This is a genomic window from Pantoea brenneri (assembly GCF_038594305.1).
In the GTDB taxonomy this organism is placed as follows: domain Bacteria; phylum Pseudomonadota; class Gammaproteobacteria; order Enterobacterales; family Enterobacteriaceae; genus Pantoea; species Pantoea brenneri.
In genome coordinates this window covers 1-57,671 of sequence record NZ_JBCGBG010000003.1, presented here as the reverse complement: position 1 = coordinate 57,671, position 57,671 = coordinate 1, and the positions used below count along the sequence as shown (strand labels likewise).

Annotated in this window: 49 protein-coding genes, 1 rRNA gene and 1 riboswitch (1 of these 51 running past the window's edge); of the genes, 19 read left to right on the top strand and 31 right to left on the bottom strand. The window is 55.9% G+C overall.

Annotated features, from left to right (window positions below):
* Positions 1-338, bottom strand: partial view of an ATP-grasp fold amidoligase family protein gene (locus AABB92_RS13880; protein WP_031375505.1) — the start only. The gene continues 613 nt to the left of window position 1, outside the view; only the first 338 of its 951 coding nucleotides appear in the window; its start codon is at positions 336-338; its stop codon lies beyond the left edge, outside the window.
* Between the two features lie 8 nt (positions 339-346).
* Positions 347-1,603 carry an oligosaccharide flippase family protein gene (locus AABB92_RS13875; RefSeq protein ID WP_031375506.1) on the bottom strand — a complete coding sequence of 419 codons (1,257 nt, stop codon included), beginning with the start codon at positions 1,601-1,603 and terminating at the stop codon, positions 347-349.
* Positions 1,604-2,128: 525 nt separating this feature from the next.
* On the opposite strand from AABB92_RS13875, the gene AABB92_RS13870 reads away from it, so the two are divergent.
* Complete coding sequence (locus tag AABB92_RS13870) at positions 2,129-2,524, top strand: transposase (RefSeq protein WP_031375507.1); 396 nt, start codon at positions 2,129-2,131, stop codon at positions 2,522-2,524.
* Between the two features lie 924 nt (positions 2,525-3,448).
* Here AABB92_RS13870 and AABB92_RS13865 read toward each other — a convergent pair.
* Both AABB92_RS13865 and AABB92_RS13860 read right to left on the bottom strand, forming a co-directional pair.
* On the bottom strand, positions 3,449-4,408 hold the full coding sequence (locus AABB92_RS13865) for a DMT family transporter (protein ID WP_031375508.1): 960 nt from the start codon (positions 4,406-4,408) through the stop codon (positions 3,449-3,451).
* A 75-nt stretch (positions 4,409-4,483) separates the two neighbouring features.
* Positions 4,484-5,311 (bottom strand): AraC family transcriptional regulator, encoded by an 828-nt coding sequence (locus AABB92_RS13860; protein WP_031375509.1) that lies wholly within the window; start codon positions 5,309-5,311, stop codon positions 4,484-4,486.
* A gap of 127 nt (positions 5,312-5,438) precedes the next feature.
* Between AABB92_RS13860 and AABB92_RS13855 the strand changes: the two genes are divergently transcribed.
* Positions 5,439-5,969, top strand: coding sequence for an isochorismatase family protein (locus tag AABB92_RS13855; RefSeq protein ID WP_031375510.1), 531 nt, complete (start codon positions 5,439-5,441; stop codon positions 5,967-5,969).
* An 85-nt stretch (positions 5,970-6,054) separates the two neighbouring features.
* On the opposite strand, the gene ssb1 is transcribed toward AABB92_RS13855, so the two are convergent.
* Positions 6,055-6,609 carry a single-stranded DNA-binding protein SSB1 gene (gene ssb1 / locus AABB92_RS13850; protein WP_031375511.1) on the bottom strand — a complete coding sequence of 185 codons (555 nt, stop codon included), beginning with the start codon at positions 6,607-6,609 and terminating at the stop codon, positions 6,055-6,057.
* 224 nt (positions 6,610-6,833) lie between these two features.
* Between ssb1 and uvrA the strand changes: the two genes are divergently transcribed.
* A complete protein-coding gene (gene uvrA, locus AABB92_RS13845; RefSeq protein ID WP_046288556.1) occupies positions 6,834-9,662 on the top strand; it encodes an excinuclease ABC subunit UvrA in 2,829 nt (942 codons plus the stop codon).
* A 233-nt stretch (positions 9,663-9,895) separates the two neighbouring features.
* Positions 9,896-10,960 carry an NAD(P)-dependent alcohol dehydrogenase gene (locus AABB92_RS13840; RefSeq protein ID WP_031375512.1) on the top strand — a complete coding sequence of 355 codons (1,065 nt, stop codon included), beginning with the start codon at positions 9,896-9,898 and terminating at the stop codon, positions 10,958-10,960.
* Positions 10,961-11,012: 52 nt separating this feature from the next.
* Here the strand turns inward: AABB92_RS13840 and AABB92_RS13835 are convergent, their stop codons facing one another.
* The 6 genes from AABB92_RS13835 to dnaB all read right to left on the bottom strand — a co-directional run bounded on the left by AABB92_RS13835 (position 11,013) and on the right by dnaB (position 15,981).
* On the bottom strand, positions 11,013-11,336 hold the full coding sequence (locus AABB92_RS13835; protein WP_031375513.1) for an MmcQ/YjbR family DNA-binding protein: 324 nt from the start codon (positions 11,334-11,336) through the stop codon (positions 11,013-11,015).
* Complete coding sequence (locus AABB92_RS13830; RefSeq protein ID WP_031375514.1) at positions 11,336-11,755, bottom strand: secondary thiamine-phosphate synthase enzyme YjbQ; 420 nt, start codon at positions 11,753-11,755, stop codon at positions 11,336-11,338. The genes AABB92_RS13835 and AABB92_RS13830 overlap by 1 nt, the downstream gene beginning before the upstream one ends.
* A 119-nt stretch (positions 11,756-11,874) precedes the next feature.
* On the bottom strand, positions 11,875-13,068 hold the full coding sequence (locus tag AABB92_RS13825; RefSeq protein ID WP_152659106.1) for an amino acid aminotransferase: 1,194 nt from the start codon (positions 13,066-13,068) through the stop codon (positions 11,875-11,877).
* Between the two features lie 42 nt (positions 13,069-13,110).
* The gene (locus AABB92_RS13820) at positions 13,111-13,725 is read right to left on the bottom strand and encodes a YitT family protein (RefSeq protein ID WP_046288554.1); all 615 of its coding nucleotides are present in this window, start codon (positions 13,723-13,725) and stop codon (positions 13,111-13,113) included.
* Between the two features lie 240 nt (positions 13,726-13,965).
* Positions 13,966-14,445 (bottom strand): Lrp/AsnC family transcriptional regulator, encoded by a 480-nt coding sequence (locus AABB92_RS13815; RefSeq protein ID WP_031375515.1) that lies wholly within the window; start codon positions 14,443-14,445, stop codon positions 13,966-13,968.
* Between the two features lie 129 nt (positions 14,446-14,574).
* The gene (gene dnaB / locus AABB92_RS13810; protein ID WP_031375516.1) at positions 14,575-15,981 is read right to left on the bottom strand and encodes a replicative DNA helicase; all 1,407 of its coding nucleotides are present in this window, start codon (positions 15,979-15,981) and stop codon (positions 14,575-14,577) included.
* Positions 15,982-16,077: 96 nt separating this feature from the next.
* Here dnaB and AABB92_RS13805 point away from each other — a divergent pair, with 96 nt between their 5' ends.
* The gene (locus tag AABB92_RS13805; protein ID WP_031375517.1) at positions 16,078-17,061 is read left to right on the top strand and encodes a quinone oxidoreductase; all 984 of its coding nucleotides are present in this window, start codon (positions 16,078-16,080) and stop codon (positions 17,059-17,061) included.
* A 207-nt stretch (positions 17,062-17,268) separates the two neighbouring features.
* Here AABB92_RS13805 and pspG read toward each other — a convergent pair whose 3' ends face one another.
* The 3 genes from pspG to AABB92_RS13790 form a co-directional block, all read right to left on the bottom strand.
* Entirely contained in the window at positions 17,269-17,535 is a 267-nt protein-coding gene (pspG, locus tag AABB92_RS13800; RefSeq protein WP_031375518.1) for an envelope stress response protein PspG, read from the bottom strand.
* Between the two features lie 177 nt (positions 17,536-17,712).
* Positions 17,713-18,708 (bottom strand): tRNA dihydrouridine(20/20a) synthase DusA, encoded by a 996-nt coding sequence (gene dusA / locus AABB92_RS13795; RefSeq protein ID WP_031375519.1) that lies wholly within the window; start codon positions 18,706-18,708, stop codon positions 17,713-17,715.
* Between the two features lie 106 nt (positions 18,709-18,814).
* Positions 18,815-20,065, bottom strand: a complete 1,251-nt coding sequence (locus tag AABB92_RS13790) for a conjugal transfer protein TraF (RefSeq protein ID WP_031375520.1) — start codon at positions 20,063-20,065, stop codon at positions 18,815-18,817.
* A 450-nt stretch (positions 20,066-20,515) separates the two neighbouring features.
* On the opposite strand from AABB92_RS13790, the gene zur reads away from it, so the two are divergent.
* Positions 20,516-21,037: a zinc uptake transcriptional repressor Zur gene (zur, locus tag AABB92_RS13785; protein WP_072051006.1), complete on the top strand. Its 522-nt coding sequence runs from the start codon at positions 20,516-20,518 to the stop codon at positions 21,035-21,037.
* Positions 21,038-21,109: 72 nt separating this feature from the next.
* Here the strand turns inward: zur and AABB92_RS13780 are convergent, their stop codons facing one another.
* From AABB92_RS13780 to AABB92_RS13765, 4 genes are all read right to left on the bottom strand, one after another.
* Positions 21,110-21,322, bottom strand: a complete 213-nt coding sequence (locus AABB92_RS13780) for a CsbD family protein (protein WP_031375521.1) — start codon at positions 21,320-21,322, stop codon at positions 21,110-21,112.
* A gap of 171 nt (positions 21,323-21,493) precedes the next feature.
* Entirely contained in the window at positions 21,494-22,816 is a 1,323-nt protein-coding gene (gene dinF / locus AABB92_RS13775; protein ID WP_031375522.1) for an MATE family efflux transporter DinF, read from the bottom strand.
* 104 nt (positions 22,817-22,920) lie between these two features.
* A complete protein-coding gene (gene lexA, locus AABB92_RS13770; protein ID WP_031375523.1) occupies positions 22,921-23,535 on the bottom strand; it encodes a transcriptional repressor LexA in 615 nt (204 codons plus the stop codon).
* Positions 23,536-23,640: 105 nt separating this feature from the next.
* Entirely contained in the window at positions 23,641-24,009 is a 369-nt protein-coding gene (locus tag AABB92_RS13765; protein ID WP_031375524.1) for a diacylglycerol kinase, read from the bottom strand.
* 128 nt (positions 24,010-24,137) lie between these two features.
* On the opposite strand from AABB92_RS13765, the gene plsB reads away from it, so the two are divergent.
* A complete protein-coding gene (gene plsB, locus AABB92_RS13760) occupies positions 24,138-26,561 on the top strand; it encodes a glycerol-3-phosphate 1-O-acyltransferase PlsB (RefSeq protein WP_031375525.1) in 2,424 nt (807 codons plus the stop codon).
* A gap of 231 nt (positions 26,562-26,792) precedes the next feature.
* Here the strand turns inward: plsB and ubiA are convergent, their stop codons facing one another.
* The 4 genes from ubiA to AABB92_RS13740 form a co-directional block, all read right to left on the bottom strand.
* On the bottom strand, positions 26,793-27,677 hold the full coding sequence (gene ubiA / locus AABB92_RS13755) for a 4-hydroxybenzoate octaprenyltransferase (protein WP_046288553.1): 885 nt from the start codon (positions 27,675-27,677) through the stop codon (positions 26,793-26,795).
* 11 nt (positions 27,678-27,688) lie between these two features.
* A complete protein-coding gene (gene ubiC / locus AABB92_RS13750; protein WP_031375526.1) occupies positions 27,689-28,201 on the bottom strand; it encodes a chorismate lyase in 513 nt (170 codons plus the stop codon).
* An 86-nt stretch (positions 28,202-28,287) separates the two neighbouring features.
* Positions 28,288-28,698, bottom strand: a complete 411-nt coding sequence (gene psiE / locus AABB92_RS13745; protein ID WP_031375527.1) for a phosphate-starvation-inducible protein PsiE — start codon at positions 28,696-28,698, stop codon at positions 28,288-28,290.
* Between the two features lie 71 nt (positions 28,699-28,769).
* A complete protein-coding gene (locus AABB92_RS13740) occupies positions 28,770-29,477 on the bottom strand; it encodes a UTRA domain-containing protein (RefSeq protein WP_031375528.1) in 708 nt (235 codons plus the stop codon).
* A gap of 216 nt (positions 29,478-29,693) precedes the next feature.
* Between AABB92_RS13740 and AABB92_RS13735 the strand changes: the two genes are divergently transcribed.
* The 6 genes from AABB92_RS13735 (at position 29,694) to AABB92_RS13710 (ending at position 35,958) form a co-directional block, all read left to right on the top strand.
* Positions 29,694-30,755, top strand: a complete 1,062-nt coding sequence (locus tag AABB92_RS13735; RefSeq protein WP_031375529.1) for an ABC transporter substrate-binding protein — start codon at positions 29,694-29,696, stop codon at positions 30,753-30,755.
* 20 nt (positions 30,756-30,775) lie between these two features.
* A complete protein-coding gene (locus AABB92_RS13730) occupies positions 30,776-31,588 on the top strand; it encodes an alkaline phosphatase family protein (protein ID WP_031375530.1) in 813 nt (270 codons plus the stop codon).
* The gene (locus AABB92_RS13725; protein ID WP_031375531.1) at positions 31,585-32,430 is read left to right on the top strand and encodes an ABC transporter permease; all 846 of its coding nucleotides are present in this window, start codon (positions 31,585-31,587) and stop codon (positions 32,428-32,430) included. The genes AABB92_RS13730 and AABB92_RS13725 overlap by 4 nt, the downstream gene beginning before the upstream one ends.
* Before the next feature lie 11 nt (positions 32,431-32,441).
* Positions 32,442-33,227, top strand: coding sequence for an ABC transporter permease (locus AABB92_RS13720; RefSeq protein ID WP_031375532.1), 786 nt, complete (start codon positions 32,442-32,444; stop codon positions 33,225-33,227).
* 2 nt (positions 33,228-33,229) lie between these two features.
* The gene (locus AABB92_RS13715) at positions 33,230-34,222 is read left to right on the top strand and encodes an ABC transporter ATP-binding protein (RefSeq protein ID WP_031375533.1); all 993 of its coding nucleotides are present in this window, start codon (positions 33,230-33,232) and stop codon (positions 34,220-34,222) included.
* A gap of 110 nt (positions 34,223-34,332) precedes the next feature.
* Positions 34,333-35,958 carry a Na/Pi cotransporter family protein gene (locus AABB92_RS13710; protein WP_046289211.1) on the top strand — a complete coding sequence of 542 codons (1,626 nt, stop codon included), beginning with the start codon at positions 34,333-34,335 and terminating at the stop codon, positions 35,956-35,958.
* A gap of 67 nt (positions 35,959-36,025) precedes the next feature.
* Here the strand turns inward: AABB92_RS13710 and panS are convergent, their stop codons facing one another.
* The 3 genes from panS to lysC all read right to left on the bottom strand — a co-directional run bounded on the left by panS (position 36,026) and on the right by lysC (position 39,411).
* The gene (panS, locus tag AABB92_RS13705) at positions 36,026-36,961 is read right to left on the bottom strand and encodes a ketopantoate/pantoate/pantothenate transporter PanS (RefSeq protein ID WP_031375534.1); all 936 of its coding nucleotides are present in this window, start codon (positions 36,959-36,961) and stop codon (positions 36,026-36,028) included.
* 183 nt (positions 36,962-37,144) lie between these two features.
* Entirely contained in the window at positions 37,145-37,837 is a 693-nt protein-coding gene (gene aqpZ / locus AABB92_RS13700; protein ID WP_031375535.1) for an aquaporin Z, read from the bottom strand.
* A 221-nt stretch (positions 37,838-38,058) separates the two neighbouring features.
* Positions 38,059-39,411 carry a lysine-sensitive aspartokinase 3 gene (lysC, locus tag AABB92_RS13695; RefSeq protein WP_031375536.1) on the bottom strand — a complete coding sequence of 451 codons (1,353 nt, stop codon included), beginning with the start codon at positions 39,409-39,411 and terminating at the stop codon, positions 38,059-38,061.
* 116 nt (positions 39,412-39,527) lie between these two features.
* Positions 39,528-39,721, bottom strand: a riboswitch (Lysine riboswitch).
* 413 nt (positions 39,722-40,134) lie between these two features.
* On the opposite strand from lysC, the gene pgi reads away from it, so the two are divergent.
* The 5 genes from pgi (at position 40,135) to AABB92_RS13670 (ending at position 46,260) form a co-directional block, all read left to right on the top strand.
* A complete protein-coding gene (gene pgi / locus AABB92_RS13690) occupies positions 40,135-41,781 on the top strand; it encodes a glucose-6-phosphate isomerase (RefSeq protein ID WP_031375537.1) in 1,647 nt (548 codons plus the stop codon).
* A 556-nt stretch (positions 41,782-42,337) separates the two neighbouring features.
* Positions 42,338-42,586 carry an exopolysaccharide production protein YjbE gene (gene yjbE, locus AABB92_RS13685; protein ID WP_031375538.1) on the top strand — a complete coding sequence of 83 codons (249 nt, stop codon included), beginning with the start codon at positions 42,338-42,340 and terminating at the stop codon, positions 42,584-42,586.
* A 196-nt stretch (positions 42,587-42,782) separates the two neighbouring features.
* Positions 42,783-43,430 (top strand): YjbF family lipoprotein, encoded by a 648-nt coding sequence (locus tag AABB92_RS13680; protein WP_031375539.1) that lies wholly within the window; start codon positions 42,783-42,785, stop codon positions 43,428-43,430.
* A complete protein-coding gene (locus AABB92_RS13675) occupies positions 43,427-44,170 on the top strand; it encodes a capsule biosynthesis GfcC family protein (protein WP_031375540.1) in 744 nt (247 codons plus the stop codon). Before AABB92_RS13680 ends, AABB92_RS13675 begins: the two co-directional genes overlap by 4 nt.
* Entirely contained in the window at positions 44,170-46,260 is a 2,091-nt protein-coding gene (locus AABB92_RS13670; RefSeq protein ID WP_031375541.1) for a YjbH domain-containing protein, read from the top strand. The genes AABB92_RS13675 and AABB92_RS13670 overlap by 1 nt, the downstream gene beginning before the upstream one ends.
* A 511-nt stretch (positions 46,261-46,771) precedes the next feature.
* On the opposite strand, the gene metH is transcribed toward AABB92_RS13670, so the two are convergent.
* The gene (gene metH / locus AABB92_RS13665) at positions 46,772-50,455 is read right to left on the bottom strand and encodes a methionine synthase (protein ID WP_152659105.1); all 3,684 of its coding nucleotides are present in this window, start codon (positions 50,453-50,455) and stop codon (positions 46,772-46,774) included.
* Between the two features lie 193 nt (positions 50,456-50,648).
* Here metH and iclR point away from each other — a divergent pair, with 193 nt between their 5' ends.
* Positions 50,649-51,479, top strand: coding sequence for a glyoxylate bypass operon transcriptional repressor IclR (gene iclR, locus AABB92_RS13660; protein WP_031375543.1), 831 nt, complete (start codon positions 50,649-50,651; stop codon positions 51,477-51,479).
* Here the strand turns inward: iclR and aceK are convergent.
* The 5 genes from aceK to rrf all read right to left on the bottom strand — a co-directional run bounded on the left by aceK (position 51,454) and on the right by rrf (position 57,666).
* Positions 51,454-53,202: a bifunctional isocitrate dehydrogenase kinase/phosphatase gene (gene aceK, locus AABB92_RS13655; protein ID WP_031375544.1), complete on the bottom strand. Its 1,749-nt coding sequence runs from the start codon at positions 53,200-53,202 to the stop codon at positions 51,454-51,456. The two genes, iclR and aceK, sit on opposite strands and share 26 nt — an antisense overlap.
* A 60-nt stretch (positions 53,203-53,262) precedes the next feature.
* Positions 53,263-54,564: an isocitrate lyase gene (aceA, locus tag AABB92_RS13650; protein ID WP_031375545.1), complete on the bottom strand. Its 1,302-nt coding sequence runs from the start codon at positions 54,562-54,564 to the stop codon at positions 53,263-53,265.
* A gap of 17 nt (positions 54,565-54,581) precedes the next feature.
* The gene (gene aceB / locus AABB92_RS13645; RefSeq protein WP_046288552.1) at positions 54,582-56,180 is read right to left on the bottom strand and encodes a malate synthase A; all 1,599 of its coding nucleotides are present in this window, start codon (positions 56,178-56,180) and stop codon (positions 54,582-54,584) included.
* Between the two features lie 261 nt (positions 56,181-56,441).
* On the bottom strand, positions 56,442-57,371 hold the full coding sequence (metA, locus tag AABB92_RS13640) for a homoserine O-acetyltransferase MetA (RefSeq protein WP_031375546.1): 930 nt from the start codon (positions 57,369-57,371) through the stop codon (positions 56,442-56,444).
* A 179-nt stretch (positions 57,372-57,550) separates the two neighbouring features.
* Positions 57,551-57,666: ribosomal RNA gene (gene rrf, locus AABB92_RS13635) — 5S ribosomal RNA — on the bottom strand.
* Positions 57,667-57,671: the final 5 nt, after the last annotated feature.

The window sequence follows — 57,671 nt, the reverse complement described above, 5'->3', positions numbered from 1 at the left end:
GCGTGGTTCGGCTTAATCACCGTCCCTTTCCAGCACGGTAAGCTGTTCAGCGTGGTCGGGTCAGTGGTTTCGTGTACCAGCGGAATCAGGTATTCATTACCGATTTTTTCGGCAATAAATTCACGCACCGAATATTTGTCCGACAGGCGGCCATAGTTCTGGTAATCGCCATAGACAAATTTACGGTACAACACCTTTTCGTTGAACACTTTTGGCTGACGCAGATTGGGCAGCTTTCTGAACTTGTGGAAGTAGTAGATGCGGTCCTGGTACGCCCAGGGCATCTTCTTAATAAAGTACTGCACACTTCTTCTGAGTTCTTCTTTCAACTTGAGCATATCGGACCTCATTTGTAGGTTTTGTAGTTGAGTGAGGAAACTTGAATCTTTTGAATGACGCCGTTTTTAAAGAAGTAATTCATGACGGTCAGGGACAAAAGCTCTGAAAGGAAAACGCTCCACGCGGCTCCCATGATGCCGTGGCCCTGAATCAACCACCATGAGAGCGGCAAACTGATGACCATCAGACAAATGATTTTCTTCAGCAGATAGTTAAACCCTCCCTCCTTAACCATGTAGCGATAAGCTACTGTCCCCATTGCCGAAAAGCTGGTCGCTATCGACAGCAACGTTATGAGACTTCCTGACTGTGTAAATTCCGGACCATACAACGCGATAATGATCTGCTCGCCGAATAACGAGATGACCAGCAGCATCAGCAATGAAACACCCATAACGTAACCATTGAGCCGGGCCGCCAGCTTGATGGCCACCTCGCCACGCTCTCTGAAGATTTCAGTGAAGCATGAGGTAATCAGCGCCACCGGGATAAAAATCCACGAGGCAGAAATGGTATTAGCCGCGGCAAACAGGCCGAGGTCGCGCGCCGGGGCGGTACCCGCCAGGAACATCTGCGCCGCTTTGACCTGGACAGAAATAAAGATGCTGGAGATCGCCAGCGGCAGACCGGCATACATCAGGTAACGCAGATAGGCAGTCCGCTTTTCACGCGGCGGCATCTGATCCTGGTGTTCCTGATAAAAGTTGTGCCGCTTGATCAGGTAAGGCACCAGCGTCACCGCCACAATCGACAGCGTCAGCCACAGCGGATTCAACCGCAGCCAGGCGATGGTGAAGCTGATAGCGAAACTCAGCAGCATGCCGACCGCATTGGCGATGGTATTCAGACGCGAGGCAAGACGCGCATTGTTGTAAACGCTGAACGTATCCTGGGTGACAAAAACCGAGGCAACAAATGAGGCCAGTGCAAATGCCAGGAAATTTTCCTGCATGTTGTACCAGACCCAGATTAAGACTGGCACCGAGGTGAGCAGTAAAAGCACCATGCGCAAGGTACGCGCGATGGTCATCAGGCGTAAGCCTTTCGACGCATTTTTACTGACACGCTTAAACAGAATGGTTTCGGTGCCAAAGATTGCAACGGTTTGCACCATCGCAAATAGTGAGGTTGAAAACGCCATCTGGCCAAACACCGTTGGGCCAAAGGATTTCGCCACGTAAGAAGTCACAAATATGACGCCAAACACGGAGATGATCTTCTCAGACATCATCCAGGCGGCATTAGACATTACGCTCAATTTCATCGACTCTTCCTTAGTATTACTCAACTACAACCGCTTCGGTACAACATCCCTGTAACGAATTAATAAGCGCTCAGTGGGCCTGGCGAAAATGTAAGACTTCAAACCAAGCTGGTCCGAAAATTGAGAATCACATCATGATCCGGAGAATAAATTCAGGACAATTCTTATTATATTTGGCGCGAATCGGTTCGGTTGGAAACGATTTCAGCCTGAAAATAGTGCAATCTTCATGAGTCATAACCGCTAAATTAATCAAGTCGGTTATGCTAAATATCCAACGTACGTAGAATTTTTTCGTATTTGGGATGCGATGAATTTATAACAAAAAACCGCCTCCAGGAAGGCGCGCCCCTCGGATCGGAATAAAATAAGATTTATCCCATGATGATATTTATTCTAAATATCTTAATTTAACCTTCGCAATTCAATACGCACACTTTAATACTGCATTAATAGAAACTTACAGTGCCAGGAATTATTAAAGTCATTCTCATCCATTAATCGATAAGAAAGGTAAGAGCATTTATGAGAAAGTCACGATACAGCGAAGATCAAATCACAAATGCCATTAAAGCTTCTGAATCGGGCGTTAAAGTCAGAGAGATTTGCGAAGAGCTGGGTATCTCTGAAGCAACTTTCTACAGCTGGAAGAAGAAGTTTTCTGGGCTGTCTTCCGAAGAAGGCAGAAAAATCAAAGAGCTGGAGGAAAAACTGCAGAACCTTACCCGTGAACTGCAAACCCTGAACTCTGATAAGGAGATGCTGCAAAGCGTTCTGAAGAACTTCTTTACTACGAATGAAAAACGTCAGGCGGTCGACTTCCTGCAGAGCACCTTCGACATCGGCACCCGTCGCAGCTGTCGTTTATTAGATATCAGCCGCAGTGTATATCATTATCCGTCCGGCACAGAGAATCGCTAAACCCAATGCTACCGCGCTTTTTAGACTTAACGCTGAGATTTGTTCTTACCAGAAGAGATGAAGATCATTTAACAGGACAATTGCGGCACCCTTTTCCGCTCCATTTATAACTAATGAATGGCTTCACGGCTAAGCTTCTTTTTTTGCGGTAAAATTGATTCACAACAGCAAAAGTCTCGCATTCTACGCACCTTTCCCCTCTCCCAATCCCGTTTCGGCGGGATTGGGGTCTCGTGTTTCTTCGTTAAGCTCGGCTAATCATCGGAACTGAATTGCATTATTTCCGTTAAGCCGGCTTAAACATCGCTTTTAAAATAACCTACGCGCCTTTAAGTTAATGATGGATCTAATCCCCATTTTTGCGGTTACGCTTTAATTCGCGAGTAGTGTCATTCGGCAAAACTTTCTCCAGGATTAATCCAGGATAAATAGTTTATTACTGCTTATCACTAACGTTATGTACCTACTCATTTTGCATCCTTAGTGCGCATCAATGATGCCGGACGTTAATCTTTAAATAAAAACGCAGCGGCGGAATTCTCTTACTCTTTTATCAATGAATGAAGTTAATAGTGGTTTTTAGTCGCCGTTCTTCAGGTCCGGAAGGCAATAGCAGCAGGTCGTTAATCACTTAATCGCCATTATCTGGCCGAAATTCGTCTCATTAATGGATGAATTTCAACCACTGCCCGGGCGTTACACATCAAAAAGGATCTGATTCTGACCTGTGCTGGCTGTTTTTTAGCCTGGGCTTGTCGTCAATGGCGTGAAGATGAAGCGGCCTGTCCGGCCGGATGTGAGGTATGAAATCGATTACGTAGCGAATATGGATGCAAAATCGTTCAAATCGGAATGCGACTTAATCTTAAAAAGCCGCGCGGACGGCTGACCGCGCGACAGAACAAAGATTATCCACTGGCAGCGTTACTCGTTGATCGCCACCACCAGCGGTTGCGGTTTTATCCGCATCGCCCACAGCACGCCAGCCATCAGAAAAACAATGCCGGCCACGGTCAGCAGCGGCGGCCAGCTTTGATGCCAGAGAAAAGTCCACAAAAGGCCAAAGAGGATTTCAAAAACGATCAATGGCCCCATCAATACAGTGGGTAAACGCTGGCTGGCGGCATTCCAGCACAGCGTCCCCAGCCAGGAGCAGAGCAGACCAATCGCCAGCATTAGCGGAATGAAGACCCGAGGATGTGGCCCAAACGGCAGCGTGAAGTCAGGCTGCTGCCAGGCGAGCTGAGCGCTGACCAGCGCATACAGCACCAGCGCCATCGGCAGCGTGACCAGCCCCTGCGCCGTAGCCCAGGTAGAAGGCCGGTGTTCAGGGTGCGTGCGCAGCCAGCGCGCGTTACGCAATGGATACCAGGTCCAGCACACCACGGCCAGCATCGCCAGCACAATCCCGGTGAGATACCGGCCGAGGTCCAGCGTGCTGCCATGAGCCTGCAACTCGGCAGCATTCACGCACACCAGCCCGGCCGCCATCAGTATTAAGGCAGGAAACAGTCGCCGCCACGGCAGTCGCCCTTCAAGATGACCGTAACAGAGGTTCGCGGTGACAGCGATCACCACCGGCAGCGTACCGATTATCATGGTCGAGACCGGCGCGCCGGTGCGCTGAATGGCATTGGCGAGAAAGGCGTAATAAAGAAGGTTGCCCACCAGCGAAAGCTTTACCGCTTCCCGCCAGTCAGCCACAACCAGCCGCTGCAATCGACGGCGGTCGTGCCACGCCAGCGGCAGCGCAATCAGGCCAAAGGCAACGTAGCGGCCAGCTGATTGCAACGCCCCGGGATAGTCCGGCACCAGCAACGGGCCAACAAAGATCAGTCCCCACATCAGACCTGCGGTCACAGCAAACAGTACGCCAGCGAGCATAATTTTTCCCTTTATCGTTTGTCTGGCGCAGTGTGGCGAAATGAGGCGGGAAAGGCTTGTAGCAGATTGCGATTTTCAGGCCTGGCGCACCTGTTTCTGATAGCGGACCGGAGTAATACCGTACCGGTTGGCGAAGGCGCGGGTCAGGTGAGCCTGATCGGTCAGCCCCACCGCAGCCGCCACGCTGGCTGCACTCTCCCCCTGCGCCAGCCGCTGTTTAGCATCATACAGCCGAAAGGCCATCAGCATCTGATGCGGCGTCACATGATAATGCTGGCGAAAAGCACGTAAAAAGTGCCAGGGCGATAATGCTGCCAGCGCCGCCAGCTCCTCAAGGCGCACCGGTTGCGCCAGGTTTTCCCGCAGGTAATCACGTACCTTATCGAAGCGATGCGCTGGCTGAAGCCGGGCGGACGACGCCATCCGCGCCAGCGGCCGAATCTGCAATAACAGTTCCGACAGCAATCCCTGACGTGCCAGCACCGAGTCCGCCTGCCACAGTGCCGCCAGGGTGCGCGACAGCGGCTGGGCCAGACGGGAATCAGTCAGCAGCGCCTCATTAAACCACCAGCCGCGATCGCCGGTCAGCTCATCCATTAACTGTGGCTGGATATAGATCATCTGATAACGCCAGCCTTCGGCACAGGCGGATTCCCCGGTATGCAGTTCATCCGGATTCATCATCACCAGCGAATCTTTGGGTGCGGTGTATTGGGTGCCGCGATAGCGAAAGCGCTGCGCGCCAGCTTCAATAGTGCCGATACCAAAGGCTTCATGCGTATGCGGTTCAAAGGCGTAGCGAGAGATGTGAGCCTGATACAGTTCCACACCGGGTAACTCAGACAGCTGCTGAAACTGCGCGCGATCTGTCTCGCAGGGAAAAATAGCCGGAACGCCCTCCACTTCACTCTCCTCATTTAACCGACAGGCAGTTCAGCATGCCTGTGATGGACGATAAAATGCAAAATATTGCTATTCATCCGCCTGGTGCCAGGCAACACTGCTTTTTTCCGTCGCGATAGGATCAAGCATGGCACAGCGAGTGGTGTTGGTTATAGATATGCAAAATGGCGTATTCGCTACGCCGCGTTTTGACTGGCAGGGGCGGGTGGCGCAGATAAATCGTCTGACTGAGCGGGCCGATGTCACGGTGTTTATTCAGCATACCGAGGAAAGCCTGCCTGAAGGCAGTCATGCTTTTGCGCTGTTGCCCGAGATCCACCAGCCTGCCGGCGCGCATTTTATCACTAAAACGGCCTGCGACAGCTTCTGGCAGACTGGTCTGGCTGCGTTGCTTCAGACGCTGGCGGTGAAGGAATTTGTGATTTGCGGCTGTGCCACAGACTACTGCCTGGATACCACCATTAAAGTTGGTGCCAGCGCCGGCTATCGCATCACCGTGGCGGCAGATGCGCATACCACCGCCGATCGCCGCTGGGTGAGCGCAGAACAGCTGATAGGTCAGCATAATGAGGTGTGGTCGTCGCTGCTGATACCCGGCAACGTGCCGCGCGTGCTGAGCTGTGACGCAATCCTGACCGAATGGGCGTCCCTCGCCTGATCTGTTTGTGCAGCCGCTATTAAAGGTAATAAAAAGGCCCGGTATACCGGGCCTGTTTGCTATCAATGTCGCGCTGTCAGGCGGATCAGAACGGGATATCGTCGTCAAAATCCATTGGCGGTTCGTTGTTGTTGCTGGCAGGTGCGCTCTGAGGCTGCTGCTGCGGACGGGACTGCGCGCCGCCGCTGAACTGATTATTGCTGCCCTGCGGCTGCTGTGGCTGGCCCCAACCGTTGTTGTTACCGCCGCCCTGCGCGCCGCCTGCTGATGCACCGGCGTTACCGCCCTGCTGACGGCCGCCCAGCATCTGCATGGTGCCGCCGACGTTAACCACCACTTCGGTGGTGTAACGCTCCTGGCCACCCTGATCCTGCCATTTACGAGTGCGCAGCTGGCCTTCGATATAGACCTGAGACCCTTTTTTCAGGTATTCACCCGCGACTTCAGCCAGTTTGCCAAACAGCACCACACGGTGCCACTCAGTGATCTCTTTGTTTTCACCGGTCTGCTTGTCGCGCCAGCTTTCCGACGTAGCCAGCGTAATGTTGGCAACAGCGCCACCATTTGGCATATAACGTACTTCCGGATCCTGACCCAGATTCCCGACAAGAATCACTTTGTTAACGCCACGACTGGCCATGTTGCTGTCTCCCGATGAGTTAATGCATACAGTCTAATCTATCAATTCTAACACGTCCTGCTGACTGTTTCCCACTTTAGAGCGGGGTTCCAATTTTAATCATCCGCCGCCAAAAGGCAAAGAGTACTGGATATTTATTCAGTCTATTTTTTGTGCCATAATGATGCGTTTATTCTGGCCGTGTCGGCAAGGCGCGGTGAGTGCTGCTAATCCGGGAAAGGTGAATGGATAAGATCGAAGTTCGTGGTGCCCGCACCCATAATTTGAAAAACATCAACCTGACCATCCCACGCGACAAACTCATTGTGGTGACCGGCCTGTCTGGCTCCGGTAAATCCTCACTGGCGTTTGATACGCTGTATGCGGAAGGTCAGCGCCGCTATGTGGAGTCGCTCTCTGCGTATGCGCGCCAGTTTCTTTCGCTGATGGAAAAACCGGACGTCGATCATATCGAAGGTTTGTCGCCCGCCATTTCCATTGAGCAGAAATCAACCTCACATAACCCGCGATCTACGGTCGGTACCATCACCGAGATCCACGACTATCTGCGTCTGCTGTTTGCCCGCGTCGGTGAGCCGCGCTGTCCGGATCACGATGTGCCGCTGGCGGCGCAGACCGTCAGCCAGATGGTTGATCAGGTGCTCTCTCAGCCGGAAGGCCGCCGCTTGATGCTGCTGGCTCCGGTGGTGAAGGATCGTAAAGGCGAGCACACCAAAACGCTGGAAAACCTGGCGACGCAGGGCTACATTCGTGCGCGTATCGACGGCGAAGTATGCGATCTCTCCGATCCGCCAAAGCTTGAACTGCAGAAGAAGCACACCATTGAAGTAGTGATTGATCGCTTTAAAGTGCGTGCCGATCTGGCAACCCGGCTGGCCGAATCGTTTGAAACCACGCTGGATCTCTCTGGCGGCACGGCGATCGTGGCGGATATGGATGACAGCGCGGCTGAAGAGTTGCTGTTCTCTGCCAACTTTGCCTGCCCGATTTGTGGCTACAGCATGAGCGAGCTGGAACCGCGCCTGTTCTCGTTTAACAACCCGGCGGGTGCCTGTCCGACCTGTGATGGGCTGGGCGTGCAGCAATATTTCGACCCGGATCGGGTAGTCCAGAACCCGGAGCTCTCGCTGGCGGGCGGTGCAATCCGCGGCTGGGATCGCCGTAACTTCTACTATTTCCAGATGCTGCGCTCACTGGCGGAACATCTCGATTTTGATATCGAAGCGTCGTTCGGCAGCCTGCCGGATAACGTGCAGAAAGTGATTCTGTACGGTTCCGGTAAAGAGACCATTGAGTTCAAGTACATCAACGATCGGGGTGACACCTCCGTGCGTCGCCATCCGTTTGAAGGCGTGCTGAACAACATGGAACGCCGTTACAAAGAGACCGAATCGTCAGCGGTGCGCGAAGAGCTGGCGAAATTTATCAGCAACCGGGCCTGTGCCACCTGCGATGGGACGCGTCTGCGTCGTGAAGCGCGCCATGTCTTCGTGGAAAACACCACGCTGCCGACCATCTCGGAGATGAGTATCGGTCATGCGATGTCGTTCTTTGAAAACCTGAAGCTCAGCGGCCAGCGCGCCCAAATCGCGGAAAAAGTGCTGAAAGAGATCAGCGATCGCCTGAGCTTCCTGGTGAACGTCGGCCTGAACTACCTGTCGATGTCTCGTTCGGCTGAAACCCTTTCCGGCGGTGAAGCACAGCGTATCCGTCTGGCCAGCCAGATCGGCGCGGGCCTGGTGGGCGTGATGTACGTGCTGGATGAGCCCTCTATCGGCCTGCATCAGCGCGATAACGAGCGCCTGCTCGGCACCCTGATTCACCTGCGCGATCTCGGCAATACGGTGATTGTGGTTGAGCACGATGAAGATGCGATTCGGGCGGCTGACCACGTGATCGATATCGGTCCCGGCGCGGGCGTGCATGGCGGCCAGGTCGTGGCAGAAGGCACCGTGGATGAGATCATGGCGCAGGAAGCGTCACTGACCGGCCAGTTCCTTAGCGGCAAACGTGAAATTTCCGTGCCGTCGCAGCGGGTTAAAGGCGATCCGGCCAAAGTGCTGAAGGTGACGGGCGCACGCGGCAACAACCTCAAGGACGTGACGCTGACGCTGCCGGTCGGGCTGTTTACCTGCATCACCGGCGTATCGGGTTCAGGTAAATCGACGCTGATCAACGATACGCTGTTCCCGATTGCCCAGCGCGCGCTCAACGGCGCGACCATCGCGGAACCGGCGGCCTATCGCGAGGTCACCGGCCTCGAGCATTTCGATAAGGTCATCGACATCGACCAGAGCCCGATTGGCCGGACACCGCGCTCTAACCCGGCAACCTACACCGGCATCTTCACGCCGGTACGTGAACTGTTTGCTGGCGTGCCGGAAGCGCGCTCGCGTGGATACAATCCGGGCCGCTTCAGTTTCAACGTGCGTGGTGGACGCTGTGAAGCCTGTCAGGGCGATGGCGTACTGAAAGTCGAAATGCACTTTTTACCGGACATTTATGTGCCGTGCGATCAGTGCAAAGGCAAACGCTATAACCGCGAAACGCTGGAAGTGAAGTACAAGGGCAAGAGCATCCACGAAGTGCTGGAAATGACCATTGAGGAAGCGCGGGAGTTCTTCGATGTGGTGCCGGCGCTGGCGCGTAAGTTGCAGACGCTGATCGATGTGGGTCTCTCTTACATCCGTCTCGGCCAGTCCGCTACTACTCTTTCCGGCGGTGAAGCGCAGCGCGTTAAGCTGGCGCGTGAGCTGTCGAAGCGCGGCACCGGTCAGACGCTCTATATCCTTGATGAGCCCACTACCGGCCTGCACTTTGCCGATATCCAGCAGCTGCTGGAAGTGCTGCATCAGCTGCGCGATCAGGGCAATACCATCGTGGTGATTGAGCACAATCTCGACGTGATCAAAACTGCCGACTGGATTGTCGATCTCGGTCCGGAAGGCGGCAGCGGCGGCGGTGAAATTCTGGTGGCCGGCACGCCAGAAACCGTGGCGGAGTGTGAAAAATCACACACCGCACGCTTCCTCAAACCGTTGCTGAACAAGTAATCTGTCAGGCCCGCCTCGTGCGGGCCTTTTTTTTACCGGCTGCCCATTCAGCCAGAGAAATGCAGGATCAGGCAAGATTCAGACACCTATAGGCATATACGCTTTTCGCTACGCTGACTATCCTTAAGCGGTTCCTCTTTGGCACGCCCTGCGCGTCGCCCTGTTTTCGCTGCAGCACACTGCTGCCGCACTTCACCGAAAAACACGCACGACACATCGAAACTGGAGACACCATGAATATTACGCATGCGTATGCTGCTCAGGATGCTAAATCCAAACTGGCACCGTTCGATTATCAGCCGCGTGAGCTTCGCGCTCATGACGTACAGCTTGAGGTCCTGTTCTGTGGCGTCTGCCACTCAGACCTGCATCAGGCACGTAATGAGTGGAAGAACACCATTTTCCCGGTGGTGCCTGGCCATGAAATCGTGGGTCGCGTTACTGCTGTGGGTCCACAGACTCAGAAGTATAAGGTGGGCGACCTGGTCGGCGTCGGCTGTATGGTCGACTCCTGCCGCAGCTGTCCAAGCTGTCAGGAAGGTTTAGAGCAGTATTGTGAAAATGGCTTTGTTGGCACCTATAACGGTGAAGATCGCGAAACCGGCGCCATTACCTATGGCGGTTACTCAACGGCGATGGTGGTGGATGAGAGCTTTGTGCTGCGCATCCCTGAAAACCTGGAACTGGCTGGCGTTGCGCCGCTGCTGTGTGCCGGTATCACCACTTACTCACCGCTGCGTCACTGGAATGTCGGTCCCGGCAAAAAAGTAGGCATCGTCGGATTGGGCGGTCTCGGCCATATGGGCGTCAAAATTGCCCATGCGATGGGCGCGCATGTGGTGCTGTTCACCACCTCGCCGTCTAAAATTGAAGACGGTAAACGCCTGGGCGCAGATGAAGTGGTGATTTCGAAAGATCCGGAGCAGATGGCACAGCACGCCAACAGCTTCGACTTCATTCTGAATACCGTGGCGGCACAACACGATCTCAACCCGTTCATTACCCTGCTGAAGCGCGATGGCAACATGACGCTGGTCGGCGCACCGGAGCACGATCACCCTGCGCCGCAGGTATTTAACCTGATCTTCAAGCGTCGCAGCATCGCCGGTTCACTGATTGGCGGCATTGCCGAAACGCAGGAGATGCTCGATTTCTGTGGTGAGCACGGCATCACCTCAGATATCGAACTGATTGCGATGGATCAGATCAATGAAGCCTACGAACGTATGCTGAAGAGTGATGTGAAATACCGTTTCGTTATCGATATCAACACATTGCGCAATCAGTCCGCCGCGTAATCGCTGCACCTTATCACCCTCTTCCAGCCGGGAGAGGGTTTTTTATTGCCGCCTATTTGACGGTCGCAATCTGATCAAAAGACGCATCAACCAGATAGTAGATCTGCGAATCTTTCAGTGAGCCATCAAGATACAGGGTGCTCCAGTGAGATTTGTTCAGATGCTGGCTGGGAAAAATGTCGTTATGCTCTTCGCGCAGTAATTCCGCCAGCGCCGGGGTCGATTTCAGTGAAACCGCGGGACGACCTTTCACCTCATGCACCATGGCAAACAGTACGCCGTTGCTTTTAATCTGAGTGGCTTTCCAGTCACTATGGACGCTCTGTTCCGCGCCCCGCTTGCTCATGCAATAGGTCAGTAAGTCTGAATTCGTCATTACGCTTCCCCTTGTAAAGTGGCGACAATTCGCCGCGCACCGCCATCAATGCGGTGTTCGCCCAGCCAGATCCCCTGCCAGGTGCCCAGCACCAGACGTCCGCGCTGAACCGGCAGTAACAATGATACCCCTAAGGTCGATGATTTAATGTGCGCTGGCATATCGTCACGCCCTTCGTAGTCGTGCTGATAAGGCGCATCTTCCGGAACGTGCCGCATAAAGTGCTGTTCCATGTCGCTGCGCACCGTCGGGTCGCAATTCTCGTTTAAGGTTAACGAAGCCGAGGTGTGCTGCAACAGCAGATGCAACAGGCCGGTGTTGATGTTACGCAAGGCGGAAAGCGCATCGACGATCTCATCAGTGATCAGATGAAATCCGCGTGGTTTCGCGCTAAGCGTCAGAATTTGTTGATGCCACATAGCTTTTTCCTGAAACGGTCTCCCGTTTAAGTGTGCAGCATGTCGGCGAAAGGTAAACCCTGCGGGCAAATAAAAAACCGCCGGGCTGGGCCGGCGGTTTTTACACAGCGGAACGGCGATTACATTACGGCAGCAAATGCTTCCGCAACCTGATGTACATTTCTGCTGTTCAGGCCGGCGACACACATCCGGCCGCTGCCGACCAGATAGATGCCGAACTCGTTGCGCAGGCGATCAACCTGCTGTGCGCTCAGGCCGGTATAGCTGAACATACCGCGCTGCTTCAGCAGGTAGTCAAAGTTTTTACCTGGCAGTGCGGTGTTCAGCACATCGACCAGCGACTGACGCATCTCCAGGATGCGTAAGCGCATCGCTTCTACTTCCGCCAGCCAGCTCGCTTTCAGAGCATCATCATTCAACACCCGTGCCACCACCTGCGCACCAAAATTCGGTGGGCTGGAGTAGTTGCGGCGTACGGTCGCTTTTAACTGACCCAGCACCCGGCCGGCTTCTTCTGCGCTGTCGCAGACGATAGACAGACCGCCGACACGCTCACCATACAGTGAGAAGATTTTCGAGAAGGAGTTGCTGACCAGCGCTGGCAGGCCCGCTGCGGCCACGGCGCGCAGTGCATACGCATCCTGCTGCATGCCCGCACCGAAGCCCTGATAGGCAATGTCGAGGAACGGAATCAGCTGCTGCGCCTTCAGCACCTCAACGGTCTGGTCCCACTGCGCATCGGTCAGGTCGGCACCGGTCGGGTTATGGCAGCACGGATGCAGCAGAACGATGCTCTGTTGCGGCAGGGTTTTCAACGCGCTGATAAATGCATCGAACCGCACGCCGTGGGTCTCTGCGTCATACCACGGATAGGTGTTCACCTCGAAACCGGCACCGCTGAAAATCGCCACGTGGTTTTCCCAGGTCGGATCGCTGACCCAGACCGCTGACTGCGGAAAATAACGTTTAAGGAAATCCGCACCGACTTTCAACGCGCCAGAGCCGCCCAGCGTCTGAATAGAGGCAATCCGGCCCGCCTGCAGCATCGGATGGTCGGCACCAAACAGCAGAGGCGCAATCGCGCTGCGGTAGCTGTTCAGCCCTTCCATTGGCAGATAGAGCGACGCCTGCTGTGGCTCAGCGTGCAGCTGCTGTTCAGCAGTCGCAACCGCTTTCAGCTGCGGGATGATGCTCTGCTCGTCATAGTAAAGCCCGATACTGAGGTTAACTTTGTGTTCGCGTGGGTCTTGTTTAAACGCTTCCATCAACGACAGAATCGGGTCGCCAGCATAGGCATCAACGTTTTGAAACACGGTGTAGGTCTCCATGAGTGGTCTTCGGGTAACAGAGTGTCATTAAACCAGGTAGCGTCCTGGACGGTGGTTCATCGCGATAATCAGATTAAGAATAACCGCGCCGCCAATCGAGGCGAGCAGAATCGGTACGCTCACCACAAACAGGGAGGCCAGCACCACGCAGGTATCCACCGCCATTTGCAGCTTGCCGGCGCGAATGCCAAAGCGATCCTGTAGCCACAGCGCCAGGATATTGATGCCGCCCAGGCTGGCTTTATGACGAAACAACACTATAAACCCGATTCCCATGATGACGTTACCGAACAATGTCGCATAGAACGGATCGAGGGCGGAAAAATGGACAAACAGCGGATGCAGATGGGTAAACAATGACACCAGCCCAACGGCACAAAAGGTTTTCAGGGTAAATTCCCAGCCCATGCGTTTTACCGCCAGCCAGTAGAACGGAATATTGATCAGAAAGAAGGCGCTGCCGAAGGATAACGGCGACAGGTAGCTGATCAGAAAAGCGATGCCCGCCGTACTGCCGGTCAGCGCGCCCGCCTGTTTCAACATAATGACGCCGAACGAAACCATCAGGGTGCCAAGCACAATCGCCAGTGCATCTTCAATGCGGGAATGGGGAATGCGGGCGGGTTCTGCAACGTTATCCATGGAGTTATCTCAGTGCAAATGATGCGGTTCAGATGCAAAAAACGCACCATACCGGCAGCCGATGACGGCCACCGGTAGGGTGCCAGCGATTATCCCATTGATATCTAAGGCGCTTTATTGCAGGGTTTTGTGCAAAAAACTTCGAAAAACCGTTAATTCATGCACAAATGTTTGTTCTGGTGCGTATTACTTGCATTATTTACCGCAGTGATGCACCAAAACGGCACAGGACGCACCTTTTTAGCGCGTCTTGTGTTCTGGAATCATCATCAGCCCGTTCTCTTTCAGACGTCCCAGCACCACCGAGGTTTTTACATGAGAAACGCTCTGGTGGCCGGCGACCAGCTGGCTGATTAAGGCGCTGAGCGAATTGAGATCGGCCACCGCCACTTTTAACAGATAATCGGCATCACCGGTGGTTTTGTAGGCGTCGACAATCGCCTCTTCCTGCTCCACCATCCGATGAAAACTGTCGACATATTCGGCAGTATGATTAATTAACCGCACCTCGATCAGCCCGACCATACCCAGCCCAATCGCATCCGGTGACAGCCGGGCGTGGTAGCCAAGGATAAGGTTGGCCTGCTCCAGGTTGATCCGGCGGCGTGAGCATTGTGACGCCGACAGGCCGACTAAATCGCTCAACTCCTGATTGGTCAGGCGGCCATTAGATTGTAATAAAGTCAGGATCTTAAGGTCGTAATCGTCTACGTGAGTCATTCCGTTTCCACAGCGTTATTGGCATCGCTTTGTTACAGATAACCCGATAATCGGCGGGGTTGTCCAACACTATTTTCTGATGACGGGGGCTGTCATGCACAGATCGTGCATGACAGCACAAAGAAGGGATTATTCGTCGTCGTATTGCGGACCCGCGTAGTTATCGAAACGCGACCACTGTCCGTTAAAGGTCAAACGCACCGTGCCGATGGGACCGTTACGCTGTTTACCGAGGATGATCTCGGCGATCCCTTTAAGATCGCTGTTTTCGTGGTAAACCTCATCGCGATAGATAAACATGATCAAATCCGCATCCTGCTCGATCGAGCCCGATTCACGCAGATCCGAGTTCACCGGCCGCTTATCGGCACGCTGCTCCAGCGAGCGGTTAAGCTGCGACAGCGCCACCACCGGCACATTCAGCTCTTTGGCTAACGCTTTCAGTGAGCGCGAGATCTCGGCGATCTCCAGCGTACGGTTATCCGACAGGGAAGGCACGCGCATCAGCTGCAGGTAGTCGATCATAATCATGCTTAAGCCACCGTTTTCACGGTAGATGCGGCGGGCGCGCGAGCGCACTTCGGTCGGCGTCAGGCCAGAAGAGTCATCAATGTACATGTTCTTCTTCTCCAGCAGGATGCCCATGGTGCCGGAGATACGCGCCCAGTCCTCATCATCCAGCTGGCCAGTACGAATACGGGTCTGATCGACCCGCGACAGCGAAGCCAGCATACGCATCATGATCTGTTCGCTGGGCATTTCGAGGCTGAAAATCAGCACCGGTTTGTCCTGCAGCATCGCGGCGTTTTCGCACAGGTTCATCGCGAAGGTGGTTTTACCCATTGAGGGACGCGCGGCGACGATAATCAGGTCAGAGCGCTGCAGGCCCGCGGTCTTCTTGTTCAGATCCTGATAGCCGGTATCCACGCCGGTGACGCCATCGTGCGGCGTCTGATAAAGCGATTCGATACGTGAGACGGTCGCCTCAAGGATCTGCTCAATATTTTTCGGGCCGGCATCCTTACTGGCACGCGCTTCGGCAATTTTGAAAACGTTGGATTCGGCGAAATCCAGCAGCTCTTCGCTGTTGCGGCCCTGCGGATCGTAGCCAGCATCGGCAATCTGGTTGGCGACCGAAATCATCTCACGCACCACCGCACGTTCACGCACGATGTCTGCATAAGCGCCGATGTTAGCTGCGCTGGGGGTATTTTTCGCCAGTTCAGCAAGGTAAGCAAAGCCGCCAGCCATCTCCAGCTCGCCGCGGGTTTCCAGCGATTCAGAGAGAGTGATCAGGTCGATTGGCTTGCTGTTTTCCAGCAGCCGCTGCATCTCGGAAAAAATCAGCCGATGCGAGCGGTTGAAGAAATCATTGGCGACCACGCGCTCGGAGACGTTGTCCCAGCGCTCGTTATCCAGCATTAACCCACCGAGCACCGATTGCTCCGCTTCCAGCGAATGCGGGGGCATTTTCACGCCTTCCAGCTGGCGATCCTGCGTTTCGTTCGATTTGTTGGTGGGTTTATTTCCTGCCATAGTGAATGCATTACCGATGTTCTGTGGGGACGCGCAAGTATACCTCAGTTGGGGTGCGCGCCTCACCCTCATGATGAAACAATCACAGGAGTCAGAATGGCAAAGCGTATTCAGTTCAACGCGCACGGCGGTCCGGACGTTTTACAGTGGGCTGATTTTGAACTTGCCGATCCTGCCGGTAATGAGGTGCAGGTAGAAAATCGCGCCATCGGCATTAACTACATCGATACCTATCTGCGCAGCGGGCTCTATCCGGTGGCAGCCTTCCCGTCCGGTCTCGGTACCGAGGCGGCGGGCGTCGTTACCCGCGTCGGCCGTGACGTGACGCTGTTTAAGCCTGGCGATCGGGTGGTCTATTGTCAGGCAGCCCTCGGCGCCTACAGCGAAGCGCACAACGTAGCAGAAGATCGGCTGATGCACCTGCCCGACGCGATCGGCTTTGAGCTGGCGGCAGCCAGTTTTCTGAAAGGGCTGACCACTCAGTATCTGCTGCGCCAGACCTATAAAATCAAAGCGGATGAGACCTTCCTGTTTCATGCCGCCGCCGGCGGTGTCGGGCTGATTGCCTGCCAGTGGGCAAAAGCGTTGGGCGCGCACCTGATTGGTACCGTCGGTTCGGCTGAAAAGGCGACGCTGGCGAAGAATGCCGGTGCCTGGGCAACAATTAACTATCGCGAAGAGGATATCGCCGCACGCGTCAGCGAGCTTACCCAGGGGAAAAAGGTTGGCGTAGTGTATGACTCGGTCGGTAAAGATACCTGGGAAGCATCGCTGGACTCGCTGCGTCGTCACGGTCTGATGGTCAGTTTCGGCAACGCTTCCGGCCCGGTGACCGGGGTTGATCTGGGCATTCTGAATAAAAAAGGCTCACTGTTTGTTACCCGCCCGTCGCTGTTCGGTTACATCACTAACCGTCAGGAGCTGGAAACCGCCAGTGCCGAACTCTTTTCGCTGCTGGCCAGCGGCGCGATCAAAGTGGACGTGCCGGAACAGCAGAAGTTTGAATTGAAGGAGGCGGGCAAAGCGCATCAGATGCTGGAAAGCCGCGCTACTCAGGGGTCGAGCCTGCTGATTCCCTGACCATCGGCAACGCCGTCTGGCATACAAAAAGGGCTTCCCGCAGGAAGCCCTTCTCTTTTTTTATTTTCGTTCGCGCTGGTGTAGGGACAGCGGCGATGAATTCGTTTCGACTCAACGACGACTATCCTGCCAGAAAACATAAGTAAAAAATATGTTTAATTGCAGATATCGTCTAAGCAAAACGTCACACTGTGATCATCTACGCATTTAACGCCAGCCTTTTCGGTCTAAGTTGTTGATCTTACGCTTTAGCTTACGCCATTCTCGCGTGTTGCGATCGCCGAAATAGGCGCGATGCAGCCAGACCGCGACCACTGCCAGCACCAGCCACGGCAACACTTTGATAACAAGTGCAAACAGTCCACCGACGAACATTACCAGCGTGGCGACCACCAGCGCAGCCAGTACGCCGAGCAATGAAACACCGGTAAGCAACAGCATCAGGAAAAACCCCAATACAAATAAAATTTCCACGTTAGCGCTCCTTATTGAGACTCATTGTGTCAATCTTTACAAGAAACGTGCCAATGTTTAACTGCTTGTTTTACCTGACAACAGCCCGGTGTGGCTATCCTGCAAGCAGTCAAAATAACCAAAAAATGGCGCAAAAAAAACCAGCCGTTGCGGGCTGGTCTCCTGGGCGCAGGTCGATCAGGCTTCCTGCGGGATTTTGTCCGCCACCAGTGCCAGTGCAGCTTCCAGTACGCGCACATCCGCGCCTGGTTTGTGGGCATTTTCACTCAGGTAGCGTCGCCACTGGCGTGCACCCGGAATCCCCTGGAACAGACCGAGCATATGACGTGTCACATGGCCCAGATAAGTGCCCTTCGCCAGTTCGGCTTCAATATAGGGGTACATGGCGCGGACCACCGCCACCGGATCAGCCGCCGGATGCTGACGACCAAACAGTTGCTGGTCCACCTGTGCCAGAATGCCGGGATTTTGATAGGCTTCACGCCCCATCATGACGCCATCAAGATGCTGCAGGTGGGTTTGCGCCTCTTCCAGCGTTTTCACACCGCCGTTAATCGCCAGCGTCAGGTGCGGGAAGTCCCGCTTCAGCTGATAAACCCGTGGATAATCAAGCGGCGGAATTTCGCGGTTCTCTTTCGGGCTGAGACCTGATAGCCAGGCTTTACGCGCATGAATGATAAACGTCTCGCATCCACCGCGCTCGGCCACTGTCCCGACAAAATCGGTCAGAAACTGATAGCTGTCCTGTTCATCAATCCCGATGCGCGTTTTCACCGTCACCGGAATCGACACCACATCACGCATCGCTTTGATGCCGTCAGCAACCAGATCGGCTTCTGCCATCAGGCAGGCCCCGAAGCGGCCATTCTGCACCCGGTCAGAGGGGCAGCCGACGTTCAGGTTCACTTCATCGTAACCGCGCTGCTCTGCCAGTCGGGCGCAATGCGCCAGCGCAGCGGGATCGCTGCCGCCCAGCTGTAAGGCGACCGGATGTTCATCCTCGCTATAGGCCAGGTAATCGCCCTTACCATGAATAATCGCGCCGGTGGTCACCATTTCGGTGTAGAGCAGCGTATCGCCGGTCAGCTGGCGATGAAAATAGCGGCAGTGGCGATCGGTCCAGTCGAGCATCGGGGCAATCGAGAAACGTTGCGAAGAAACAGTATCGGTCATGAAGCGCAGATAATCCGGTAAATGAGGGTGATTGAATTCTGTGCAAGGATAACACAAGGGCGGGCGATAGTGCATCGCCCGCCCCGAACTGCGGTATCAAAGAAGATCAGAAATTGAAGCCCAGCTGCATCATCGCGCCCCAGGTATTGTTCGCCCCGACCGAGCCAGCCAGATCCAGATGCACCGCTTTATTAAACGGTGACAGGCCGAAACCGGCGGTTGCGACGTTTTCATCGTTCGAACGCATATCCGCACGATAACCGGCACGTAACTGTAACCAGTCGAGCACCCGATATTCCGCACCGACCGCCGCATACTGGCTGTTTTCCTGCGTTTTGAAACGCTTGGTTTCAGTCAGGTCGACATCGCCGGTCACGGTGAACGGACCTTTATCCCAGGCCAGACCGGTGGTGACCAGCGGACGGATCTGGTAAGTATCACGGAAGCCGTTGACCTCTTTGGTCTGCAGATCGCGGGATACCAGGTTTTGACCGGTGATGCCCAGCGTCCAGTTTTCAGCAAACGTGGTCGCCAGACCGGCATCAACGTTAAAGCCGGTGTCCGTGCTGCGATACTGGCTATTGTTGATGTCACTTTTGTCGTAGTTGTAAATGCTGGCGGTGTAGTTATACAGCCAGGTTTTTTGCAATTTCGGCGTGACGCCTACCGACACCGGCTGACCGGCAATGGTGAACTCATGCGCCAGTGCGACGCCATAATCGGTGACCAGCGCCGCCAGGCCGTTGGCGCTGGAGCGCAGATTGTCCTGATCGCCCGGACGCGGAAGCACCGTGCCGTTAGCTACGCCGCGCAGATAGTCGATATCGCTCTGGACCACATTGGCTCGCACATGAGCCGATCCATAGGCTTTGGTGATAAAGGCGAAAGGCAGCGTCTCGTTGGGAATAGTGACCGCCAGCGCCACCCCGGCGTTGCCGTCCGCTTTATTGCCACGCAAATCACTTAACTGGTTAGCGACATCGCCTGAAGCAGCGCGCACTTCAGGATAGCCACGCAGATAATCGGCAAAGGTCAGGTTGCCGATCACCTCGCGGTAGCGATCAACGGTATCGGTGATGTCATCCACTTTGTCGATCAGGTGATCTTTGTCGGTGACCTGAATACCGGCTGAAGGGAAAATAATACTGACGCTATCGTCGGGTTTAGCTCGCGTCATCAAAGCCGGGTTGGCCAGCACGGCTGAGCCATAAAGAGAAGATGCGACGCCGGTTCCGCTCATGGCGTCATTGCGTGCATCATACCAGGTCCCCGCCGCCATGGCGGAAGAAGAAAGGAAAAGCGCGTTCACTACAGCGGTGTACTTCAGCGCTGAGCGTTGAGCGGATTTTTTCACCATTTGCCTGCCATCACCTGAGAAAATGCCGTTGAAACATTCAACGACTGAATAGTTTGTTAGCCCTATTGTGAACCCTGGCTAACGCGTTATTGCTGTGAATTCAAAGGAAACAGTCGCTTAATTCAAAGGATTGGATGTTTTCCAATCAATAAAACTTTATTTTTGTTCAAAATACCCGGTAATAAATAAAATAATACCAGACATTTCTTAAGTCTTGCTGAACATTACTTCTTAACTCAGTGAGATGCAAAGCAAAAGCGCTGAAAAGGCCACCTTAACCGGTCGGCGAGTGGATCTGATTGGGTGCCGATAGCGGCCTCTCCTGATGCTCACACAGCGTTTTTAATCGACCACCGGCCAGAATTTGCTGTTTTATCAGGCAAAAACCAACCTCTGCGCCGCGAAAATTTGTGTGATAAAATAACATCACTTATCCAGCGGAGAGTTTCCATGTCAAACATGACGTCACAGCAAATAATGACCCAGGCGGAAAAACTGTGCCTGCAGCGCGGCGTGCGTCTGACATCGCAGCGGGCTGAAGTGTTGCGATTAATGGCTGAGCAGCCAGGATCGATCAGCGCTTATGATCTGCTGGATCAACTCAGGGTTAGCGAACCCCAGGCCAAGCCTCCTACGGTCTATCGGGCGCTGGACTTCCTGCTGGAACAGGGCTTTATCCACCGGGTGGAGTCCAATAATAGCTACGTAATGTGTCACCATTTCGAGGCACCGGCACACACCTCGGTCATGCTGGTGTGTGATCGCTGTGCGGCGGTAACCGAAAAGCAGGCGCAGGGAGTAGAGAAGATTATCGCCACACTGGCTGGTGAGGCACAGTTTGCCCTGCGTCATAGCGTGATTGAAGCGCATGGATTATGTGAGAATTGTGTCGAAGTCGAAGCCTGCACCCATCATGAAAGTTGTCAGCACGATCATCAAAGTGAGGGTAAAAAGCGGGGAAAACGCGGGTAATGTGCACATCCTTGTGCGGTTGCCGGTATGAGCGTACCGGCGGGTAGGAGCTTTATCCGTAAATCTTTGTGATTACCAACGGTAATCTTTGTTCTGACCTTCCCAGTCCGTTACTTCACGCTCTGCATCTTCTTTCGCATAGCCGTAACGTTCCTGAATTTTTCCGACCAGCTGATCGCGTTTGCCTTCGATAACCTGCATATCATCGTCGGTCAGCTTGCCCCATTTCTCTTTTACTGTGCCTTTGAACTGCTTCCAGTTGCCGCTCGCTTGATCTTTATTCATGGCAGACCTCTATGTCATCCTTTGGTTACATCATTTATCTTGAAAGAAAACAAAATGACGATATAAAGCGCTGATTCACTGCGCTGCTTACGGTTAATTGTAGTAGAAGATTTTAGGTTTGCCGGAACAATACAGAATAATCTGTAGCCGGAGGACATCAGATGCCAGCTATCAGGCGTTAAACCAGCTGTTCTGCTGCCAGTGTTTACGCCAGATCAGCCACAGCGACAGGCCACGCAGCGCCAGGAAAACGGTGACCGCCAGCCACAAGCCGTGGTTGCCCAGCTGCGGGACGCTAAGCAAGGTCAGGAAGTAACCAAGTGCCGCCACCATCATGCTGTTACGCATCTCCCGGCCGCGGGTTGCACCGATGAACATGCCATCCAGCAGATAGCACCAGACGCCCGCCAGCGGCAGGATCACCTGCCATATCAGATAGCGATCGGCCGCCTGTTGCAGCTGTTCAATCGAGGTCAGCAGCGCCACGATATGCGAGCCGAAACACGCATAAATTACTGAGAACATCAGAGCCACCACCAGCGCCTGTCGGCAGGCAGAATCCCAGACGCGCAGCAGCCTGCTGCCATCTTTCGCGCCATGCGCCTCACCGGCGAAGGCTTCGACTGCGTAGGCAAAACCATCCAGCGCATAGGCGGTAAAGGTGATAAACATCAGCAGCACGGCGTTCACCGCCACCACCTGCGGACCGATACGTGCGCCCAGCACGGTCAGCGAGGCAAAACAGAGCTGCAGCATTAACGAACGCAGCATAATGTCGCGATTAAGACGCAGTAGCCGCTGAATATCGCCGCGCCAGCTCTGCTTCAGCATTGCGGTGGTGATGCCACGTAGTTTCAATACCCGCCAGACCATCACTGCCCCGACGACCAGCGTTATATACTCCGCCAGCGCGGTCGCGGTTGCCGCGCCTGCCACTCCCCAGTGCAGCCCCATCACCAGCCACAGATCGAGCACAATATTGACCAGATTGCCGATCACCAGCAGGATGACCGGCGCACGCGCGTACTGCACGCCCAGCAGCCAGCCAAGGATCACCAGATTTGCCAGGGTGGCGGGCGCACTTAACCAGCGGATCTGAATAAACAGTGCCGCCTGTTGCAAAACTTTGGGATCGCCGCCAATCAGATCGGCCGCCAGCGTAGTAATCGGCGAGCGCAGGCAGATGAACAGCACGCCAGCCAGCAGCGCAATAATTAAAGGCTGGGTCAGCGCACGTGCCAGCGCCATTTTATCGCCGGCACCAAAAGCCTGCGCCGTCAGGCCGGTAGTACTCATCCGAAGGAACAGCAGCAGCATGAAGAGGAAACTGGTGACTGTCGTGCCGACCGCAACCCCGCCCAGATAGACCGGGCTGTCGAGGTGACCAATGACAGCAGTATCGACCACCCCCAGTAAGGGAACGGTGATGTTAGAAAGGATCATCGGCAGCGCCAGCCGCCAGAGGTTTTTGTCGGTAGCCGTTAAAAAACGCATTCGCAGTTCCGTGCTCGGTGTCGCTGCAGAGAGGGGAGCAGCAGCGACAAAATTAGGGCAGACAGAATAGCATCAGACGCTACGAATGCGCGGTTATGTCAGACTCAGAGCCATTCGCCGTTGCGAACCACACCGACCGCCAGACCTTCTACCGTCAGCGACTGGGCGCGCGTATCGACAATGATCGGCTCAAAATCACTGTTTTCAGGCAGCAAATGCACAATAGCACCCTGCTTCTTCCAGCGTTTAACCGTCACTTCATCATCAATACGGGCCACAACAACCTGGCCGTTGCGTACGTCCTGGGTTTTATGTACCGCGAGCAGGTCGCCATCCATAATCCCGATATCTTTCATCGACATTCCACTGACGCGCAGCAGAAAATCGGCAGAAGGTTTGAACAGGCCCGGATCCACTTTGTAATGGGTTTCGATGTGCTCCTGCGCCATGATCGGCTCACCGGCAGCAACCCGGCCAATCAGCGGCAGACCTTCAGATGCTTCTTCTTCCATCAACAGGCGAATACCGCGAGAGGCGCCAGAGACAATCTCAATCACCCCTTTGCGTGCCAGTGCCTTCAGATGCTCTTCTGCCGCGTTCGGCGAGCGGAAACCCAGCTGCGCGGCAATTTCTGCACGCGTAGGCGGCATGCCCGTTTGAGTAATATGGTCGCGAATCAGGTCATAGACCTGCTGCTGCCTGCTGGTTAATGCTTTCATCCCGCCCCCTGGTTGTTTATACAGTCGCTGTGAGTATATACAGGTATTGGTGAAATGGAAACCGATTCTCAGGCAAAACGCGCCATCTGGCGCGTTGTGGAAGGCTTATCGCAAATGCGACCAAAGCAGCGCGATCCAGACAAACAGTGCCAGTAAGATGCTGATCAGCACCGCCGCCGAGCCCATATCCTTTGCCCGTCCGGCTAAAGGGTGGCGCTCCTGGCCAATACGATCCACTACCGCCTCGATGGCGCTGTTGAGGATTTCAACAATGACCACCAGCACCACTGCCCCGATCATCAGGATGCGAGAGACAATATCGACATCCAGCCAGCAGGCCACAATAATGGCCACCAGCGCGGCCAGCGCCTCCTGGCGGAAAGCCGCTTCGTGTTGCCAGGCGGCACGCAGGCCCTGCCATGAGTAACCTGCGGCTTTTACTATTCTTACAAGACCCGTGGCATTATTTGCCATATAAGTGGAACCCTTTCATCGGATTGACGTCAATGTCTGGGCTGCGTGCAAATGGCACCACCACAGATCTTCGCTGCGCTTTCTGGTATGCTTGCGGCGCTTTGCTAACAAGAGGCTTCATGTTGTCTATGTCAGGTTGGCGTAAACTTTATTACAAATTACTGAATTTACCACTGTCGTTTTTGGTAAAGAGTAAGGCCATTCCGGCCGATCCCGTTTCTGAACATGGTCTGGACCCGACCCGGCCCATTATGTACGTTTTGCCTTACGATTCGAAGGCTGACTTACTGACTTTACGCGCGCAGTGCCTGCGGCATCATCTGCCCGACCCGCTTTCTCCGCTGGAGATTGATGGTTCGCTGCTGCCGCGCCACGTTTTTATCCACGATGGCCCGCGTGTGTTCCCCTATTTTGTGCCCAGCGTCGAATCGGTGAAGATTTTTCACGATTATCTGGACCTGCATCGCAATAACCCCAAGCTGGATATCCAGATGCTGCCGGTGACGGTGATGTTTGGCCGGGCGCCTGGTCGTGAGGTTCAGGGCGAAGATACGCCGCACCTGCGGGTGCTGAACGGCGTGCAGAAATTCTTTGCGGTGATCTGGCATGGACGCGACAGTTTTGTCCGTTTCTCGCCGACCGTTTCGCTGCGCCGCATGGCAACCGAACACGGCACCGACCAATCAATCGCCCAGAAACTGGCCCGGGTGGCGCGCATTCATTTCGCCCGCCAGCGGCTGGCGGCGGTTGGCCCACGCTTACCGGCACGTCAGGATCTGTTTAATCGTCTGCTGCAATCGAAAGCGATTGAAAAAGCGGTTGAAGATGAAGCGCGCAGCAAAAAAATCTCCCATGAAAAAGCGCAGCAAAATGCGGTTGAGATGATGGAAGAGATCGCGGCAAACTTCTCCTATGAAGCGATTCGCGTCACCGACCGCGTCATGGGCTGGCTCTGGAGCCGGCTCTATCAGGGCATCAATGTTAATGGCGGCGAAAAAGTCCGTCAGCTGGCGCAGGATGGCCATGAAATCGTCTATGTGCCGTGCCATCGCAGCCACATGGATTACCTGCTGCTCTCTTACGTGCTTTATCATCAGGGACTGGTGCCGCCGCACATTGCCGCCGGTATCAACCTCAACTTCTGGCCAGCCGGACCGATTTTCCGTCGTCTGGGCGCGTTCTTTATCCGTCGTACCTTCAAAGGCAACAAGCTGTATGCCACGGTGTTCCGTGAATATCTTGGCGAACTGTTCACCCGCGGTTACTCGGTTGAATACTTTGTCGAAGGGGGACGTTCACGCACCGGTCGCCTGCTCGATCCGAAAACCGGCACCTTAGCCATGACCCTGCAGGCGATGCTGCGCGGGGGGAATCGCCCGATCACCCTGGTGCCGATTTACATTGGCTACGAACATGTCATGGAAGTGGGTACTTACGCCAAAGAGCTACGCGGCGCGGCGAAAGAGAAAGAGGGCTTCATGCAGATGGTGCATGGCTTACGTAAGCTGCGCAACCTCGGCCAGGGCTACGTTAACTTTGGCGAACCACTGCCGCTGGTTAACTATCTCAACAAGCGCGTGCCGGAATGGCGTGAGTCGATCGATCCTATCGAACCGCAGCGTCCAAGCTGGTTAACGCCCACCGTGAATGACATCGCGGCGAGCTTAATGGTACGCATCAATGAAGCGGGCGCGGCCAACGCCATGAACCTGTGCGTCACCGCGCTGCTCGCCTCACGTCAGCGCTCACTAACCCGCGAACAGCTGATTGAGCAGCTTGAGTGCTATACCCAGCTGCTGCGTAACGTGCCTTATTCAGCCAACGCCACGGTGCCCGATCTCTCGGCAGAGGCGCTGCTGGATCATGCAATGGGCATGAATAAGTTTGAGAGCGAGAAAGACAGCATTGGCGACATCATCATCCTGCCACGTGAGCAGGCGGTGCTGATGACCTATTATCGCAACAACATTCACCACATGCTGGTGATGCCGTCGCTGATTGCCGCTATTGTGCAGCAGCATCAGACCATGAGCGAAGCCGAGTTGTTGCGCCAGGTGAGTCTGATCTACCCGATGCTGAAGAGCGAACTGTTCCTGCGCTGGCAGACCGATGAGCTGCCGCAACTGCTGACCGAACTCTGTCAGGAGCTGGCGCGTCAGGGACTGATTACGCTTGAGGCTGGTCAGCTGCGCTTTACGGCGGCGCGCTACCGTACGCTGCAACTGCTGGCGGCCGGGGTGCGAGAAACGCTTCAGCGTTATGCCATCACCTTCTCTATTCTTAGCGCCAAGCCAGCCATTAACCGCGGGACGCTGGAAAAAGAGAGCCGCACACTGGCACAACGTCTGTCAGTGCTGCACGGTATCAACGCGCCGGAGTTCTTCGATAAAGCCGTCTTCACCTCACTGGTGCTGACGCTGCGTGATGAAGGGTATATCAGCGACAGCGGTGATGCGGATGTCGCGCAGACCCTGGCGACCTGGCACATTCTGGCCGATCTGGTCACCAGCGATGTACGCATGACCATCGAAAGCGCCGTGGCCCACGACTAAATGCCCTGCGCAGTAAAAAGGCGACCCCGAAAGGTCGCCTTTTTTGTGCCTGAATGATGTTGCAGCCTAATCCTTTCCTGCCTGACTCGTTGCCTAATCCTTTCCTGCCTGACTCGTGGCCTGATCCTCTGCTGCCTGACTCGTTGCCTGACTGCGCGCCAGGTACCGTTGCGCTGAATCGCGTCGGGACTTAGCCCGCCTGCAACCCGCCCGGCCTGTCGATCACCACGATCACAACAGCTGGGTAAACGGCGGGGTGTTCATCAGCACACCGAGGAACAGCACCAATCCGACATAGTTGTTGTTGAGGAAGGCTTTAAAGCAGGCAGGGCGTTCACGCTGGGCGATCAGCGTTTGCTGGTAAATAAACAGGCCAGCTGCCAGCAGTAGCGTCCCGTAAAACGCCACGTTGAGCTGCAGCAACATGCCAACCCATGCCATCAGCAGCAGCGTTGCCAGTTGCAGCAGGCCGATTATCAGCTTGTCGAAACGGCCAAACAGAATCGCGGTCGACTTAACGCCAATCTTCAGGTCATCGTCGCGATCCACCATCGCGTACTGGGTGTCATAAGCCACCGTCCAGCAAATGTTGGCGCAGAATACCAGCCAGCAGACCAGAGGTAAGGACTCACTAACTGCCGCCCAGGCCATCGGAATCGCCCAGCCAAACGCGGCCCCCAGCACCACCTGCGGCAGATGGGTATAGCGCTTCATAAACGGATAAACCCAGGCGAGCGCCAGACCGACGACCGAAAGCAATATCGTCATCAGATTCATGGTCAGCACCAGCGCAAACGCCACCAGCGCCAGCCCGGCAAATAACAGTTTGGCTTCTCTGGCACTGACCGCGCCGCTGGCTAAGGGCCGATGCTTTGTCCGCTCAACATGCCCATCCACCTTACGGTCAGCAAAGTCGTTAATGACACAGCCGGCTGCACGCATCACGAAAACGCCGGCAACAAACACCAGCAGCACCGGAAGCGGCGGGATCGCCATATCAGCCAGCCACAAGGCCCACAGGGTGGGCCACATCAGCAACAGGGTGCCGATCGGCTTATCAATGCGCATCAGACGGCTGTAGGCCTGCCATTTATTGATGTGTAAGCTCTTTTCCACCACAGATTTCCTCAGGCCAGATCGCGATAAAGCGGCGAAGCCGGTAAAAACAGTTCCGTCAGCAACAGCGGTTTGCCGGACAGCCGCAGACGTGAGCGGCGTCCCCACAGCGCTTCAACCTTGCCCGGTTCGATAAAATCACGGGTCAGGGTTGAAGAGGAGAACAGATAACGCCCCAGCGGGCGCGTGCCCAGCTGTTGAAGCATCGCCTCAGGACCATTCAGGGTACTTTCCGGCACCAGCGTGCGACCCGCCAGCCAGGGTTCACCGTCGCCGAACAGCAGCACTTCCCGCAGCCAGAAGCGTTTGTCGTCCGGTAAAAAGGCTTTTTCCTCTCCCAACTCGCTGGCATCAATAAAGCCTTCACGTACCGGCTCTACGGTAACCTGCTGGCAATGCTGCTCAAAACGGCGCGTCATGGAGTCTTCTTCCATCAGCCAGTCGAGCAGGGACGGCGCAAGCGTAGCCTGCGTCGATGAAAGCCAGTTGATCGCACGTAATAAGCTGAGCGCGTCTTGCGACATAGCACCACTCCCAAAAATTTTCAGGGCGTCAGTTTAGCGCAGAGTCGCGGCATGAACACCTGCCGTCGTTACCGACGGCAGAGGGTTTATTCGCGTTTGAGGCGGTTGCTGTTCGCCAGCCACAGCGTCACCACCAGAATCAGGATCGCGGCGGAGTAGCAGAGGGTATCGAAAGGATTTTTATGATCGACAATAATCAGGCGAATAATTGCGGTAATGCCGATATAGACAAAATAGCGTAACGGGAAGTGATAGCCAGACTGAAAATACTTCACAATCAAAGCGATAAACTCAAAATAGAGGAAATAAATGACAATTCCCTCTATCAGCAGATAGGACGAAGCCTGTTCACCGGTGCTGAACAGCACGTTAGCCAGGTGAATGGTTTCTTTGCCGAGAAAGACGATAAGGATAATCGCCAGGCTAAGCAGACCCAGATTCAGCACCCATTGCAATACGGTCGCAAGGTGGCGGGCCAGGGGATTCTTGTCACTCATGTAGCGCCTTAGAAAAGAGTTAATAGCGAACGCTATCATGCGTTAGTGTGACCTGAATCACAATATGGCCCTCAGGCTTCGACATCAACACACAGCGCATCGTAGCGCCAATATTCACAGTCGCAGTCAATCACCTGTTTTAGCCGATCGCGATTAATCCGGGTAATCAGCAGGCCCGGACTGCCAGGCGCGACGTTCAACGCCGGCGCGGCGATCTCGGGCAAAGGGCCGGGCAGAATGGTAAAGCGCGCCCCGCCGTAGCGAATACCGTAGCGCTGGTCATAGAGATCGGTCAGTGAACGGGTAAGATCTTCATCCAGCAGGCCGGGGAAAAAACGCGGATTAAGGTAATGTTCAACGTACAGCACCGCCCGTCCGTCAATGCGCCGCAGGCGGCGAATGCGGTAAACCGTTGATCCCGGCGCCAGCAGCAGCGCTGTCGCTATCTCGCCCTGCACCGCGACCTGTTCAGCCGCGATCACTTCGGTGGTCGCCTGACGCCCCTGTTCCGTCGCCATGGCATGAAAATGGCTGTGATGCAGCGGGTTATAGATCAGTCGTGGCGGTGCGATAAACCAGCCACGGCGCAGTTCACGGTAAATCATTCCCTGCGCCTCCAGCTTGCCTAACGCTTCACGCAGGGTAATGCGGGTGGTGCCAAATGCCTCGCTCAGGGCCCGTTCCGCAGGCAGTCGCCCGCCGCTGAACTCACCAGCCTGTATGCGGCTCAGCAACGCGCTGGCGATCACGTCCGCCGTTTTGAGTGCTATCGACTCCACAACAGTAGCCTCATTTTGGTGCGATTCCGCACTGTAACCGTTCAGATAAACGTCCCGGACCCTGCCTGCCGCGGTGGGACGCTGCTGGCTTGCTATCTGCTATCCGCTACGCGCCCTCGCTTTGTCATAAATCGTTCATATACAGGGGCTACATTGGCTCGGTTCTTGCTGGACTAGACCAGCCAGGCCCATCAACTTACACCCGGAGCAACTGAGATGAAAGCGTTTATCGCCTCTGTAGTAGCCAGTGCTGTAGTGCTCGCCCTGCCCGTTGCGCAGGCTGCCGATAACGACCTTGCCGCGCTGGAAAAAGCCGCGCGTAGTGAAGGTCAGGTTAACAGCGTCGGCATGCCGGACAGCTGGGCCAACTGGAAAGATACCTGGAACGATATCAGCAGCAAATACGGTCTTAAACACAGTGATACCGATATGTCGTCCGCCCAGGAGCTGGCGAAGTTTGACGCTGAGAAAGAGAACGCCAGCGCCGATATCGGTGATGTAGGCGCGGCATTCGGCCCGGTGGCGGTGGCGAAAGGCGTTGCTCAGCCTTATAAACCGAGCCACTGGGATCAAATCCCCGACTGGGCCAAGGACAAAGACGGTAATTGGGCGCTGGCCTATACCGGCACCATTGCCTTCCTGATCGACAAGCAGCAGGTTAAAGATATTCCGCATAGCTGGGCCGATCTCAAAAAAGGTAAGTATGTGGTTACTATCGGCGACGTCGGCGTGGCTGCTCAGGCGGCCAATGGCGTACTGGCTGCAAACTACGCTTTAGGCGGCGATGAGAAGAACCTGAAACCGGCGCTGGCCTTCTTTGCTGACCTGGCTAAACAGGGCCGGCTGGGCGTCACCGATCCGGTGATTGCCAACATTGAAAAAGGCGAAGTACAAATGGCGGTGGTGTGGGACTTTAATGGCCTGAACTATCGTGACCAGATCGATAAAAATCGTTACGAAGTGGTGATCCCGTCTGACGGCTCCGTGACCTCTGGCTACACCACCATCATCAACAAATACGCGAAGCATCCGAATGCCGCCAAACTGGCGCGTGAATATATCTTCTCAGACCAGGGTCAGATCAATCTGGCGAAAGGTTACGCCCGACCAATCCGTGCCGAGCATCTGACCCTGCCTGCCGATGTTCAGGCTCGCCTGCTGCCGCAGTCTGAATACAAAAATGCCCGTCCAATCCACGATCAGGCCGCCTGGGATAAGTCCTCGAAAATGCTGCCGCGTCTGTGGCAGGAAAATGTCGTCATCAATATGCAGCAGTAAATCGCGGCAAGGAGAACGGAATGAAGACTATCCTGGTGGTGCTGGACGGGTTGAGCAATCAGGTCGCGCAACATGCAATGGGCTATCTGCACGCCGAATGTGCGCAGGGTAACGGTCACTATTACCGTCTGACCTGTGAACTGCCGTCGCTGTCGCGCCCGCTCTATGAGTGCATTCTGACCGGCGTTACGCCGGTCAGAAGCGGTATTATTCATAACGGCGTCAACCGCTTAAGCCGCGAGCGCAGCGTATTTCACTATGCGCGCGCTGCCGGGCTGACCACGGCCGCCGCCGCCTACCACTGGGTCAGTGAACTGTATAACCGGACGCCGTTCGTGGCGGCGCGCGATCGTCATACTGATGCGCCGGAGCTGCCGATTCAGTACGGACATTTCTACTCTGATGATAGCTATCCCGATTCACACCTGTTTGAAGATGCCGAAAGCCTGCGGCTGCGCCATGATCCGCACTTCCTGCTGATTCATCCGATGAACATTGACGATGCCGGCCATAAATCCGGCCTCTCGTCACCGCAATACCGCAATCGGGCGCGGATAGCGGACGGCCTGCTGTCGCTCTGGATGCCGCGCTGGCTGGCCGAAGGCTATCAGGTGATAGTGACTGCCGATCACGGCATGAACGACGATCGCTCACACGGTGGCATTCTGCCGGAAGAGACTCAGGTGCCCCTGTTCGTTTTCGGTGCGGCTTTCTCGCTGCAACCCGACCTCCTGCCACAGCAGACCGACCTGTGCGGCACCCTGTGTGAGCTGCTTGGGGTGCCCCACGATAAGCCGCTCTGTCGCGGGCTGCTGGCGGAGCAGCGTGCATGAAGGGAAAAGTGTTAGCGCTGTTTCTGCTGCTGCCGTTTGCCCTGTTCTGGATTGCCTTTCAGCTCGCCCCGCTGCTGTGGATCACTATCAATAGCTTCTGGAGCGAGATGAACACGCGCTGGGGCTGGGACAACTATGTCGACATTCTGAGTTCGCCGTTTTATCAGCAGGCATTTCGTTTTTCGCTGGATATCTCTTTCTGGTCAAGCGTGTATGGCTTACTGATTGCGCTGCTGACCGGCTATTCGCTGCATCAGCTTGGCGGCGGTCGCCTGCAGCGCTTCCTGATTTCGTTCACCAACATGACCAGCAACTTTGCCGGCGTGCCACTGGCGTTCGCCTTTGTGATCCTGCTGGGGCTGAACGGTTTTCTGACGCTGCTGCTGCGTCATTATGGAGTCATTGACGCGTTCAGGCTGTTTTCACGTAACGGTATGGTGCTGGTCTACACCTGGTTTCAGATCCCGCTGGGCGTGCTGCTGCTCTATCCCGCTTTTGATGGGCTGAAGCGCGAGTGGCAGGAATCCGCCGCCCTGCTGGGTGCCAGCCGCTGGCGCTACTGGTGGCATATCGGCCTGCCGATTCTGTTTCCGGCGCTGCTGGGGACTTTTGTCATTCTGCTGGCCAATGCGCTCGGGGCCTATGCCACCATTTATGCCCTGACCACCGGCAACTTTAACGTGGTGCCGGTCCGTATCGCCGCGCTGGTGTCCGGTGATATCTCGCTCGATCCCAACACCGGCAGCGCACTGGCGATGCTGCTGGTGGCGATTATGGCGCTGATCACCCTGATACAGCAGTATCTGGTGCGCCGTAGCTACCTCAACGCCAGACAACCATGAAAGGAGCCGTCATGTCGCGCGCCGAACATCTCTATCATCGGGTGATGGTCTGGTTACTGTTTATTCTGCTGGCGCTGCCGCTGGTGGCAACGCTGTTGTACGCGCTGTCATCTGACTGGAGTAATACCATTCTGCCGCAGGGCTACAGCCTGAAATGGTTTATCCAGCTCTGGAGCGATGGGCGTTTTCTGACCGCGCTGGGCCATTCTTTGCTGATTTGCTTCGGCGCCCTGCTGTTCTCGCTAGTACTGGTGCTGCCTGCGATGTTTGTAATCGCTTACTACTATCCACGGCTGGATGCGGTAATGAACATCCTGATCCTGATGCCCTTCGCCGTGCCGCCGGTCGTGTCCTCGGTCGGATTGCTGCAGCTCTACTCCTCGTCACCGCTGATGCTGACCGGTACGCCGTGGATCCTGATCGGCTGCTACTTCACCATCGCGCTGCCGTTTATTTACCGCGCGCTGGCCAACAATATGCAGGCGATCAACCTGAAAGAGCTGATCGATGCTGCCCAGTTACTCGGTGCCAGTACCTGGCAGGCGGCGCTGTGGGTAGTGCTGCCTAACCTGCGTAAAGGGATGCTGGTTGCCGTCCTGCTCTCTTTCTCTTTTCTGATCGGTGAGTTTGTATTCGCTAACCTGCTGGTCGGCAACCGCTATGAAACGCTGCAGGTTTACCTCTACAACATGCGTAACGGCAGTGGTCACTTCACCAGCGCGCTGGTGATCTCCTACTTTTTTGTGGTGCTGCTGGTCACCTGGCTGGCCAATGCCCTGAATCCAGAACGAGGCTGAGTATGAGCTACCTTGAGGTCAGACAACTGAATAAGCGCTATGGGCCAACGACGATATTCGAACAGATCAATTTCAGCGCCGCCGAAGGGGAATTTGTGACGCTGCTCGGCCCGAGCGGCTGCGGCAAATCGACGCTGCTGCGCTGTCTGGCCGGTTTAACCGAAGTCGACAGCGGCGAAATCGTGATACAGGGCAAGGATATCGTGCCGCTGGCCCCGCAGAAGCGCGCCATTGGCATGGTGTTTCAGAGCTATGCGCTGTTTCCCAATATGACGGTGGAGAAAAACGTCGCTTTTGGCCTGAAGATGCAGAAGCTGCCGGAGACGCAAATTCGTCAGCGGGTGCAGGAAGTTCTGGAGCTGGTCGAGCTCACCGACTATGCGCGCCGCTATCCGCATCAGCTGTCGGGAGGACAGTGTCAACGGGTGGCGCTGGCCCGTTCTCTGGTCACCCGCCCGCGCCTGTTGCTGCTGGATGAGCCGCTGTCGGCGCTGGATGCGCGCATCCGTCGTCATCTGCGCGACCAGATCCGTCGTATCCAGCGCGAGCTGAATCTCACCACCCTGTTCGTTACCCACGATCAGGAAGAGGCGCTGACGCTGTCAGATCGCATCGTGCTGATGAACCGCGGCAAAATTGTGCAGAATGGCGACGCCGAAGCGCTCTATACCCAGCCGGTCGATCTGTTTGCCGCCGGTTTTATTGGCAACTACAACCTGCTGAGCGCCGAACAGGCAACGCAGCTAACCGGCCAGCCTTTCCACAGTCAGGTGGCCATTCGCCCCGAGTCGATGCAGTTCACCGCGCCAGGGCTCGGCATTCCGGCCGAAATCCTCAGTCACAGCTTGCTGGGCAACGTGATTCGCTACCGCATCCGGGCGCAGGGAGTGGAGCTTTCTGTCGATGTCCTGAACCGATCCGCCGCGGAATTACACCCCGCCGGACAGCAGATTGGTCTACAGTTAGAGATGTCGACTTTGCGCCAGGTGGCTTAAAACACAGGAAAAATTTACGCAAAGTCCGGCAATCCCCTTCACAGATTGCTCTCTCCGTCAGGCTGGCAGTCTGTGCTGCTTAAAGCCTGATGGTCGAGGAGCATCGCGACGTGTTAACCCTGCTTAATTTACTCTCTGCTGTCGCCCTGCTGGTGTGGGGAACCCATATTGTGCGGACCGGCATTATGCGGGTGTATGGTGCCGATCTGCGGCGGGTACTGAGCCGCAGCGTGGAGAAAAAGCCGATGGCGTTTCTGGCTGGCATTGGCGTGACGACGCTGGTGCAGAGCAGTAATGCCACCACGCTGCTGGTGACCTCTTTCGTGGCGCAGAACCTTGTCAGCCTGACGCCGGCGCTGGTGGTGATTCTGGGTGCTGATGTCGGGACCGCCATCATGGCGCGTATCCTGACCTTTGACCTCTCCTGGCTATCGCCGCTGTTCATCTTCTTTGGCGTGGTGTTTTTTCTCAGCCGTAAGCAGACCCGGGCCGGTCAGCTCGGCCGGGCCAGTATCGGCCTTGGGCTGATTCTGCTGGCGCTGCAGCTGATTGTCGAAGCAGCCCGCCCGATTACCCAGGCCGCCGGGGTACAGGTGCTGTTCTCCAGCCTGACCGGCGACATCATGCTGGATGCGCTGATTGGCGCCGTCTTCGCCATCATCAGTTACTCCAGCCTGGCGGCCGTGCTGATTACCGCGACGCTGACCGCCACCGGCGTCATCTCATTCAAGGTGGCGCTCTGCCTGGTCATTGGTGCCAACCTGGGTAGCGGTTTGCTGGCGATGATCAATGCCAGCGCGGCCAACGCGGCCGGCAAGCGCGTCGCTCTCGGCAGCCTGCTGTTTAAGCTGATTGGCTGCGTGGTGATCCTGCCGTTCGTTAATCTGGTGGCGGACTGGCTGGATAAGCTGCCGGTCAACGACGAAGAGCTGGTGATCTTTTTCCATGTTTTTTACAACCTGATCCGCTGTGTGGCGATGGTGCCGTTTGCCGATCTGATGGCACGTCTGTGCCGCCGGCTGATCTCTGATGACGTGGAAAATGATCTGCATCTGAAGCCGAAACATCTGGACCGCAGCGCGCTGGATACGCCGGCGCTGGCGCTGGTCAATGCCGCCCGTGAGGCGTTACGTATGGGTGATGTGCTGGAACAGATGCTGGAAGCGTTCAACAAAGTGGTGCATGGCGAACCGCGTGAAGAGCGTACGGTGCGGCGGCTCGATGATGACGTTGACGTGCTTTATACCGCCATCAAGCTCTATTTGGCGCGGATGCCGAAAGAGGATCTGCCGGCGGAAGATTCGCGCCGCTGGGGTGAAATTATTGAGATGTCGCTTAACCTGGAGCAGGCCGGTGACATCATTGAGCGGATGAGCGGCGATGTCGCGGATAAGTCGCTGGCTGCAGGCCGCGCGTTCTCCGCTGAGGGATTAAAGGAGCTGGAGGCGCTGCAGGAGCTGTTGATCGCCAATCTGCGCATGAGTCTGTCGGTGTTTCTGTCGCACGACGTCACCAGCGCCAAACGGCTGCGCCGCGCCAAACATCGCTTCCGCCTGATGATTCGTCGCTATTCTCATGCGCACGTCGATCGCCTGCATCAGCAGAACGTACAGAGCATAGAGACCAGTTCACTGCATCTGGGTCTGCTGGGCGATATGAAGCGTCTGAACTCGCTGTTTTGCAGCGTCGCCTATACCGTGCTGGAGCAGCCGGATGATGAGCGTGATTACGAGTAACAGCGAATAGGCGTAACCTACAGCGCCGGGCGAAACGTGCCCGGCGCAAGCAGATTGCGGTGCGGTGTTACTCGCCGTGCCGCGTTGATCCCTTGGTGATCGGCTTACCGGACCAGTAACCGGCCAGCAACGAACCGGAAAGGTTGTGCCAGACCGAGAACAGTGCGCCAGGCAATGCCGCCAGCGGTGAGAAGTAGAGCTTGCCCAGCGTTGCCGCCAGACCAGAGTTCTGCATCCCGACTTCCAGCGCCAGCGTCCGGCAGGTTGACTCATCGAAGCCAAACAGCTTACCGCCCCAGTAACCGCCCAGCAGGCCAATCGCGTTATGCAGTATCACCGCTGCGATCACCATTAATCCAACCGATCCGATAAAGCCCTGGCTACCTGCCACCACCGCGCTGATGATCAACAGAATGCAGACCATAGAAAATGCCGGCAGCCAGGGTTCGACCCGACGCACCACGCTGTTCATGCTGTGATGAATGATCAGGCCGAGGCCGATCGGGATCACCACGATCTTTACGATGCTCAGCAGCATGCCAACCACATCCACCTGAATATGGGTATCGACATACAAACGCGTTAACAGCGGCGTGGCGAACACGCCCACCAGCGCCGATACCGACGAAATGGTCACCGACAGGGCGACATCGCCCTTAGCCAGATAGATCATTACGTTACTGGCCGTGCCGCTGGCGACGCTGCCGACCAGGATCATCCCGGCGGATAGATCCGGCGGCATATGAAACAGTTTCGCTAATCCCCACGCCGCTAACGGCATCACCAGATAGTGCAGAAAAGTGCCGGCAATCACCGGCGCAGGCCGGGTCAGTACCCGTTTAAAATCGCCGATATTTAAGGTCACGCCCATCCCAAACATGATCAGCATCAGCAGGTAACTTACCCACGGACCGATGCCGAGGAAAGTGGCGGGAGAATAATAGGCGGCGACAGATAACAGCACGGCCCACAGCGGGAACAGGCGGGTGACGGTGGCGAGCATGGCCAGACTTCCTTATAAGAATGTAATGATTTATGCAGGTTTGCCATAGAGATACGCCCGGCAGGAACGACTGCGCAGGCGAAGGCGGGATCATAACATTTCGTTATCACGGCGTAAGGCGCAGATGGGGTCAGAGCGGAAAATGCGGATCGACTGCTGCCGATCCGCCGATCATTGACGAAATTACGCTGCTTTTTCGCCTAAACCGCGGTAGATCGCACCACCAATCATCGCCCCGATGACCGGCATCAGCCAGAACATCCACAGCTGGGACAGCGCCCAGTCGCCCTGGAACAGCGCGACGGCGGTACTGCGCGCCGGATTGACCGAGGTGTTGGTGACCGGGATGCTGATCAGATGGATCAGCGTCAGCGCCAGACCGATGGCGATTGGTGCAAAGCCTTTGGGCGCGCGCGGGCTGGTGGCGCCCATGATAACGATCAGGAAGATCGCCGTCAGCACCCCTTCGGCGATCATGCCAGCCTGCAGGCTAAAGCCACCGGGTGAGTGCTCACCGTAGCCGTTCGCCGCAAATCCGCTGGCGGCGGCGTTAAAATCGCTCTGGCCGCTGGCAATCAGGTACAGCACCGCGCCTGCCGCAATGCCGCCTGCCAGTTGGGCGATAATGTAAGGGATCACCTGTGAAGCAGGAAAACGCCCGCCCGCCAGCAGGCCCAGCGTTACCGCCGGATTAAAATGGCCACCGGAGATAGGACCGACCGCACAGGCCATTACCAGCACGCTTAGCCCGAATGCCAGCGCCACGCCCATAAAACCGATACCCAGACCGGGGAACGCGGCTGACAATACCGCACTCCCGCAACCGCCCAGTACCAGCACGAAGGTGCCCAGCGCCTCTGCCACTAACCTTTTCATATTATTTCCTAAAATGTGTGTATTGATTTAGCGGCGGGATTATAAAACTGCGCAGCAGCAGCGCAACGAAAGTGACTGAAATCCCTGAAGAAAGTGGATTTCATTTGGCAATGAAGGAATCTAACACCTTGTAGAATAAGGCTTAAATCAGGAAGAGGGACAGAGCGGGATGGGGATGATTTTCAGGCCGCGCGCACGCGGCCTGATCGACGCGCTGGCGTCTATTCGAACAGATTGTGATGCAGCGTACGGACCACGCTTTCCGCGTCCGTGCCGGGGACCAGGAAGCAGAGGTTATAGCTGCTGGCACCGTAACAAATCATCCGCAGGTTAAACGGCTCAAGCACGCCAAACACCTCTTTGCCGACGCCACAGGCTTTTGACAACTGGTTGCCAATAATCGCCACCAACGCCAGATCTTCTTCTACTTCGACCCGACACAGTGACGACAGCTCAGTCAGCAGCGCCTGCGTCAGCAGGCTGTCGCCGGTTGAGGTAGAACCGGTGGTGTCGAGCGTCAGCGCCACGCTCACTTCAGAGGTGGTAATCAGGTCCACGGAAATATTGTGGCGGGCCAGAATATTAAACAGTTCGGCCAGGAAGCCAGGCGTATGCAGCATGTTAAGGCTGTGCAGCGTTAGCAGCGTCTGCTTGCGACGTAATGCCAGCGCGCGGAACAGCGGTGGATTACGGGTTTCATTACAGACACGCGTTCCGCCCGCGGCCGGATCTTTGCTGGAGCCGACAAACACCGGAATATCACAGCGTACCGCCGGCAGCAGTGTGGCCGGGTGCAGCACTTTGGCACCAAAGGTCGCCATTTCAGCGGCTTCTTCAAAGGTAATTTCGTCGATGCGCTTGGCGGTCGGTACCACACGCGGATCGGTGGTATAGATGCCTGGCACGTCAGTCCAGATATCGACCCGCGCCGCTTTCAGCGCTTCACCCAGCAGCGCCGCCGTGTAATCACTGCCGCCACGGCCTAAGGTGGTGGTGCGGCCTTTGCTTTCGCTGCCGATAAAGCCCTGAGTGATGACCAGCGCCTGCTCAACGCGCGGCTGCAACTGGGCAATCGCCTGCTCCGCCAGCAACTTCACGTCCGGCTCGGCACGGCCAAAACGGTCATCGGTGCGCATCACTTTACGCACGTCAAACCACTCGGCATTCACCTGGCGTTCACGCAGAATTTCGACAAACAGCAGCGACGACATCAGTTCGCCATGGCTGACCAGCTCATCAGTCAGCGCATGCGACGTCGCCAGCGAGGCGGCTTCAGACAGCATAGCAATGTTGTCAATCATCCGATCGATTTCGTCGCGGATCACGTCCGGACGCTGTAAGCGATCGATAATGGCATATTGGATACGGCGGATATCATCCAGCAGGATGGCGCGCTCGGTGAGCGGCTGGCCTTCGGCCAGAGCCACCAGCAGATTGGTAATGCCCGCCGAAGCGGATAGCACCACCAGACGCGTACTGGCATCTTTCAGCACCACGTCGGCGCTGCGGTTCATCGCATCAAAATCGGCTACGCTGGTGCCGCCGAATTTTGCCACAATCAGAGTTTGAGACATGTATGACCTCGTGTCAGGTTATCTTGTTCTCGCCGGCGATAATGCGGTCGGGAAACATTCTTTCAGCCAGGCACAAGGGAAGAGCAGAAACGGGCAGACCAGATCGGGTAGACGAGTCACCCAGAAGCGCCCCACCTTGCGAAACGTCCGACTGTGGACGTTTCTGGTGACAACCCAGAGGATTCAGCCCCTGTAGCCGACAGGCAACACACCGCGTGTTGACCCACCTCGGCGTCGCTCCCCATCATGTGTCTTCACCGGATACGGTTCCTCCAACACACTGCCTGGGCGACGCGCCTCTTCTGGCTTGCGCACGGGTGCGCAAGTAGCCGCATACATTTATCGGTTTCTGGCTCTGCTGTCAATCTCAGAGGCAGGCAGATTTTTGCTTTGCGGCGCACCGTAAAACAAATTTACCTGCCTTACAGCGACTAGAGTGCTAAATGGCTTCAGCCAGTGCAGCAATCTCTGATGCGGCACAAGGATTTATCGCAGCGTTCACGCCACACTTTCGCCGCGCGATCTCGTCGCCGTCTGCAGGCCATTCGCACCAGCCAATGCTGGCGATCCGGCGCAGGCAGGCCGGTGACTGTGCCCGGCTTACCCGCAGCCGGATGACAAAATTTTTCCTTTCAGTAGCAACTGTGGTCATACTGAAACGCTAACCGGGTACGATGTGCCCCCGATGGAATGACGGTTCTTAATATCAACAAGAGTGTTGCCATGAAAAATATCAATCCGACACAAACCGCAGCCTGGAAAGCGCTGCAACAGCATTTTGAGCAGATGAAATCGGTAGAAATTGCCGACCTGTTTGCCCAGGATGCCGATCGTTTTGCCAAATTCTCTGCCACCTTTGATGATCAGATGCTGGTGGATTTCTCCAAAAACCGCATCACCCAGGAAACCCTCGACAAATTACAGGCGCTGGCGAAAGAGACCGATTTAAGCGGCGCGATTAAGTCTATGTTCTCTGGTGAGAAAATTAACCGCACCGAAGACCGTGCGGTGCTGCACGTTGCGCTGCGTAACCGCAGCAACACGCCGATTCTGGTCGATGGCAAAGATGTGATGCCTGAGGTCAATGCGGTGCTGGACAAGATGAAGGGCTTTTCAGAGCGCATCATCAGCGGCGAATGGAAAGGCTATACCGGTAAAGCAATCACCGACGTGGTGAACATCGGTATCGGCGGGTCTGACCTGGGTCCTTTCATGGTGACCGAAGCGCTGCGTCCTTACAAAAACCACCTGAACATGCACTTTGTCTCCAACGTTGACGGCACCCATATCGCTGAAACGCTGAAAGACCTCAGCCCGGAAACCACTCTGTTCCTGGTGGCGTCAAAAACCTTCACCACCCAGGAAACCATGACCAATGCGCACAGCGCGCGTGACTGGTTCCTGAAAACGGCCGGTGACCAGCAGCACGTAGCGAAACACTTTGCGGCACTCTCGACCAACGCCAAAGCGGTCGGCGAATTTGGTATCGACACCAACAACATGTTCGAATTCTGGGACTGGGTTGGCGGTCGCTACTCGCTGTGGTCAGCGATTGGCCTGTCGATTATTCTCTCTATCGGCTTCGATAACTTCGAGCAGCTGCTGAGCGGCGCGCATGCGATGGACCAGCACTTCGCCTCTACCCCGGCCGAACAGAACCTGCCGGTCCTGCTGGCGCTGATTGGCATCTGGTATAACAATTTCTTCGGCGCGGAAACCGAAGCGATTCTGCCGTATGACCAGTACATGCATCGCTTTGCCGCCTATTTCCAGCAGGGAAATATGGAATCGAACGGCAAGTATGTCGATCGTGACGGTAATCCGGTGGATTACCAGACCGGCCCAATCATCTGGGGCGAACCGGGGACTAACGGCCAGCACGCGTTTTACCAGCTGATCCATCAGGGCACCAAGCTGGTACCGTGTGACTTTATCGCACCGGCTATCACCCACAATGCGCTGGCGGATCACCATCCAAAACTGCTGTCTAACTTCTTTGCACAGACCGAAGCGCTGGCGTTTGGTAAATCACGCGAAGTGGTCGAGAAAGAGTTTACCGATGCCGGTAAATCGGCCGAATCGGTCGCCCACATCGTGCCGTTCAAGGTCTTTGAAGGTAACCGTCCGACCAACTCCATCCTGCTGCGTGAAATTACGCCGTACAGCCTCGGCGCGCTGATTGCCCTGTATGAGCACAAGATCTTCACCCAGGGCGCGATTCTGAATATCTTCACCTTCGATCAGTGGGGCGTGGAATTAGGTAAGCAGCTGGCAAACCGTATTCTGCCAGAACTGGAAAATGACGAAAAAATTACCAGTCATGACAGTTCCACCAATGCCTTAATTAACCGCTATAAATCCTGGCGTTAATCGGCGATAAAATATCCGGGCGGCATGATTGCCGCCCTTTTTTTGCCCGGATCGGACAATTTATTCACTGCACTACCGCCGCTCCGGTTGGATAATTCTTAAAAGCACCTAAGATAATTCTGAACATGCCGTGATTAACCACGCCTTAATCCAGTTAAAAATGGACCTGAAATAAGTGCATGATAGCAGTTACTCTTTGATTATTAATGGGATTAAAATAAGGCAATCCTGAGTAAATTCTGATTATTCTTATTCCGTACCAAATATAACTAAAAAAGAACAATACGCTTTGCATCTGTTTTATGACCAGTGAAATATGCGGCATTAACCGGAAATATTCCGATATAAAAAGGTGTTAAAACCAAACTGACTTAATATCCCGCCGTTTTACCCCGCCCGATCGCCTGCTTTTTCCGGTGCTGAACTCTGGTATTTTGTTGCCCTATACTGAACGCGCCCGCAATGGGACTGTCCGTCGCCTTTGCTGCGTAGTTATCTGCGCGTTGAATGTGGCGGATCAGAGATCCTTCATTCACTCAATGCAGGAAACGTTGTTATGAAAAAAACCATGGTTGCCGGTGCAGCCCTGATTTTCGTTGCTGTCTCTTCCAGTGCTTTTGCAGCCCCGGAAGACGCAGGTGCCGCAGCTGGCGCGCAGGCGGGAGCAATCTCCGCTGGCACGTCGACCGCTGTAGGTATCGGCGCACTTGGCGCGTTAGTCGGGCTCGGCATTGCTGCTTCTGGCGGTGGTGACGGCGCAAATACCGGTACAACAACCACGACCACGACGAGCACCACTCGTTGATGGATACCCAGCAGGTGTTCGGGTGCCAGACAGCGGCAAACGGGCAACGGCGGAATCGCTGACCACGGTGAGTGATCTGCCGGGCAACGCAGTCTTGCTGTACCGACACGCGAACCCTGCGGGTATAGGACCTTTAAACATAACCACACGCCTGTGTGGTTATTTTTACTTTGGCATGACTTATCAGGGACACACAGTGCGCCAACTTCCTCTGCTGCTCGCTTGCCTGCTGCTGCAGGCCTGCACACAAACGCAAAAAGGCCTTGAACAGACCCTTATGCTGGCCGTTAACGGTCCGGATGACGTCACCGTCACCGACCAGCAGGTCAACGCATTACCCTACGCCAGCCTCTATGCCCGCCTCAATGAAGGCCCGCGAATCTTCGTGGTACTTGGCTACAACGAAGCCGGCCAGCAGAAATGGGTAACGCAGGATCAGGCGATGCTGGTGACACAGCACGGCCGGCTGGTTAAAACGCTGGGATTACCCGATAACCTGATTAGCGTGAGTAATCTGCAGCAGGATCCGCTGGCGGATAGCCTGCATCTCAGCAACGGTGCCAGCTGGACCCGCATCGTGCAGTGGACCGAGCAGGGCAACATCCGCGCGGGGACGGTTCGGTCCACCTTCCAGCGCGGCACCGATGAAGTGCTGACCGTGGCGGGTAACCGTATCGCCTGTCGCGTCTGGCATGAGCAGGTGAGCCTCGACAGCAGCAACCGCGAGTGGGAAAACACGTTCTGGATCGATAACAGCAGCGGCGATGTGGTGCAGGCCCATCAGATGCTGGCGGCTGACGCCTTCCCCGTAGACACCACCATTCTGAAGCCGGCGAAATCATGAAAAAAATCACTTTCCTGCTGGCCGGATTGAGTCTGCTCAGCACCCCAGGCGCGCAGGCTGCTGCGCAGGTTACGGTCCATGCGCCGCACAATGGTGCACAGGCAGAACTGAGCCAGGTGCCCGATCTGGCACAACTGGTCAGCCAGCCCGCCCTTCAGCAATCGATCGACTGGCGCAGCAGCGTCATTGCCGAACGCGGTGCCAGCGCCGTGGCGCAGCAGCAGTATCAGCAGACGCTGGGCCAGCTACGTGCCTGGCGAGCCGACAGCAGTGGCGATCGTGCCGCCGCGATTGATGAGGTGATCCGCCAGCTAAGCGCGATTAAGGTCACCGGCCGGCAGTTCACCTCGCTCGATCCGGACTGGGTGCGCCTGCATCCGGCCGACAATCGCCGCCTTGAAGGCAGCTACGATCTCTATCTGCAAACCCGGTCTGATTCGGTGTTACTGCTCGGCGCGCTGAGCGGCGCAGGCAAGGTCAGCTGGCAACCGGGCCGGTCGGTGCGCGAATACCTGGCCGATCATGCACGCCTTTCCGGCGCGGAACGAAACTTTGCAACGGTTATCGCCCCCTCAGGTGCCACGCAGCAGGTGCCGATTGCTTACTGGAACCACCGTCACGTCGAGGTGGAACCGGGCAGCATTATCTGGCTGGGCTTCTCATCATGGAGCCTGCCAGGCGCCTATGACGATCTGAATAATCGCATCCTTTCCGTTCTGACTCACCGGATACCAGACTGATGAAAAAACGTTATCTCTTCAGCCTGTTGGCTGTTTCTGTGGCGACAGCCTGTCAGGCGCAGGCTGAAACCTGGCCCGCGCCGGTGGGCCCTTCACAATCCGATTTCGGTGGTGTTGGCCTGATGCAGGTGCCGACGGCGCGCATGGCCAGAGAGGGCGAGTTCAGCCTTAACGTGCGCGACAACGATCAGTACCGCTATTACTCCGCGTCGCTGCAGCTGTTCCCGTGGCTGGAAACCACCGTGCGCTATACCGATGTGCGTACCCGCCGCTACAGCGCCGTGTCAGACTTCAGTGGCAATCAGAGCTACAAAGATAAAGCCTTCGATCTGAAACTGCGTTTGTGGCAGGAAGGTTTCTGGCTGCCGGAAGTGGCGCTGGGTACCCGCGATCTTGGCGGTACCGGGCTGTTCGACAGCGAATATCTGGTCGCCAGCAAAGCCTGGGGTCCGTTTGACTTCACGCTCGGCCTTGGCTGGGGCTATCTCGGCAACAGCGGCACGGTTAAAAACCCGTTCTGCTCCTACAGCGACAGCTACTGTCAGCGTCCACGGGTCGGCGAAGCGGGCTCGATCAATGGCTCACAGATGTTCCATGGTCCAACGGCCCTGTTTGGCGGCGTCGAGTATCAGACGCCGTGGCAGCCGCTGCGGCTTAAGATGGAATATGAAGGCAACGATTATCAGGATGATTTCGCCGGCCGGCTGACGCAGAGCAGCAAGGTTAACGTCGGTGCCATCTATCGCGTGACCGACTGGGCAGATATTAATGCCAGCTACGAGCGCGGCAACACCTTTATGTTTGGTGTGACCATCCGCACCAACTTTAACGATCTGCATCAGGCGCACATCGACAGCGAGAAACCGGCGTATAACCCGCAGCCTCAGCCGAAGCTGCTGGAGCCGACCGTGGTCGGTAATCAGCTGACTGACCTGAAGTACAATGCCGGACTCGACGGTCCACGCATTCAGACCAAAGGCCACACGCTGTATGTGTCGGGCGAGCAGACCAAATATCGCGACACCCAGGAAGGGGTCGATCGCGCTAACCGCATCGTCATGAACCACCTGCCGGCGGACATTGATACCATCAGCGTCACCGAGTCCCGCTTCAATATGCCGCAGGTCACCACCGTGACGCCGGTCGCCAGCCTGCACAATACGCTGGCGGGCTATCCGCTGGGCCACGAGCAGCCGCTGCAGCAGACGCGTGAAAATCCGGTGGATCCGGGTCAGACTGAGCAGGGAATGTTTATCCGTAAAGATCGCCTGAACTACAGCCTGTCACCGGTGCTCAATCAGTCAGTGGGCGGCCCGGAAAGCTTCTACATGTATCAGGTTGGCGTGATGGGTAGCGTCGATTACTGGCTGACCGATCACCTGCTGGTGGGCGGTAGCCTGTTCGGCAACCTTGCTAACAACTATGACAAGTTCAACTACAACGGCGCGCCAGCGGACTCCAGCCTGCCCCGCGTGCGGACCCATATCCGCGACTACGTTGAGAACAACGTCTACGTTAACGATCTGCAGGCTAACTATATGGGCCACCTCGGCAATGGCTTCTATGGTCAGCTGTATGGCGGTTATCTCGAAACCATGTATGGCGGCGTGGGCGGCGAGCTGCTCTATCGTCCGGTCGATGCCAACTGGGCAGTGGGTGTTGATGCCAACTATGTCCGGCAGCGTGACTGGGACAATATGATGCAGTTTACCCGTTACAAAGCCTCAACCGGCAACCTGACCGCCTACTGGCGTCCGTGGTTTATGCAGGATGTGTTGGTCAAAACCAGCGTCGGTCAGTATCTGGCGAAAGATAAAGGTGTGACGGTAGACGTGTCGAAGCGCTTTGACAGCGGCGTGATGGTGGGTGTTTATGCCACCAAAACCAACGTGTCGTCTGAAGAGTATGGCGAAGGTGACTTTACCAAAGGGTTCTACATCTCGATTCCGATGGATCTGTTCACCGTCACCCCAACCCGTGGTCGTGCGCAGGTCAACTGGGTGCCGCTAACGCGTGACGGTGGTCAGATGCTGGGCCGTAAGTACCAGCTGTATGATTTGACGTCGGATCGCGACGCTCGCTTTAACTAAACAGAGGCGGCTTCCGGGCCGCTTCATGCTGTTGATAGAAAGCGGGCTCAGGGAGCATACGCCCTGCGTAAGGACGCAAAAAATGCCATCCATGGCATGCTCAGCGCGGGCCATCCCTGGCCCGCGATGCTTTACTCCGGGCGTATACTCCCATCGCGTTGACTTCGGTACACATTTCAGACGGCCCTCTGAGCGCTTCAGACCACTGAAAAGACGAATCAGGGTGAATCTGGCCGCAACACCTAAGCTCATTGCGCAGGGAACGCGGTCAGAAGAGGAAAGCGTCCCGCTGCCCGGTTAAAAACGCCGGGAGCGTTTTTGAACAATGCAAAGCGTTGACCCGGCTACGGGCGCACTTCAGGGATGAGGTGCGTATCGTGCGGGCCGAACGGCCAGGGACTGGCTTTAGCGCCTTTCCGATCTGACCGTGTACCCTGCGCTGGCTCGATTTCACTGCTGACCGGGCCAGACTGTGCAACAACCTCAGGCGGCCATCAGGCCGCTTTTTTGTTTAGTCTGCGTCGTAGCCGAGATTTGGTGCCAGCCAGCGCTCGACCTCGGTCACTGACATCCCTTTACGCGCCGCATAATCCTCCACCTGATCGCGCTGAATCTGCGCCACAGCGAAGTAGCGACTGTCAGGATGGCTGAAATACCAGCCTGAGACTGCCGCGCCTGGCCACATGGCAAAGGATTCGGTCAGCTGCATGCCGGTCTGCTTTTCTACATCCAGCAAGGTCCAGATCGCCGCTTTCTCAGTATGCTCTGGACAGGCCGGATAGCCTGGCGCTGGCCGTATGCCCTGATAATTTTCGCGAATCAGCTCTTCATTACTCAGGTTTTCGTTGGGCGCAAATCCCCAGATCACTTTACGCACGCGTTCATGCAGATATTCCGCAAAGGCTTCAGCCAGGCGGTCAGCCAGCGCTTTCACCATGATCTTGTTGTAGTCGTCATGCTGACGATCGTACGCCTCCGCCAGCGCATCCTCTTCCAGTCCGCCGGTCACCGCGAAGGCACCGAGATAGTCCGCTTTACCGCTTGATTTAGGTGCGACAAAGTCCGCCAGACAGTAGTTGGCGAAGTCGGTTTTTTCGGTCTGCTGACGTAAGTGATGACTCACTACCAGTAACTCACTGCGGCGCTCATCGCGATAGATCTCGATGTCATCGCCGACCCGGTTAGCCGGGAAAATACCGACCACGCCGCGCGGTTTCAACAGTGCCTGCTGGCTTAGCTGGTCCAGCATCGCATTCGCATCGGCGAACAGACGCTGTGCCTCTTCTCCGACCACCTCATCTGCCAGGATGCGCGGATACTTGCCAGCCAGCGACCAGGTCATGAAGAACGGCGTCCAGTCAATGTAGTTGCGCAGCGTTTCAATACTGGCCTCGACCTGACTGACCCCGAGACGATGCGGCACCGGCGGCGTATAGCTCTGCCAGTCAATCGAGGTGGCGTTGTCGCGGGCCACCTGCAAAGATACCGGCGGGGTGCGCGGTTTTTTGCGCGCATGCTGAATACGCACGGTTTCGTACTCTTTACGGGTCCGCGCCACAAAATCCTCTTTCAGCGTGGCGGAAAGCAGTGAAGAGACCACGCCTACGGTACGTGAGGCGTTCTGCACGTAGACCGTCGGACCGCTGTAGTTCTGCTCAATTTTGACCGCCGTATGCGCTTTAGAGGTGGTCGCGCCGCCGATCAGCAGCGGTAGAGTGAAGCCCTGACGCTCCATCTCTTTCGCCATATTGACCATCTCATCCAGCGACGGCGTAATCAGGCCCGACAGGCCAATGATGTCAGCATTCACTTCACGCGCCGTTTTCAGGATCTTCTCGCCCGGCACCATCACGCCGAGGTCAATAATTTCGTAGTTGTTGCACTGCAGCACTACGCCAACGATGTTTTTTCCAATGTCGTGAACGTCGCCTTTGACCGTGGCCAGCACGATTTTACCGTTGCTGCGCCCCGCCTCTTTGCTGGCTTCGATAAAGGGCTCCAGATAAGCCACCGCCTGCTTCATTACCCGCGCCGATTTCACCACCTGCGGCAGGAACATCTTGCCCTCGCCAAACAGATCGCCAACCACGTTCATGCCGGACATCAGCGGGCCTTCGATCACCTCTATCGGACGCGGCACCTGCTGGCGCGCCTCTTCGGTATCCTGCTCAATGAATTCGGTGATGCCTTTGACCAGCGAATATTCCAGCCGCTTCACTACATCCCAGCTGCGCCACTCGGCCAGCTGTTTTTCCTGAGCACCGTCACTTTTGCCGCCACGATATTTTTCCGCCAGATCCAGCAACCGCTCGGTCCCGTCATCACGGCGATTGAGGATCACATCTTCTACCGCGTCGCGCAGCTCCGCCGGCAGATCGTCATAAATCGCCAGTTGGCCGGCGTTGACGATGCCCATATCCATGCCTTTGCGGATGGCGTAGTAGAGAAATACCGCGTGTATCGCTTCGCGCACCGGATCGTTGCCGCGGAATGAAAACGACACGTTGGAGACGCCACCGGAGATCATCGCATGTGGCAGCTCGCGCTTGATATCCTCACAGGCGCCGATGAAATCCATCGCGTAGTTGTTGTGTTCTTCAATGCCGGTCGCCACCGCAAAAATGTTGGGGTCGAAGATGATATCTTCCGGCGGGAAACCGACCTGCTCCGTCAGGATGCGATAGGCGCGGCGACAAATCTCAATCTTACGGGCGCGGGTATCCGCCTGGCCCACCTCATCAAATGCCATCACTACCATCGCCGCACCGTAGCGGCGGACCTGGCGCGCATGATGAATAAAGGCCGCTTCACCCTCTTTCATCGAAATGGAGTTAACGATGCCTTTACCCTGAATGCACTGCAGCCCTTTTTCAATCACCTCCCACTTTGAGGAGTCGATCATGATCGGGACGCGGGCAATATCCGGCTCACCAGCAATCAGATTCAGGAAGCGCACCATCGCCGCTTCGGCGTCGAGCATTCCTTCATCCATGTTGATGTCGATGATCTGAGCACCGCTTTCAACCTGCTGCAGCGCTACTTCCAGCGCTTCGTTATATTTCTCTTCTTTAATCAGCCGTTTGAATTTGGCTGAACCGGTAACGTTGGTCCGTTCGCCGACGTTAACAAACAGCGATTCTGCGGTAATGTTGAGCGGCTCAAGACCGGCCAGACGACAGGCAACCGGGATCGTCGGCAGCTTACGCGGAGCAACGCCCTCAACGGCCGCCACCATGGCGGCGATATGCTGCGGTGTGGTCCCGCAACAGCCACCGATAATATTCAGAAAACCCGAAGTCGCCCATTCGCCAATCTGCTGCGCCATCAGCTCCGCATCCAGATCGTATTCGCCAAAAGCATTGGGTAAACCAGCGTTCGGGTGCGCAGTGACGTAACCCTCGGCGATGCGCGACAGCTCCGCCACATACTGACGCAGCTCGTCCGGTCCGAGGGCGCAGTTAAGGCCAAAGGAGAGTGGTTCAGCGTGCCGCAGGGAGTTGTAAAAGGCCTCGGTGGTCTGGCCGGAGAGTGTACGGCCGGAGGCATCGGTGATGGTGCCTGAAATCATCAGCGGCAGCGTCACGCCGAGCGCTTCCATCTCGGTCTGGACCGCATAGATCGCCGCTTTGGCATTCAGGGTATCGAACACCGTTTCGATCATGATGATGTCACAGCCGCCTTCCACCAGCGCACGGGTCGATTCGCGGTAGGCGTCCACCAGCTGATTAAAAGTGACGTTACGGTAGGCGGGATCGTTAACATCGGGCGAGATCGAGCAGGTACGGTTTGTCGGCCCCAGCACGCCCGCGACGTAGCGTGGGCGATCCGGCGTTTTTGCCGTCCATTCATCGGCGCAGACGCGCGCCAGACGGGCGGCCTCGTAGTTGATCTCGGCCGATAACGCTTCCATCTGGTAATCCGCCATCGCAATGGTGGTGGCGTTAAAGGTATTGGTTTCGAGAATATCGGCACCGGCAGCCAGATAGGCGTCGTGGATCTCGCGGATCACCGCTGGTTTAGTCAATACCAGCAGATCGTTATTGCCCTGAAGATCGCAGGGCCAGTCGGCAAAACGGCTGCCGCGAAAATCCTGCTCATCCAGCTTATAGCTCTGGATCATGGTACCCATACCGCCGTCCAACACCATAATGCGTTGTGCGAGCTGCTGATGTAGCGCTTCGATTTTATTGCTCACTGATGGCCCACCCACGTCAATCTGCTGGCTGAAATAGCTGTTAGTCATTCTGTCATAAGCGGGTTAACCAACAAAGCAACCTTAGCTGAGACATTTTCAGGTCGGCCATGAACAGGTCTGACCAGAAAACCAGCATTTGCAAAGCGCGTGATTAAAACGAAAATGATTTCCACATTCCTAAGGAGATTTGATCATGGCGACGCCTGTTCCCGTTAAGCGCGGCAAAAAACCTCGCGGCACTGCCGCCACTGCCGCACCCGCGGGTGGCCAGGTGCAATCCCTGACCCGCGGCCTGACACTGCTGGAGCTGATTGCCGATTCCCACGGCAGCGTGGCGCTGACCGAACTGGCACAGCAGGCGGGTTTGCCGAACTCCACGACTCATCGCCTGCTCAGCACCATGCAGCAGCAGGGGTTTGTCCGCCAGGTGGGCGATCTGGGGTTGTGGACCATCGGAGCACATACCTTCGTGGTGGGCAGCAGCTTCTTGCAGAGTCGCAATCTGCTGGCGCTGGTGCATCCGGTACTGCGCAGCCTGATGGACGCCTCGGGCGAGACGGTCAATCTGGCGGTGCTGGATCTCAGCGATCATCAGGCGGTGATCATCGATCAGGTGCAGTGTACCCAGCTGATGCGCATGTCCGCACCGATTGGCGGCAAGCTGCCCATGCACGCGTCGGGAGCCGGCAAAGCGTTTCTGGCCCATCTCAGCGATGAGCAGGTCACGACGCTGCTGCATCAGAAAGGATTGCATTACTACACGCCGAAGACCCTGATGTCGCCGCAGAGCCTGAAAGAGAATCTGGCGCAGGTGCGTAAAGCGGGCTTCTCGTTTGATGATGAAGAGCATGCGCTTGGACTGCGCTGTGTTGCAGCACCGATCTATGACGAACACGGCGAGCCGTTTGCGGCCCTCTCCATCTCCGGCCCGATCGCCAGGATGACCGACGATCGCATTACCGAACTGGGTGCGCTGGTGATCCGTGAAGCGCGTCAGGTCACGCTGGCGTACAGTGGTCGCTGACTGCCTCCGTCGCGTAGCGCACGCAGAAGCGCTGCGCCTGCCGCCAGGCAATCACCTCTTCCACGTGTCCCCCGGCAATGCGTTGTTGCTGGGCTCGCCACCAGCGGGCCTCAAAAATCTCCGGATGCAGTTCCAGCAGCAAAGCACCGATGGCAGCGTCGCTGCATAGGGCATAACGGAAGGTTTCCGGAAATACATCGTCCGGCCCGACGCTGTACCAGGGTTCGGCGCTGAGTTCATCCTCTTCGTAGCACGCGGCCGGCACCTCACGGAAGTGCAGTTCCTGCATCGGTCGGATCTCATCGTAGTCGTAAAACACCACCCGGCCATGGCGGGTTATGCCGAAGTTTTTAAACAGCATGTCGCCCGGGAAGATATTCGCCGCCGCCAGCTGGCGGATAGCATTGCCATACTCCTCAATCGCCTGACGCCGTTGTTCGGCACTGGCCTGCGCCAGATAGAGGTTAAGCGGCTGCATGCGGCGCTCGAGCCACAGGTGCCGAATGATCAGCCGGTCGCCTTCAATCTTCAGCTTCTCCGCCGCGCAGGCGTTAAGTTCGGTCAGCAGTTCAGGCGAGATACGCGCCAGCGGCAGCGCGAACTGCTCAAACTCCTGAGTATCCGCCATTCGTCCGACGCGATCGTGCTCTTTAACCTGCTGATAGCAGGCGCGCACCTGGGCCTCCGTTACCTCTTTTTGCGGCGCGAAGCGATCTTTAATCACTTTAAACACCCGATCAAAGCCAGGCAGCGTGAAGACCAGCATCACCATGCCGCGAATGCCAGGTGCGATCTCAAATTCAGCTTCACTCTGTTCCAGCGCCTGCAGGTATTCACGGTAACTTTCGGTCTTGCCATGCTTCTGGCAGCCAATCGCCATATAACGTTCGGCCAGCGTTTTGCCTGGCAGAATCGGCTGCAGCCACGCCACCAGCGCTGCGGGCATCGGCGCATAAACCATGAAATACGCGCGGGCGAAACCAAACACAATACTGGCGTCATCCACATCGGTCAGACAGGTATCGATCCACAGTTCGCCCGTCGCGCTGCGCTGAATCGGCAACAGACAGGGATGGATGGCATCCGGCAGGTGCAGACGCGCCACCAGCCATGCAGTTTTATTGCGATAAAACAGTTCGCAACTGACCTCAAGCCAGCCCTGCTCCAGCTGCGGAAACTGCGTCTGCAGGTGGCGCACAATCCAGCCGATATCACGTTCGCGATGCTGCCATGGCAAGGTTAACGGTAAATCACGCAGCACCTGTCCGATCAACGCCTGCCAGCCCTGCTGTGGCTGATAGCCGCGCGCCAGCGGCCGCGACGGACTTATCTGTGCTGACGGTGATTGAGAACTGAAGATAAATAGCCGTTCTGGCTGCAAATCGGCATGACCGTGCAGCCGGCAGTAGACCGAATTAAAGAAACTCTCTGCAATTTCATAGCGCGGATAGCCAGGCAATAAGCTTTCATACTGGCTCTTTACCCGTAGCCAGAACGCCTTATCCCAGCAGGCTGCACCATTCAGCACCCGCAGCTGATCGGCGACCAGCCCGACATGATGATCGTAGAGATGGATTCTTGCTTTCATGGCCTGTTGCACCGCCTGCCATTCAGCCTGTTCAAAGCGCTGCTGGGCTCCGGCCGTGATGTCGAGAAAGCGGCCATATTGTGCGTCGAAGCCCTGCAGGATGGTGTGCGCAATCAGCGATTCGCGTGGCGGCATAATCAGCTCCGATAAAAGCCCGCCCGCGAACAGCCGGGCAGGAGACTGTCAGGGATTTACTCAGAACTGGTGCTCTTCAGTCGAACCGGTCAGCGCCGTCACCGACGATTTACCGCCCTGGATGGTGGTGGTGACCCGATCAAAATAGCCGGTGCCCACTTCCTGCTGATGCGATGAGAAGCTGTAACCGCGATCGCGCGCGGCAAATTCAGGCTGCTGCACTTTCTCAACATAGTGGCGCATGCCCTCGCCCTGCGCATAGGCGTGAGCCAGGTCAAACATGTTGAACCACATGCTGTGAATCCCGGCCAGCGTGATGAACTGGAAGCGATAGCCCATCTCGCTGAGCGCCTGCTGAAACTGTGCGATGGTGCGATCGTCGAGATTTTTTTTCCAGTTGAACGATGGCGAACAGTTATAGGCCAGCAATTTACCGGGATAGCGGGCGTGGATGGCATCGGCAAAACGCTGCGCCATAGCCAGATCGGGCGTCGAGGTTTCACACCACAGAATGTCAGCGTAAGGGGCATAAGCCAGACCGCGGCTGATCGCCTGCTCGATACCGGCATTGGTGCGGAAGAACCCCTCTGCAGTGCGGTCGCCACTGATGAAAGGACGATCGTATTCATCGCAGTCTGAGGTAATCAAATCGGCTGCATCGGCATCGGTACGCGCCAGCAGCAGCGTGGGCACGCCCATGACATCGGCCGCCAGCCGGGCAGCCACCAGTTTTTGTATCGCTTCCTGCGTCGGTACCAGCACTTTACCGCCCATATGACCGCATTTTTTCACCGCCGCCAGCTGATCTTCAAAGTGAACGGCCGCCGCTCCCGCCTGAATCATCGCTTTCATCAGCTCAAACGCATTCAGCACGCCGCCGAATCCCGCTTCGGCATCGGCAACGATCGGCAGAAAGAAGTCGGTATAGCGACTGTCACCCGCTTCAATCCCGCTGGACCACTGAATCTGGTCGGCGCGCTGAAAGGTCTGATTGATACGCGTCACCACTTCAGGTACCGAGTTAACCGGATAGAGCGACTGATCCGGGTACATCTGTCCCGCCACGTTGGCATCGGCAGCCACCTGCCAGCCAGAGAGATAGATCGCCTCTATACCGGCCTTTGCCTGCTGTAATGCCTGCCCACCGCTTAACGCGCCCAGACTATTGATGTAACCCTTCTTCGCGTCTCCGTTAAGCAGCGCCCACAGTTTTTCCGCACCGCGCTGGGCCAGAGTGCAGGCGGGCTGTACCGAGCCGCGCAAATTTACCACCTCTGCCGCACTGTAAGGACGGGTGATGCCTTCCCAGCGCGGGTGCTGCCAGTGCTGCTCGAGTTGCTGAATTTGTTGAGTACGTGTCATGGCAATGTCTCCGAGAGTCAGGGGATCAGGCGGTAGCCCGGCAGAGTAAGGAATGAGACCAGCTCGCGTTCGGTGGTGATTTGCGCCATCAGCTGTGCCGCTTCGCCATAGCGACCGGCACTGAACCGGGTTTCGCCCAGGCTCTGCTGCAACAGATGGAGTTCTTCGTTCAGCCAGCGCAGGAACAGTTCAGCGGTGACCTGCTGACCACTGCTCAGGGTTTGCTGATGACGTATCCATTGCCAGATTGAGGTGCGGGCAATCTCTGCCGTGGCGGCATCCTCCATCAGGCCATCAATCGGCACACAGCCGTTGCCGCTGATCCAGGCTTCAAGGTATTGCAGCGCTACGCGAATATTGGCGCGCATACCCGCTTCAGTGCGTTCACCGGAACAGGGCGCCAGCAGCGTGGTCGCGTCGATCGGCGCATCCTCTTCCCGTGTGACCGATAGCTGGTTAAGCCGGTTGCCCAGCACCGCATCAAATACCGCCATCGCGGTGTTCGCCAGACCGGGATGGGCGATCCAGGTGCCATCATGACCGTTGTTCGCTTCGCGCTGCTTATCTTCCGTAACGCGTTGCAGCACCCAGGCATTACGCGCCGGATCTTTACTCGGGATCAGCGCTGACATGCCGCCCATCGCAAACGCGCCGCGCCGATGACAGGTTTTGATCAGCAGGCGTGAATAGGCGTCCAGAAAAGGCTGAGACATGGTGACGGACTGGCGATCCGGCAGTACCCGATCCGCATGCTGTTTCAGCGTTTTGATATAGCTGAAGATGTAGTCCCAGCGCCCACAGTTAAGGCCAACGATGTGATCGCGCAGATTCCACAGGATCTCATCCATCTGGAAGACCGCCGGCAGAGTTTCTATCAGTACCGTGGCTTTGATGGTCCCGCGCGGCAGATCGAAACGATCCTCACTGAAGCTGAAGATCTCACGCCACCAGGCGACCTCCTGCCAGCTTTCGGTTTTGGGCAGATAGAAATAGGGACCGCTGCCTTTCGCCAGCAACGGGTGAACGTTGTGAAAGAAATAGAGCGCGAAATCAAACAGCCCGGCGGGAATCGGATTGCCCTGCCAGCTGACATGCTTTTCCGATAGATGCAGGCCGCGCACCCGACACATCAGCACGGCTGGATCGGCGCGCAGCTGGTAAATTTTGCCGGCATCGCTGGTATAGCTCAGGGTGCCCTGTACCGCTTCACGCAGGGTCAGCTGCCCCTCCATCAGCTTATTCCACTCCGGTGACAGCGAGTCCTCAAAATCTGCCATAAACACTTTTACATTCGCATTCAGGGCGTTAATCACCATTTTGCGATCCGGCGGACCGGTAATTTCGACCCGACGATCCTTCAAATCTTCCGGAATCGAACGGATTGCCCACTTACTAGCTCGAATGGAAGCTGTTTCCATATCAAAGTCGGGCAGATAACCCTGATCGTACTGTTGCTGTCGCAGCTGGCGGGCCGTCAGTAACGCGTCACGCTGTGAGGCAAAGCGCGTAACCAGCGCATCTAAAAACAGAATCGCCTCGGCAGTCAGCAACTGCTGTTCGGCATGGTTAAAGGGCTGGCTGAAGGTCAGGGTATGGCTGATCACAGAATCTGTCATGCTGGCGCTCTCCTGTATTCAGAGGATCGAATAACGCGTATCCCCGGATCGACTGTTTTGTGAACTACAGGATCAGAGCATATTCATTTAATTTTCTAAATCAAAAACTATTTCCATTTTATTGGCATAAATTATCCATCCGATTGTTTTTAAAGTAGTTAAACTTTTATTTTTTAAGGGAACAATTTTCACCGTCAATTTCAGGCAAAAAAAAACCGTGTCGCCAGCGGCTAACACGGTTCAGTTGAGGATATCCCGGCGCTATTCAAGAGTCGGATTCATGCGGCGTAAATCAAACGGTGTAATCTGATAGACGTAGTAGTTAAGCCAGTTAGAGAACAGCAGATTACCATGGCTACGCCAGGCGGCACGCGGTGGCAGTGCCGGATTATCCTGTGGGAAGTAGTTATAAGGCACCTCAGGATTAAGGCCGGCTTCATAATCACGGTGATATTCACCCGATAAGGTCAACGCATCGTATTCAGGATGACCGGTAACAAACACCAGTCGTTTGTCTTTACTCGCCATCAGGTAGGCACCGGTTTGTTCCGATTCAGCAAATAATTCCAGATCGGTATAATCGGTAATCAACTGCGTCGGGAAATCAGCATAACGTGAATGCGGCGCCAGGAAATTATCATCAAATCCGCGGGTCAGTAAGGCATGCGGATGCAATATCTGATGCTCAAAGACACCTGACAGCTTGTTATGCCTGGTCTGCTTTGGAATGCCATACAAAATATTAAGCGCCGCCTGCACTGCCCAACAGACAAACAGCGTTGAGGTAACATGCTCTTTGGCCCAGTGCAGCACGCGCTGGATCTGTGGCCAGTACGCCACATCATTAAAGTCGACCAGTCCCAGCGGAGCACCTGTCACGATTAAGCCATCAAAGTTGTCGTGCTGGATATCTTCAAAATTGCAGTAGAAGTTATTGAGATGCTCAGTCGGCGTGTTACGTGACTCCCGGCTGTCGATGCGTAACAGCTGAATATCGATCTGTAACGGTGAATTTGAGAGCAGGCGCAGGAACTGATTTTCCGTTTCGATCTTTTTCGGCATCAGATTCAGTACCAACACTTTAAGCGGACGGATCTCCTGAACACTGGCGCGTGACGAGGTCATCACAAAGACGTTTTCGTTACGCAAAAAATTCACTGCCGGTAATTCGTCGGGAACCCTGATTGGCATAGCCTGCTCACCTCTTACAACCATATAAACGTTTAGACATCTGGATGCCCAACATTAGCCTGGTGGTCCTGTAATGTCGAGGTTTCATGCAGAAAATGAAAATGTTTCAGCTTAAAGTGGCAAATCGCAGACGTAAAAAAGCCCCGCACTTTCGTGCGGGGCTTCTTCACTCGTTTGATGCCTGGCAGTTCCCTACTCTCGCATGGGGAGACCCCACACTACCATCGGCGCTACGGCGTTTCACTTCTGAGTTCGGCATGGGGTCAGGTGGGACCACCGCGCTACAGCCGCCAGGCAAAT

Bases quoted from the DNA above. Each gene is read 5' to 3' on its own strand.
- uvrA (WP_046288556.1), top strand. From the start codon at position 6,834: ATGGATAAGATCGAAGTTCGTGGTGCCCGCACCCATAATTTGAAAAAC.
- aceK (WP_031375544.1), bottom strand. From the start codon at position 53,202: ATGCCGCCACGCGAATCGCTGATTGCGCACACCATCCTGCAGGGCTTC.
- AABB92_RS13730 (WP_031375530.1), top strand. From the start codon at position 30,776: ATGAAGACTATCCTGGTGGTGCTGGACGGGTTGAGCAATCAGGTCGCG.
- AABB92_RS13670 (WP_031375541.1), top strand. From the start codon at position 44,170: ATGAAAAAACGTTATCTCTTCAGCCTGTTGGCTGTTTCTGTGGCGACA.
- lysC (WP_031375536.1), bottom strand. From the start codon at position 39,411: ATGTCTCAAACTCTGATTGTGGCAAAATTCGGCGGCACCAGCGTAGCC.
- AABB92_RS13725 (WP_031375531.1), top strand. From the start codon at position 31,585: ATGAAGGGAAAAGTGTTAGCGCTGTTTCTGCTGCTGCCGTTTGCCCTG.
- zur (WP_072051006.1), top strand. From the start codon at position 20,516: ATGTCAAACATGACGTCACAGCAAATAATGACCCAGGCGGAAAAACTG.
- dusA (WP_031375519.1), bottom strand. From the start codon at position 18,708: ATGACCGATACTGTTTCTTCGCAACGTTTCTCGATTGCCCCGATGCTC.
- plsB (WP_031375525.1), top strand. From the start codon at position 24,138: ATGTCAGGTTGGCGTAAACTTTATTACAAATTACTGAATTTACCACTG.
- aceA (WP_031375545.1), bottom strand. From the start codon at position 54,564: ATGACACGTACTCAACAAATTCAGCAACTCGAGCAGCACTGGCAGCAC.
- lexA (WP_031375523.1), bottom strand. From the start codon at position 23,535: ATGAAAGCATTAACCAGCAGGCAGCAGCAGGTCTATGACCTGATTCGC.
- AABB92_RS13790 (WP_031375520.1), bottom strand. From the start codon at position 20,065: ATGGTGAAAAAATCCGCTCAACGCTCAGCGCTGAAGTACACCGCTGTA.
- AABB92_RS13820 (WP_046288554.1), bottom strand. From the start codon at position 13,725: ATGGATAACGTTGCAGAACCCGCCCGCATTCCCCATTCCCGCATTGAA.
- AABB92_RS13835 (WP_031375513.1), bottom strand. From the start codon at position 11,336: ATGACGAATTCAGACTTACTGACCTATTGCATGAGCAAGCGGGGCGCG.
- AABB92_RS13675 (WP_031375540.1), top strand. From the start codon at position 43,427: ATGAAAAAAATCACTTTCCTGCTGGCCGGATTGAGTCTGCTCAGCACC.
- AABB92_RS13865 (WP_031375508.1), bottom strand. From the start codon at position 4,408: ATGCTCGCTGGCGTACTGTTTGCTGTGACCGCAGGTCTGATGTGGGGA.
- AABB92_RS13780 (WP_031375521.1), bottom strand. From the start codon at position 21,322: ATGAATAAAGATCAAGCGAGCGGCAACTGGAAGCAGTTCAAAGGCACA.
- pgi (WP_031375537.1), top strand. From the start codon at position 40,135: ATGAAAAATATCAATCCGACACAAACCGCAGCCTGGAAAGCGCTGCAA.
- AABB92_RS13805 (WP_031375517.1), top strand. From the start codon at position 16,078: ATGGCAAAGCGTATTCAGTTCAACGCGCACGGCGGTCCGGACGTTTTA.
- AABB92_RS13720 (WP_031375532.1), top strand. From the start codon at position 32,442: ATGTCGCGCGCCGAACATCTCTATCATCGGGTGATGGTCTGGTTACTG.
- yjbE (WP_031375538.1), top strand. From the start codon at position 42,338: ATGAAAAAAACCATGGTTGCCGGTGCAGCCCTGATTTTCGTTGCTGTC.
- AABB92_RS13735 (WP_031375529.1), top strand. From the start codon at position 29,694: ATGAAAGCGTTTATCGCCTCTGTAGTAGCCAGTGCTGTAGTGCTCGCC.
- AABB92_RS13855 (WP_031375510.1), top strand. From the start codon at position 5,439: ATGGCACAGCGAGTGGTGTTGGTTATAGATATGCAAAATGGCGTATTC.
- aqpZ (WP_031375535.1), bottom strand. From the start codon at position 37,837: ATGAAAAGGTTAGTGGCAGAGGCGCTGGGCACCTTCGTGCTGGTACTG.
- AABB92_RS13870 (WP_031375507.1), top strand. From the start codon at position 2,129: ATGAGAAAGTCACGATACAGCGAAGATCAAATCACAAATGCCATTAAA.
- AABB92_RS13765 (WP_031375524.1), bottom strand. From the start codon at position 24,009: ATGGCAAATAATGCCACGGGTCTTGTAAGAATAGTAAAAGCCGCAGGT.
- ssb1 (WP_031375511.1), bottom strand. From the start codon at position 6,609: ATGGCCAGTCGTGGCGTTAACAAAGTGATTCTTGTCGGGAATCTGGGT.
- ubiC (WP_031375526.1), bottom strand. From the start codon at position 28,201: ATGTCGCAAGACGCGCTCAGCTTATTACGTGCGATCAACTGGCTTTCA.
- AABB92_RS13830 (WP_031375514.1), bottom strand. From the start codon at position 11,755: ATGTGGCATCAACAAATTCTGACGCTTAGCGCGAAACCACGCGGATTT.
- AABB92_RS13715 (WP_031375533.1), top strand. From the start codon at position 33,230: ATGAGCTACCTTGAGGTCAGACAACTGAATAAGCGCTATGGGCCAACG.
- metA (WP_031375546.1), bottom strand. From the start codon at position 57,371: ATGCCAATCAGGGTTCCCGACGAATTACCGGCAGTGAATTTTTTGCGT.
- panS (WP_031375534.1), bottom strand. From the start codon at position 36,961: ATGCTCGCCACCGTCACCCGCCTGTTCCCGCTGTGGGCCGTGCTGTTA.
- AABB92_RS13840 (WP_031375512.1), top strand. From the start codon at position 9,896: ATGAATATTACGCATGCGTATGCTGCTCAGGATGCTAAATCCAAACTG.
- AABB92_RS13815 (WP_031375515.1), bottom strand. From the start codon at position 14,445: ATGACTCACGTAGACGATTACGACCTTAAGATCCTGACTTTATTACAA.
- aceB (WP_046288552.1), bottom strand. From the start codon at position 56,180: ATGACAGATTCTGTGATCAGCCATACCCTGACCTTCAGCCAGCCCTTT.
- iclR (WP_031375543.1), top strand. From the start codon at position 50,649: ATGGCGACGCCTGTTCCCGTTAAGCGCGGCAAAAAACCTCGCGGCACT.
- dinF (WP_031375522.1), bottom strand. From the start codon at position 22,816: ATGCGTTTTTTAACGGCTACCGACAAAAACCTCTGGCGGCTGGCGCTG.
- AABB92_RS13875 (WP_031375506.1), bottom strand. From the start codon at position 1,603: ATGAAATTGAGCGTAATGTCTAATGCCGCCTGGATGATGTCTGAGAAG.
- psiE (WP_031375527.1), bottom strand. From the start codon at position 28,698: ATGAGTGACAAGAATCCCCTGGCCCGCCACCTTGCGACCGTATTGCAA.
- dnaB (WP_031375516.1), bottom strand. From the start codon at position 15,981: ATGGCAGGAAATAAACCCACCAACAAATCGAACGAAACGCAGGATCGC.